Source organism: Apibacter adventoris, from assembly GCF_002964965.1.
Lineage (GTDB): Bacteria > Bacteroidota > Bacteroidia > Flavobacteriales > Weeksellaceae > Apibacter > Apibacter adventoris.
This window is the reverse complement of the sequence record NZ_PSZN01000020.1, coordinates 1-57,671: the sequence shown is the minus strand read 5'-3', so window position 1 is coordinate 57,671 and position 57,671 is coordinate 1. Positions and strand designations below refer to the sequence as shown.

Annotated in this window: 59 protein-coding genes and 4 tRNA genes (1 of these 63 running past the window's edge); 29 read left to right on the top strand and 34 right to left on the bottom strand. The window is 29.3% G+C overall.

The genetic code is table 11. The features are described from left to right. The 5 genes from C4S76_RS12160 to C4S76_RS09245 all read left to right on the top strand — a co-directional run. Positions 1–4,119, top strand: the final stretch of a protein-coding gene (locus C4S76_RS12160) for a SpvB/TcaC N-terminal domain-containing protein (RefSeq protein WP_105194191.1). It extends 5,886 nt beyond the left edge of the window; 4,119 of the gene's 10,005 nt are visible here — the last part of the coding sequence; its start codon lies off the left edge, out of view; its stop codon occupies positions 4,117–4,119. Between the two features lie 8 nt (positions 4,120–4,127). Then, the gene (locus tag C4S76_RS09260) at positions 4,128–4,481 is read left to right on the top strand and encodes a hypothetical protein (RefSeq protein WP_105194190.1); all 354 of its coding nucleotides are present in this window, start codon (positions 4,128–4,130) and stop codon (positions 4,479–4,481) included. A gap of 91 nt (positions 4,482–4,572) precedes the next feature. Further along, positions 4,573–5,145, top strand: a complete 573-nt coding sequence (locus C4S76_RS09255; RefSeq protein ID WP_105194189.1) for a hypothetical protein — start codon at positions 4,573–4,575, stop codon at positions 5,143–5,145. A gap of 283 nt (positions 5,146–5,428) precedes the next feature. After that, on the top strand, positions 5,429–6,544 hold the full coding sequence (gene prfB / locus C4S76_RS09250) for a peptide chain release factor 2 (protein WP_105194188.1): 1,116 nt from the start codon (positions 5,429–5,431) through the stop codon (positions 6,542–6,544). A gap of 69 nt (positions 6,545–6,613) precedes the next feature. Next, positions 6,614–7,540 carry an SPFH domain-containing protein gene (locus C4S76_RS09245; RefSeq protein WP_105194187.1) on the top strand — a complete coding sequence of 309 codons (927 nt, stop codon included), beginning with the start codon at positions 6,614–6,616 and terminating at the stop codon, positions 7,538–7,540. 55 nt (positions 7,541–7,595) lie between these two features. Here C4S76_RS09245 and C4S76_RS09240 read toward each other — a convergent pair whose 3' ends face one another. Both C4S76_RS09240 and C4S76_RS09235 read right to left on the bottom strand, forming a co-directional pair. Beyond that, a complete protein-coding gene (locus C4S76_RS09240; RefSeq protein WP_105194186.1) occupies positions 7,596–7,919 on the bottom strand; it encodes a hypothetical protein in 324 nt (107 codons plus the stop codon). Positions 7,920–8,045: 126 nt separating this feature from the next. Next, the gene (locus C4S76_RS09235; RefSeq protein WP_105194185.1) at positions 8,046–8,300 is read right to left on the bottom strand and encodes a hypothetical protein; all 255 of its coding nucleotides are present in this window, start codon (positions 8,298–8,300) and stop codon (positions 8,046–8,048) included. 163 nt (positions 8,301–8,463) lie between these two features. Between C4S76_RS09235 and C4S76_RS09230 the strand changes: the two genes are divergently transcribed. Both C4S76_RS09230 and C4S76_RS09225 read left to right on the top strand, forming a co-directional pair. After that, positions 8,464–9,552: a hypothetical protein gene (locus tag C4S76_RS09230; RefSeq protein WP_105194184.1), complete on the top strand. Its 1,089-nt coding sequence runs from the start codon at positions 8,464–8,466 to the stop codon at positions 9,550–9,552. Then, positions 9,542–10,108, top strand: coding sequence for a hypothetical protein (locus tag C4S76_RS09225; RefSeq protein WP_105194183.1), 567 nt, complete (start codon positions 9,542–9,544; stop codon positions 10,106–10,108). The genes C4S76_RS09230 and C4S76_RS09225 overlap by 11 nt, the downstream gene beginning before the upstream one ends. On the opposite strand, the gene C4S76_RS09220 is transcribed toward C4S76_RS09225, so the two are convergent. The 3 genes from C4S76_RS09220 to C4S76_RS09210 are packed head-to-tail and all read right to left on the bottom strand — an operon-like array spanning position 10,075 to position 12,138. Continuing rightward, positions 10,075–10,644 carry a 5-formyltetrahydrofolate cyclo-ligase gene (locus C4S76_RS09220; RefSeq protein ID WP_181044097.1) on the bottom strand — a complete coding sequence of 190 codons (570 nt, stop codon included), beginning with the start codon at positions 10,642–10,644 and terminating at the stop codon, positions 10,075–10,077. The two genes, C4S76_RS09225 and C4S76_RS09220, sit on opposite strands and share 34 nt — an antisense overlap. A 13-nt stretch (positions 10,645–10,657) precedes the next feature. After that, positions 10,658–10,888, bottom strand: coding sequence for a ferredoxin (locus C4S76_RS09215; protein WP_105194181.1), 231 nt, complete (start codon positions 10,886–10,888; stop codon positions 10,658–10,660). Then, the gene (locus C4S76_RS09210; protein ID WP_105194180.1) at positions 10,888–12,138 is read right to left on the bottom strand and encodes a peptidase U32 family protein; all 1,251 of its coding nucleotides are present in this window, start codon (positions 12,136–12,138) and stop codon (positions 10,888–10,890) included. The genes C4S76_RS09215 and C4S76_RS09210 overlap by 1 nt, the downstream gene beginning before the upstream one ends. Before the next feature lie 202 nt (positions 12,139–12,340). On the opposite strand from C4S76_RS09210, the gene yidD reads away from it, so the two are divergent. The 3 genes from yidD to C4S76_RS09195 are packed head-to-tail and all read left to right on the top strand — an operon-like array spanning position 12,341 to position 14,494. Further along, positions 12,341–12,583 (top strand): membrane protein insertion efficiency factor YidD, encoded by a 243-nt coding sequence (gene yidD, locus C4S76_RS09205; protein WP_245915821.1) that lies wholly within the window; start codon positions 12,341–12,343, stop codon positions 12,581–12,583. 3 nt (positions 12,584–12,586) lie between these two features. Then, complete coding sequence (gene lgt / locus C4S76_RS09200) at positions 12,587–13,447, top strand: prolipoprotein diacylglyceryl transferase (protein WP_105194178.1); 861 nt, start codon at positions 12,587–12,589, stop codon at positions 13,445–13,447. A 3-nt stretch (positions 13,448–13,450) separates the two neighbouring features. Continuing rightward, positions 13,451–14,494, top strand: coding sequence for a glutaminyl-peptide cyclotransferase (locus C4S76_RS09195; RefSeq protein WP_105194177.1), 1,044 nt, complete (start codon positions 13,451–13,453; stop codon positions 14,492–14,494). Between the two features lie 33 nt (positions 14,495–14,527). Here the strand turns inward: C4S76_RS09195 and C4S76_RS09190 are convergent, their stop codons facing one another. Beyond that, complete coding sequence (locus tag C4S76_RS09190) at positions 14,528–15,238, bottom strand: hypothetical protein (protein ID WP_105194176.1); 711 nt, start codon at positions 15,236–15,238, stop codon at positions 14,528–14,530. A gap of 8 nt (positions 15,239–15,246) precedes the next feature. Then, the gene (gene lipA, locus C4S76_RS09185) at positions 15,247–16,104 is read right to left on the bottom strand and encodes a lipoyl synthase (RefSeq protein WP_245915820.1); all 858 of its coding nucleotides are present in this window, start codon (positions 16,102–16,104) and stop codon (positions 15,247–15,249) included. A gap of 210 nt (positions 16,105–16,314) precedes the next feature. On the opposite strand from lipA, the gene C4S76_RS09180 reads away from it, so the two are divergent. From C4S76_RS09180 to C4S76_RS09140, 9 genes are all read left to right on the top strand, one after another. Next, positions 16,315–17,319 (top strand): AAA family ATPase, encoded by a 1,005-nt coding sequence (locus C4S76_RS09180; RefSeq protein ID WP_105194174.1) that lies wholly within the window; start codon positions 16,315–16,317, stop codon positions 17,317–17,319. A 31-nt stretch (positions 17,320–17,350) separates the two neighbouring features. After that, a complete protein-coding gene (locus C4S76_RS09175) occupies positions 17,351–18,217 on the top strand; it encodes a DUF58 domain-containing protein (protein ID WP_105194173.1) in 867 nt (288 codons plus the stop codon). Continuing rightward, on the top strand, positions 18,217–19,146 hold the full coding sequence (locus C4S76_RS09170; protein ID WP_105194172.1) for a BatD family protein: 930 nt from the start codon (positions 18,217–18,219) through the stop codon (positions 19,144–19,146). The genes C4S76_RS09175 and C4S76_RS09170 overlap by 1 nt, the downstream gene beginning before the upstream one ends. Then, positions 19,136–20,137 carry a vWA domain-containing protein gene (locus C4S76_RS09165; protein ID WP_105194171.1) on the top strand — a complete coding sequence of 334 codons (1,002 nt, stop codon included), beginning with the start codon at positions 19,136–19,138 and terminating at the stop codon, positions 20,135–20,137. The genes C4S76_RS09170 and C4S76_RS09165 overlap by 11 nt, the downstream gene beginning before the upstream one ends. Before the next feature lie 12 nt (positions 20,138–20,149). Next, the gene (locus tag C4S76_RS09160; protein ID WP_105194170.1) at positions 20,150–21,163 is read left to right on the top strand and encodes a vWA domain-containing protein; all 1,014 of its coding nucleotides are present in this window, start codon (positions 20,150–20,152) and stop codon (positions 21,161–21,163) included. Between the two features lie 106 nt (positions 21,164–21,269). After that, positions 21,270–22,007 carry a tetratricopeptide repeat protein gene (locus C4S76_RS09155; RefSeq protein WP_181044096.1) on the top strand — a complete coding sequence of 246 codons (738 nt, stop codon included), beginning with the start codon at positions 21,270–21,272 and terminating at the stop codon, positions 22,005–22,007. After that, the gene (locus C4S76_RS09150; protein WP_105194168.1) at positions 22,007–23,812 is read left to right on the top strand and encodes a BatD family protein; all 1,806 of its coding nucleotides are present in this window, start codon (positions 22,007–22,009) and stop codon (positions 23,810–23,812) included. Before C4S76_RS09155 ends, C4S76_RS09150 begins: the two co-directional genes overlap by 1 nt. 66 nt (positions 23,813–23,878) lie before the next feature. Then, on the top strand, positions 23,879–24,472 hold the full coding sequence (locus tag C4S76_RS09145; protein WP_105194167.1) for a MarC family protein: 594 nt from the start codon (positions 23,879–23,881) through the stop codon (positions 24,470–24,472). A 44-nt stretch (positions 24,473–24,516) separates the two neighbouring features. After that, complete coding sequence (locus C4S76_RS09140; protein WP_105194166.1) at positions 24,517–24,714, top strand: hypothetical protein; 198 nt, start codon at positions 24,517–24,519, stop codon at positions 24,712–24,714. Positions 24,715–24,724: 10 nt separating this feature from the next. Here C4S76_RS09140 and rnpA read toward each other — a convergent pair whose 3' ends face one another. Next, positions 24,725–25,090, bottom strand: coding sequence for a ribonuclease P protein component (gene rnpA / locus C4S76_RS09135; RefSeq protein WP_105194165.1), 366 nt, complete (start codon positions 25,088–25,090; stop codon positions 24,725–24,727). Positions 25,091–25,243: 153 nt separating this feature from the next. On the opposite strand from rnpA, the gene C4S76_RS09130 reads away from it, so the two are divergent. Together C4S76_RS09130 and C4S76_RS09125 are read left to right on the top strand one after the other, a co-directional pair. Continuing rightward, complete coding sequence (locus C4S76_RS09130) at positions 25,244–25,657, top strand: BrxA/BrxB family bacilliredoxin (RefSeq protein WP_105194164.1); 414 nt, start codon at positions 25,244–25,246, stop codon at positions 25,655–25,657. Between the two features lie 4 nt (positions 25,658–25,661). Next, the gene (locus C4S76_RS09125) at positions 25,662–25,988 is read left to right on the top strand and encodes an iron-sulfur cluster assembly protein (RefSeq protein ID WP_105194163.1); all 327 of its coding nucleotides are present in this window, start codon (positions 25,662–25,664) and stop codon (positions 25,986–25,988) included. Positions 25,989–26,047: 59 nt separating this feature from the next. Here the strand turns inward: C4S76_RS09125 and C4S76_RS09120 are convergent, their stop codons facing one another. Beyond that, positions 26,048–26,254, bottom strand: a complete 207-nt coding sequence (locus tag C4S76_RS09120) for a hypothetical protein (RefSeq protein WP_146105725.1) — start codon at positions 26,252–26,254, stop codon at positions 26,048–26,050. A 292-nt stretch (positions 26,255–26,546) separates the two neighbouring features. Here C4S76_RS09120 and C4S76_RS09115 point away from each other — a divergent pair, with 292 nt between their 5' ends. Further along, complete coding sequence (locus C4S76_RS09115; protein WP_105194161.1) at positions 26,547–27,245, top strand: RsmE family RNA methyltransferase; 699 nt, start codon at positions 26,547–26,549, stop codon at positions 27,243–27,245. 120 nt (positions 27,246–27,365) lie between these two features. Here the strand turns inward: C4S76_RS09115 and C4S76_RS09110 are convergent, their stop codons facing one another. Together C4S76_RS09110 and proS are read right to left on the bottom strand one after the other, a co-directional pair. Further along, complete coding sequence (locus C4S76_RS09110) at positions 27,366–28,607, bottom strand: 3-deoxy-D-manno-octulosonic acid transferase (RefSeq protein ID WP_245915819.1); 1,242 nt, start codon at positions 28,605–28,607, stop codon at positions 27,366–27,368. A 601-nt stretch (positions 28,608–29,208) separates the two neighbouring features. Next, the gene (proS, locus tag C4S76_RS09105) at positions 29,209–30,681 is read right to left on the bottom strand and encodes a proline--tRNA ligase (RefSeq protein WP_105194159.1); all 1,473 of its coding nucleotides are present in this window, start codon (positions 30,679–30,681) and stop codon (positions 29,209–29,211) included. Between the two features lie 124 nt (positions 30,682–30,805). Between proS and C4S76_RS09100 the strand changes: the two genes are divergently transcribed. The 3 genes from C4S76_RS09100 (at position 30,806) to C4S76_RS09090 (ending at position 34,316) form a co-directional block, all read left to right on the top strand. After that, entirely contained in the window at positions 30,806–31,963 is a 1,158-nt protein-coding gene (locus tag C4S76_RS09100; protein ID WP_146105724.1) for a VENN motif pre-toxin domain-containing protein, read from the top strand. A gap of 28 nt (positions 31,964–31,991) precedes the next feature. Then, a complete protein-coding gene (locus C4S76_RS09095; RefSeq protein ID WP_105194157.1) occupies positions 31,992–33,440 on the top strand; it encodes an OmpP1/FadL family transporter in 1,449 nt (482 codons plus the stop codon). 174 nt (positions 33,441–33,614) lie between these two features. After that, positions 33,615–34,316 carry a DUF421 domain-containing protein gene (locus tag C4S76_RS09090; RefSeq protein WP_105194156.1) on the top strand — a complete coding sequence of 234 codons (702 nt, stop codon included), beginning with the start codon at positions 33,615–33,617 and terminating at the stop codon, positions 34,314–34,316. A 54-nt stretch (positions 34,317–34,370) separates the two neighbouring features. Here the strand turns inward: C4S76_RS09090 and C4S76_RS09085 are convergent. The 6 genes from C4S76_RS09085 to C4S76_RS09060 all read right to left on the bottom strand — a co-directional run bounded on the left by C4S76_RS09085 (position 34,371) and on the right by C4S76_RS09060 (position 37,135). Then, positions 34,371–34,442 (bottom strand) — tRNA-Glu (locus tag C4S76_RS09085). A gap of 15 nt (positions 34,443–34,457) precedes the next feature. After that, positions 34,458–34,709, bottom strand: coding sequence for a 30S ribosomal protein S20 (rpsT, locus tag C4S76_RS09080; RefSeq protein ID WP_105194155.1), 252 nt, complete (start codon positions 34,707–34,709; stop codon positions 34,458–34,460). Between the two features lie 135 nt (positions 34,710–34,844). Continuing rightward, positions 34,845–34,915: transfer RNA gene (locus C4S76_RS09075), tRNA-Gln, on the bottom strand. A 45-nt stretch (positions 34,916–34,960) separates the two neighbouring features. After that, positions 34,961–35,038 (bottom strand) — tRNA-Val (locus tag C4S76_RS09070). Positions 35,039–35,140: 102 nt separating this feature from the next. After that, on the bottom strand, positions 35,141–36,364 hold the full coding sequence (locus C4S76_RS09065; protein ID WP_105194154.1) for a bifunctional folylpolyglutamate synthase/dihydrofolate synthase: 1,224 nt from the start codon (positions 36,362–36,364) through the stop codon (positions 35,141–35,143). Positions 36,365–36,373: 9 nt separating this feature from the next. Next, entirely contained in the window at positions 36,374–37,135 is a 762-nt protein-coding gene (locus C4S76_RS09060; protein ID WP_105194153.1) for a class I SAM-dependent methyltransferase, read from the bottom strand. A 217-nt stretch (positions 37,136–37,352) separates the two neighbouring features. Here C4S76_RS09060 and nhaA point away from each other — a divergent pair, with 217 nt between their 5' ends. Then, positions 37,353–38,561 carry a Na+/H+ antiporter NhaA gene (gene nhaA, locus C4S76_RS09055; protein ID WP_105194152.1) on the top strand — a complete coding sequence of 403 codons (1,209 nt, stop codon included), beginning with the start codon at positions 37,353–37,355 and terminating at the stop codon, positions 38,559–38,561. Between the two features lies 1 nt (position 38,562). Beyond that, positions 38,563–41,481 carry a M16 family metallopeptidase gene (locus tag C4S76_RS09050; protein ID WP_105194151.1) on the top strand — a complete coding sequence of 973 codons (2,919 nt, stop codon included), beginning with the start codon at positions 38,563–38,565 and terminating at the stop codon, positions 41,479–41,481. A 360-nt stretch (positions 41,482–41,841) separates the two neighbouring features. On the opposite strand, the gene C4S76_RS09045 is transcribed toward C4S76_RS09050, so the two are convergent. From C4S76_RS09045 to aroQ, 3 genes are all read right to left on the bottom strand, one after another. Then, a complete protein-coding gene (locus C4S76_RS09045) occupies positions 41,842–42,465 on the bottom strand; it encodes an L-threonylcarbamoyladenylate synthase (RefSeq protein ID WP_105194150.1) in 624 nt (207 codons plus the stop codon). A 161-nt stretch (positions 42,466–42,626) separates the two neighbouring features. Further along, positions 42,627–43,643, bottom strand: coding sequence for an AI-2E family transporter (locus tag C4S76_RS09040; RefSeq protein WP_105194149.1), 1,017 nt, complete (start codon positions 43,641–43,643; stop codon positions 42,627–42,629). A 15-nt stretch (positions 43,644–43,658) separates the two neighbouring features. Continuing rightward, positions 43,659–44,084, bottom strand: a complete 426-nt coding sequence (gene aroQ, locus C4S76_RS09035) for a type II 3-dehydroquinate dehydratase (RefSeq protein WP_105194148.1) — start codon at positions 44,082–44,084, stop codon at positions 43,659–43,661. Positions 44,085–44,178: 94 nt separating this feature from the next. Here aroQ and C4S76_RS09030 point away from each other — a divergent pair. Beyond that, positions 44,179–44,262 (top strand) — tRNA-Leu (locus C4S76_RS09030). 751 nt (positions 44,263–45,013) lie between these two features. Here C4S76_RS09030 and C4S76_RS09025 read toward each other — a convergent pair. The 7 genes from C4S76_RS09025 to C4S76_RS08990 form a co-directional block, all read right to left on the bottom strand. After that, positions 45,014–45,664 carry a hypothetical protein gene (locus C4S76_RS09025; RefSeq protein WP_105194147.1) on the bottom strand — a complete coding sequence of 217 codons (651 nt, stop codon included), beginning with the start codon at positions 45,662–45,664 and terminating at the stop codon, positions 45,014–45,016. Positions 45,665–45,673: 9 nt separating this feature from the next. Beyond that, the gene (locus C4S76_RS09020; protein ID WP_105194146.1) at positions 45,674–46,402 is read right to left on the bottom strand and encodes a hypothetical protein; all 729 of its coding nucleotides are present in this window, start codon (positions 46,400–46,402) and stop codon (positions 45,674–45,676) included. A gap of 407 nt (positions 46,403–46,809) precedes the next feature. After that, entirely contained in the window at positions 46,810–47,349 is a 540-nt protein-coding gene (locus tag C4S76_RS09010; protein WP_105194145.1) for an STM3941 family protein, read from the bottom strand. A 658-nt stretch (positions 47,350–48,007) separates the two neighbouring features. Beyond that, positions 48,008–48,787 (bottom strand): ankyrin repeat domain-containing protein, encoded by a 780-nt coding sequence (locus tag C4S76_RS09005; RefSeq protein ID WP_105194144.1) that lies wholly within the window; start codon positions 48,785–48,787, stop codon positions 48,008–48,010. 22 nt (positions 48,788–48,809) lie between these two features. Continuing rightward, positions 48,810–49,562 (bottom strand): hypothetical protein, encoded by a 753-nt coding sequence (locus C4S76_RS12155; RefSeq protein ID WP_181044095.1) that lies wholly within the window; start codon positions 49,560–49,562, stop codon positions 48,810–48,812. Further along, positions 49,508–49,816 carry a hypothetical protein gene (locus tag C4S76_RS09000; RefSeq protein ID WP_181044094.1) on the bottom strand — a complete coding sequence of 103 codons (309 nt, stop codon included), beginning with the start codon at positions 49,814–49,816 and terminating at the stop codon, positions 49,508–49,510. The genes C4S76_RS12155 and C4S76_RS09000 overlap by 55 nt, the downstream gene beginning before the upstream one ends. Before the next feature lie 456 nt (positions 49,817–50,272). Continuing rightward, positions 50,273–50,809 carry an STM3941 family protein gene (locus tag C4S76_RS08990; protein ID WP_105194142.1) on the bottom strand — a complete coding sequence of 179 codons (537 nt, stop codon included), beginning with the start codon at positions 50,807–50,809 and terminating at the stop codon, positions 50,273–50,275. A gap of 1,169 nt (positions 50,810–51,978) precedes the next feature. Between C4S76_RS08990 and C4S76_RS12120 the strand changes: the two genes are divergently transcribed. Further along, positions 51,979–52,113 carry a hypothetical protein gene (locus C4S76_RS12120; protein ID WP_260209345.1) on the top strand — a complete coding sequence of 45 codons (135 nt, stop codon included), beginning with the start codon at positions 51,979–51,981 and terminating at the stop codon, positions 52,111–52,113. On the opposite strand, the gene C4S76_RS08980 is transcribed toward C4S76_RS12120, so the two are convergent. From C4S76_RS08980 to C4S76_RS08950, 7 genes are all read right to left on the bottom strand, one after another. Beyond that, the gene (locus C4S76_RS08980) at positions 52,105–52,575 is read right to left on the bottom strand and encodes a hypothetical protein (protein ID WP_146105721.1); all 471 of its coding nucleotides are present in this window, start codon (positions 52,573–52,575) and stop codon (positions 52,105–52,107) included. The genes C4S76_RS12120 and C4S76_RS08980 overlap by 9 nt on opposite strands. 147 nt (positions 52,576–52,722) lie before the next feature. After that, on the bottom strand, positions 52,723–53,130 hold the full coding sequence (locus C4S76_RS08975; RefSeq protein WP_146106011.1) for a hypothetical protein: 408 nt from the start codon (positions 53,128–53,130) through the stop codon (positions 52,723–52,725). Between the two features lie 132 nt (positions 53,131–53,262). After that, positions 53,263–53,772 (bottom strand): hypothetical protein, encoded by a 510-nt coding sequence (locus tag C4S76_RS08970; protein WP_105194138.1) that lies wholly within the window; start codon positions 53,770–53,772, stop codon positions 53,263–53,265. A 487-nt stretch (positions 53,773–54,259) separates the two neighbouring features. Then, a complete protein-coding gene (locus tag C4S76_RS08965; RefSeq protein WP_105194137.1) occupies positions 54,260–54,826 on the bottom strand; it encodes a hypothetical protein in 567 nt (188 codons plus the stop codon). Positions 54,827–55,778: 952 nt separating this feature from the next. After that, positions 55,779–56,237, bottom strand: coding sequence for a hypothetical protein (locus C4S76_RS08960; protein WP_105194136.1), 459 nt, complete (start codon positions 56,235–56,237; stop codon positions 55,779–55,781). A gap of 414 nt (positions 56,238–56,651) precedes the next feature. Further along, entirely contained in the window at positions 56,652–57,170 is a 519-nt protein-coding gene (locus tag C4S76_RS08955; RefSeq protein ID WP_146105720.1) for a hypothetical protein, read from the bottom strand. Then, positions 57,170–57,517, bottom strand: coding sequence for a hypothetical protein (locus C4S76_RS08950; RefSeq protein WP_105193303.1), 348 nt, complete (start codon positions 57,515–57,517; stop codon positions 57,170–57,172). The genes C4S76_RS08955 and C4S76_RS08950 overlap by 1 nt, the downstream gene beginning before the upstream one ends. Between the last annotated feature and the right edge of the window lie 154 nt (positions 57,518–57,671).

Genomic DNA, 57,671 nt, shown 5'->3' with positions numbered 1-57,671 from the left:
TATTACGAATATGAAGTAAAACAAAAAGGAGTAGCCGATTATGAAATAACTAGCACCCCCTTATGTTCCGATAACCAATCGACCTATACCCCGCTTAAATATACCCAAAATAAAGTATACGAAGGAGGAGATAGGGGAATGATAATAAATGAATCTTTCTATGAATATGGAATAAAAGGGCTTTCATCTAATTTAGGAGAAATTATTTATTATAAATATAGTGACAAAGGAAATTTAGGAGAAAACGGAACCGGACCAAGCAATTACCAGACCCGGATATCCTATACCGCAAATCCTGCCAAACATATTTACGGGCTGATCTCCAAAGTGGTGGTAACAAATAACCAGGGAGGAACAAGCAGGGAAACAGATGTTTCTTACGACCTGAATTATGCCAATCATATAACCCAAATAACGAAGTATTTAGAAGGAGGAGCACCTGTTACAACTAAATATACTTATGATATTTACGGGAATATTACACAAAAAACCTTACCGGGAAACCACAAAAACGAACAGATGTGGTATAAATACCGATATGATTCAAAATACCATATGTATGTAGAACGCATAGACGATGCCTACGGGTATACCAGCCAGTTAGAAAATTATGACTACCGATACGGCATACCGTTAAGTTCAAAAGACATCAACGGGTACTTTATGGAAACCACCCTGGATAATTTAGGAAGAATCCTAACGGTAACCGGTCCTAACGAACTGGAGCTCAATGTGCCCTATACCATTAAAAACGAATATCAGCCTACGGCAGAATTAGATGAGAACGGCGAAATAAAACGTCCGGCCTATGCCGTAACCCGACATTACGACCCGCAGCACCCGGGAGACGATATAGAAACGGTAAGCTTTGTAGACGGCTTCGGAGCAGCCCTACAAGTAAAAAAAGAAGGAATAATCACCGAAACCGATGCACAAGGAAGCCATCCGAAGACCCAAGAAGTCTGGATAGTAAGCGGTAGAAACAAATATGACCCGTTTGGAAGAGTAATTGAAAGTTACTATCCCGTAACCGAAGACCCGTCCAACAAACTCATATTCAACCGCACCTTTGATACCGTAGCCCCAACGCGCACGCGTTACGATGTCTTAGACCGAATGTTGGAAACCACCCTTCCGGATGAAACCCAGAGTACCGCAGCCTATACCCTGAACCCTTCGGATCGTACCCGGGTAACCACTACCACCGATGCCTTAGGAGGAAAACAGGCCACCTATACCAACGGATCCGGATTAACAGTAAAAACCGAACAATTATCCGGTCCATCAGGAACTATAACCACCCGTTTCACCTACGACGACATCCAACAGTTGACCGAGGTAACCGATACCGAAGGACAGAAGACCACTTCCCGATATGATATGCTGGGAAGAAGAACACAAATTACCCATCCTTCCGCCGGAACCGTAACCTTAGCCTATGATGACCTAGGAAATGTAATTAGCCGCCAGACCTCAAACTTAGCCCCAACCGGCAAAACTATAAACTATGAATACGAATATACACGGCTAAATAAAATTACCTATCCGGAACATCCCGAAAACAATGTAACCTATTACTACGGGAATAAAAATGCCAAAGAAAACCGTGTCGGCAGGCTTATGCTGCAAGAAGATGCCACCGGAGCCCAAGAATTTAAATACGGAACCCTGGGAGAAGTAACCGAAGTACGCCGCACCGTGATTATTCCGAACCAGGCCATAGCCACCTATGTCACCCAGATGCGCTATGACAGCTGGAACCGAATAGAACAGATCATCTATCCGGATGAAGAAAAAGTAAGCTATAGCTACAATACAGCCGGGCTATTGACCGGAGTAAAAGGCAGCAAGTCCTACAGCTACAACTATGTAAACCAGATAGGTTATGATAAATTCGAGCAAAGGAACTACCTGAAATACTGCAACGGTACCGAAACCACCTATACCTATGATCCACAACGCCGCAGGCTGACGGACTTACAAGTATGGACTCCGACAGGCAACCGAACCCAGATAATGGATAACCGTTATACCTACGATGCCGTAAGCAATGTATTAAGTGTAGCCAACCAGGCCCCACTACCGGGAAATTCATCGAATAATCCGGGAGGACAAATGAAGCATGAGTACACCTATGACAGCCTATACCGCTTATCCTCAGCCGCAGGCACCTATACCGGAGCAGACGGGAAAACCGCCGGATACCAACTCACCATGGAGTATGATAACCTGCATAACATAGTAAGTAAAAAACAAGACCTGACCCAAAAGAACATTATGTTTGACGGAGGGCTGAGTGCAGGGTATGAGCTGAAATATAAGTATGATTCCCACAAAAAGAATCAAATCACCTCACTGGCAGATCAGAATTACCGTAACGAAGAAGAAAAAATCCAAGAAAAACGAGAACAAAAACAAGACTGGCAGTATGACCCTAACGGGAACCTTATTTACGTAAATACCAGCCAGAAAAAGAAAGACGGCACCTTAACCGATAAAACCGGAGAAAGGAAACTGCTTTGGGATGAAGAAAACCGCCTACGCGCCCTAGATGACAACGGATATGTAAGCAACTATTGGTATGATGCCTCAGGAGAAAGAGTGATAAAAACCAGCGGAGAGAGTGAACAGATGTATGTAAACGCACTATTTGCCGGAGGGAACACCCAAACCGGACGATTCACCGCCTATATCAATCCGTATTTAGTAGTGAGCCCTAATGGGAAATACACCAAGCATTACTACATAGGAAGCCAACGAATAGTAAGTAAACTCGGCGATATAGAAAGCTTCGGGGCAGACCCGCGCAGAATAGAATATGCCGGCGATGACCTACGAGGAGTAAAAATAAACTGGAAAGAAAAATACGAACGTAGCCTGCAGGATATAAAAGACAACTATGCGTATTTTGAAGTGCCTTACCATGGAAAAGACCATAATGATTATGTAAACGGAGCAGGCTTCTGCTGTGAAGGAAAGGATAAAAAACTCCAAGCCTATGGAGGCGGAATCGGCAAAGGGAATGAAGAATATGAAAAGATGCAGTATTATTATCATGCAGATCATTTGGGAAGTAGCAGTTATATTACTAACTTAGACGCACAAATAGTACAGCATGTAGAATATGTACCATTTGGGGAGGTGTTTATTGAGGAAAGGAACCAGAGTTGGAATACCCCTTATTTGTTTAATGGCAAGGAACTGGATGAGGAAACGGGGTTATACTATTACGGGGCAAGATACTATAACCCGAGGGAGTCTATCTTTTTAAGTTTGGATCCAATGTTTGAAGAAACAATGACTCCGTATCAGTATACTTATCAAAATCCAATTAAGTTTACAGATCCTACAGGGATGGAGGGAGAACCAAAAAGTAATCCCGATAGTTTTTGGCATAAAATAACTTGGTCTAAGGCACATAGGAATGCAGAGAGATATGCAAATAAAATGAGATATGGAAATAATAAAGTTGATGTAATAAAGCATGATAGTGGAGACTGGGCTGTATTTACTGATTATAATGATGGATTAAAAAATAGATCAACTTTTTCTTCTAAAGGAATGGTCGATAGTCAGGATTATGGAGTTTTTGTTGGTGACATAGATGCTACTTTGGAAGGGACTAATACTACTTTTACATATCCTACTTATGGATCCCCTAGCATAGGTTTGCCTAATCCATTTCAAGGAAAGAGCCAGTTTGATATAGTAATGGTAGATACTAATCCAGTAATGACAAGTATAGCATCTTCAGTGGCTCCACCATTAGGATTTTTAGCAGGGGGAATCGAAACTTATGTATCTGCCAGAGATGGAGATTATGTAGGAGCTACCTATGGTGCAGTAATGTTAGGTTTTAGTGCTAAAATGTCAGGTCCAGCAAATCAATGGTTTAGAGGTGCTAATAATAAATTCACTTTAACTCCTGGGAATACATATAGTAGGACATTAGGACAAGGTACAGTAGGGTTTAAGTGGGGAGCTAGCCCTAAATATTTGAATGAAATTCCTAATCCAGGTATGCAGAAAATTAATCAAATGTTAAGAAGAACTTCGTTGCCAGTGAAAGATAAGCTCGGATTACAAGAAGCTGGACATTTTCATTTAAAAACTAGATAAATATTATTGTGAAATACTTAAAAGTAAAATTAGAAGAATCAAAGGGTAAAGTAATTGAAAGTAAAGGATGTCTATTCTTTTGGATATTGGATAAACTATTTACACACAAATCTAATGAGGAAAATAAAGTAACTTATTGGTTACTTGAGTTTGAATATAATGATTGGAATTATAAAAATGAAGTTAAAAGAGAAATAGGTTTGAATGAAAATGGAAGGATAATAGTTCGTTTACCTAATAAAAAAAATGAAATAGGTTTTTGGGCTGATGAAGATGTTGATTATCTGTATTTTATTAATCATCTTAAGTATGAAAAAATATCACAAGAATATTTTGAAGAGAAGTGGAATGAATTAAAATAACTAAAAAACCCCTCGCAATTGCGAGGGCTTTCAAAGACATTAAAAACAAAATAATTAATAAAACAAAACAACTATGAAAAAGTTTTTACTAATGAGTATAATATTCCTGATAGGAATAGGAGTCAACGCACAAACAGGAGGCATAAAAGTAGCTTCCAAAGTATATTTAAAAAACGGAGAAATCAAGGAAGGCAGATCTATGATGAATGTAAACAATACCCGGATAAAAGTAATGGGCATAGGCGTAAGAATTAAGGGTAAGAAATTTATGAAAGAGATCAAGCTAAAGCCCAAAGGAGGTAAAAGGATGAAAATAAGCATAGACCAGATAGATAAGATAGAGTATCAGTTACCAGCAAAAATGTTTAGCAAAGAAGTAAAAACGGTAACTTATAAACCCATGGAAATAGAAGGAGAAACAATTCTGGCCAAAGAAATAGTAGCCAATAAACTGTATTCTGTGCATAAATTAACAGCAGTAACATTAAGGAATGATACTACTACCGAAAATAGAGAACAAGGTCAGCAAAATGTGTATTACCTAAATAAAGGAGGAAAATATGTGAAAACCACCTTAGCGTCGATAAAGAAAAAGTATAATTGCAGTATGGAAGAGGGCAAAGGCAGAGAGGATAAGATCGCTCAGTGTCTAAAAGGGAAATAATCCAGAGCATAAATAATAAACAAAAAAAGCCCCGAAATTGCGGGGCTTTTTTTGTTAAATAATTTTCTCATTAATAGTACTCGTTTACGATTTAATTTAAAAAGTGTATTTATATAATTTCAAACTTTATAAAAGTTCTTTACTCTATTCTATAGATGGAATTAAACTTGAATTTTAATATATAAAGCACAAGATTTACGAATTTAAATAGGTTGTATATATAATTTATTGTGTAATAAACAGTATAAAAATATAAATCTGAAAATTAGTATTTTTGCAATCTATGGTTACACAGGAAAATCTAAAAGAAATACAATCCAGAATACAGGGATTATATGAATATTTAGAAATAGAAAAAAAGCAGGTAGAAGTTCAGAATGAAGAAGAAAAATCTTCAGATCCTACATTTTGGGATAATCCTAAACAAGCAGAATTGTTATTAAAAAATTTGCGGTTAAAAAAAAGATGGATAGAAGAATATAATGAAGTTTATCTTTTATATGAAGATTTAACGGTATTGTTGGATTTTTATAAATCTGGAGAAGTTTCTGAGGAAGAAATAGAAGTACAATATCTTAAATTGAATAAAAAACTGGAAGAAATCGAATTTAAAAATATGCTATCTGCAGAAGGGGACGATCTGAGCGCTATTTTACAAATCACTGCCGGAGCAGGAGGTACCGAAAGTTGTGATTGGGTTGGCATGCTTATGCGTATGTATATCATGTGGGCAGAAAAACATAAATTCAAAGTCAGAGAACTCAATTATCAGGAAGGAGATGTTGCAGGAGTAAAAACTGTGACTCTTGAAATTGATGGAGAATACGCTTTTGGATATTTAAAAGGAGAAAACGGAGTTCATCGTTTGGTTAGGATATCCCCTTTTGATTCTAATGCGAAGCGGCATACTTCATTTGCATCTGTGTACGTATATCCATTAGTAGATGATTCTATAGATATACAAATAAATCAGGCATCCATTTCATGGGATACTTTTCGTTCTAGTGGAGCAGGGGGGCAAAATGTTAACAAAGTGGAAACAGGAGTAAGACTAAGGTATAAATATAAAGATGAATCACAAGAAGAACAAGAAATCATAATAGAAAATACAGAAAGTCGGTCACAATTACAAAATAAAGAAAAAGCCCTGCAATTATTAAAATCGAGATTATTTGAAATGGAGTTGGAAAAAAGAAATGCCAAACGAGAAGAAATAGAAGCAGGTAAAATGAAAATAGAATGGGGAAGCCAGATTAGAAATTATGTTATGCATCCATACAGGCTGGTAAAAGATGTACGAACAGGGACTGAAACTTCAGATGTAGATGGGGTTATGAATGGGGAAATAGATGAGTTTTTAAAATCCTATTTAATGTTAATGGGACAAAAAAACAAATAATAATAAAAGGTATAAATAATTTTTAATATCTTTAAATAAATTATAAAACAAAACTAAACAATTAAATTTATGGAAGTAATTGTATTTCTATTTTACTGTATCGTTTTCTTTATTTTTATTATTATTCTTCTATTAGTACTAGGAGCTTTTTTTACCGTTAAACAACAAACTATAGTGATTGTAGAGCGATTAGGAAAATTTCAAAGTATTCGTCAGCCGGGATTTAATTTTAAAATACCAATAATAGATTCCATTGCAGGTAAAGTAACCCTTAAAATACAACAACTGGATGTTACAATTGAGACAAAAACCAAAGATGATGTTTTTGTAAAAATTAAAGTTTCCGTTCAATATCAGGTGATGCAATCTGCGGTGTATGATGCATTTTATAAATTACAAAATCCGCATGAACAAATTACCTCATATGTTTTTGATGTTGTACGGGCTGAAGTACCTAAGCTAAGGTTAGATGACGTTTTTGAACGGAAAGATGATATTGCCATAGCGGTTAAAGGAGAGTTGCAAGAAGCTATGCAAAGCTATGGATACACAATAATAAAAACATTGGTTACAGATATAGATCCCGATGAACAGGTAAAACAAGCTATGAACAGAATCAATTCAGCAGAAAGAGAAAAAATAGCTGCAGAATATGAAGCAGAAGCTGAAAGAATAAAGATTGTTGCTAAAGCTAAAGCAGAGGCAGAAAGTAAACAATTACAAGGAAAAGGAATAGCAGATCAAAGAAGAGAAATTGCTAAAGGATTAGAAGAATCCGTTAAAGTATTAAACGGAGTAAATATAAACTCTCAAGAAGCCTCCTCATTAATAGTGGTTACTCAACATTACGATACACTAAGTTCCATAGGGTCAAACAATCGATCCAACCTAATATTATTGCCCAACAGCCCCAGTGCAGCCAGTGATATGCTAACCAATATGTTAACTTCTTTTTCCGCATCGCAATATGTAGGAGAAAAATTAAAAGAAAAATAATAAAAAAAAGGAAGTGTAATTACACTTCCTTTTTTTTAAATTTTTATAAAAAACGTTATTTAGTAACTTTATTTTTTACATCGTTTGCAGCATCTTTTACATCTCCGGCTGCATTTTTAGCAGCATCTTTTACTTCATTTGCTGCATCTTTAGCTGCATCTTTTACCTCTCCGGCTGCATTTTTTACTGTTTCCTTAACACTAGCAGAAGAAGAATCAACTTTTTTAGATACAGAATCAATTACTGTAGAAGCAGCAGAATCCACTTGAGCAGAATCAGCAGGAGTATTGTTTTGATTAGCTTGTTTTTTATCACAAGCGATAAATGAAGAAGTTGCAATTACAGCAACAGCAGCGAAATTTAAAATTGTTTTTTTCATAACTTTTTGATTTTTAATTATATATTTTTTTTGATTTTTAAGGAATTAAAGGGTTTTTAGATTTGAAAAAAGGTTACAGGATTGTAACCTTTTTTCGTATTTTTGTTTAAATCTTTTATACAAAAATTATTTGCTTTCTTCAGCTTTAGCTGGAGCATCTTTAGCCGGAGCTTCTTTAACTGAAGCATCTTTAGCAGAATCAGCTTTAACGCTAGTTGAATCAGCAGCTGGAGCAGGTGCTTGAGTATCAACTGCAGTTGAATCAACAGCAGTAGAATCAGCAGCTGGAGCAGCGTCAGTAGCTTGTTTTTTATCACAAGCGATAAATGAAGAAGTTGCAATTACAGCAACAGCAGCGAAATTTAAAATTGTTTTTTTCATTGTGTTTTTAAATTTAAATATTTTGTTATAAGTTTATGATGCAAATATAGAATAGATGATAGTACTTGTGAAATATAAACAATTGTAATATGTTTGTAAAACGCTAAATAGTATTTTACAAAAAAACACATATGATTTTCAATTACTTAGAATTAATTTACAAATGATAACTCAGGAAGAATTGTTGTTTGATAGGCTAAAAAAGGAGGTGGCTCAAACTTTTTTACAAGATTTTCCTTCTTCTAATCCTGATATTTCTCAGTGGAAAGGATTAGATATTATATACTTTCAGGAACATTTGAGACAAAAAGTTAAAGGAAATGTGAGTGAAAAGTGGTTTTACACCTATTTTAAATCTCCATTTGAAAAATTACCACGTATAGATATGCTTAATTTATTAGCTCAGTATTGTGGATATAGAAGAGGATGGACCGAATTTACAGAAACCATACATTTAGAGTCTCTTTCAAATACGCAAAACAATCATATAACAAAATCAGAAAAACCTAACGAAGCTCTTTTAAATAACAATACAACTGAGTCTGAATCAGGAAAAAATGAACAAGCCGATAAAGAAGAAGTTAATTATAAAAAACCAATAAAAACAAAGGCATATATATATGTAGGAATTATTTTGATTGTTCTTATCTTTATAGTATATGGTTTTATTAAATTCTATGAAAATAAAAATACATATGATTTTTGTTTTTATGATGCAGATCGTGGTACCTTAATTAAATCTAAATTAGAAATTATTGTTCAGAGACAAGGCTTTTCTCCCGAATATTATGCCGTAAGTAATGGTTGTTTTTCTTATAAATCTACCACAGATACATTAAAGATGATTGTAAGTTCACCAATTTATAAAAAAGAAACTTTTGTGGTGGGGTTGAAAGAAATTAGAGATAACGGAGAAGATAATCATAGAAATTTTAAACTTAGGCCAGATGATTATGCAATTATGTTATATTATTATTCAACACTTTTAAATAGCGCAGATGAAAAACAAAAATCAGAATTAATTAAACAAAGAAAAGAAGAACTTAATAAATTAATTGCAGATAATGCTTTAATTTATCAAGTGTATGACAGTGAGTTGTTTGGTGTGGAAGTTTTAGATAAGAAAAAGTATATCGATTTTATGACTACTCCCACAACCTCATTAAAAAACTATGTTTTAATCGCTAGCCAGACGGATAAGAATAATAAAATTAATTTGATTAAATTTAAAATACAGAAGGATGAAAATTAAATATATATTTCAATTTATTTTACTGAACCTATTGTTGTTTTTTGTTGCTTGTAATAAAGATAAATATTATGAAGGAGAAAAAGATCCGAAAAAGATAAAAGGATATAAAAACGAAAACTATTATGCTTCGGGTGAAATGGACTCTTTACAGGCAATTTCTCATATTACTGCTCAAAAATTACAAGAAGTTTATGATTTGGCTATTTTAGCAGCAGAAAATAAATCTAATAAAGATATAGATACACTTTTACTATCTCAATTACAAGGGTATTTCCCGCAGGAAGATACAATTTTTGTATCTAGAATAGTGAATGGCTTGGACTCTCTTAAAGTTAAATTTGTAAAAATAGAGCTGGATAAAAAAAGTCTTGAAAATTTCAATGCTTTACACGATTCCATAGGGACAGTAAAATATAAAATCCAATTTTATGATAAGAATAAAAAATTTTTCACTTCACAAGATAAAAAGGCTAATTATATACTAAAAAAGAATCCGGAAAAGTTTAAATCAGAATTTAAATTTTATTTTTCATCCATTGGGAATGCAGAAAAATAATTAGGAGTAATAATGTAATCTAAAGTTAAATCCCAATCGGAGATATCTGTAATTTTATTTATTGGATTAAAAAAAGATAGCCCAATTTTTTTTGATAAGGGGAAATTACTTAAAAATTTATCATAGTAACCTTTCCCATATCCTACTCGGTTTCCTTTTTTATCATAAGCCAATAAAGGAATAAAAATGCAATCAATACATGGCTGAATTACAGGTTCTTTACCCCTGGGTTCCGGAATTCCCCATTTATTGATTTCCATATTTGTGTCAGGAGTTAGTATATAATGCGATAGTGAATGATCTTTTATTTTAGGACAAAAAAGTTGTTTTTTATTTTTATGCAAATAATTAATTAAAAATGAAGTTTGGACTTCTTTTTTATTTCTCATAGAAAGAAAAATATGAAAAGAAGTAAAATGAGAGAGTCCTGATAAGATAAATTGATCCAATATCTTTAAAGAGTAATTTTCTATTTCTTTTTCAGAAAGTAAATTTCGTTCTGTTAAAAAATGAGAACGAGCTTCCTTTTTATTCATGAAAAGCATAGACTTATATTTTTTTTACAGAAATAATCTTTACAGGACAAGCTTTTGCAGCTTTGTCGGCAGAATCAAAAATAGAATCGTCAGGATTTTTAATAGTATAAAAACCTTTTTTTTCCTGAGATCTTAATAAAACAGATTTCCCATCTTTTTTAGACATTCGAAAGTTTTCAGGATCGAATTCAGCACAATAATTACAACCAATACATTTGTCCCTTTGTAAAGTTATAATAACCATTAAGATAGAGAGTTTTTTACTATTTTATATAATTTATCCGATGGACGAACTTTAAAACTGACAGGCATTGTAAGAATATCACCTTTTTTTGCTTCCTGGGCCGGCACGTCATCTACCATCATTGAAGCTACTTCGGATTCCTGAGAACCGGTTGTGGGGCCTTGAATTAAAATTCTGTCTCCGATATTTAAATTGTAGGCTTCAATTTCAAATTCCCCTATCCTAGTTTTAGGATAATAATGTCTTCCTTTACCAATATATACTTTTTTTTGTGTAGCATTTGAACCCGGATTATCAGACCACTCACCTAATTTTTGACCTAAATAATATCCACTCCAGAATCCACGGTTGTAAACAGTTTCCAATTTGGACATCCAATTATAAACTTTCTCTTTAGAAAAGCTACCATCTTCAATAGAGTCAATAGCCTCACGGTAACAACGCGTAACTGTAGCAACATATTCAGGAGCTCTCCCTCTTCCTTCAATTTTTAATACTTTTATTCCGGAATCTATTACTTGATCCAAAAAATCTATTGTACAAAGATCTTTAGGAGACATCATATATTCATTATCTAATTCAATTTCAAAACCTGATTCCTGATCTATAACAGTATATTTTTTACGACAATTTTGTTTACAGGCGCCTCGATTTGCCGAGGAGTTATGAGAATGAAGACTTAGGTAGCATTTTCCTGAAATAGCCATACATAGAGCTCCATGTCCAAAAATTTCTATTTCTACAAGTTTCCCATTAGGTCCTTTTACTTGTTCCTTTTCAATTTGGGAAGTTATTTTTTTTACTTGGTTAAGACTTAGTTCTCTGCTAAGCACCATAGTATCAGCAAAGAGAGAATAAAACTTAACAGTTTCAATATTAGTTATATTGATTTGGGTGGAAATATGTACCTCCATTTGAATTTGGCGCGCATAAGAAATCACAGCCTGATCCATAGCTATAACTGCTGTAATGTTGGCAGCTTTAGCACGTTCTAATACGGTTTTTATGATAGAAAGATCATGATCATAAATAATAGTATTAAGTGTAAGATAAGTTCTTACATTTTTTTCTGTACATCTTCTGGAAATTTCATCTAAATCGTGTAATGTAAAATTTATAGAAGAACGGGCGCGCATATTTAGCTGTTCTACTCCAAAATATACAGAATCAGCTCCATTATCTAAAGCAGCCTGAAGTGATTCAAAATTTCCTGCCGGTGCCATTAATTCTATTTTCCCGCTTCGTTTCATTCAAAATATTTCTTGTTTTGCAAAAATACTAATTATTACTTACATAAATGATAAATGTCAGACAAGTAAATGGCTAAAAATAAGAAATTAGCTTACTTTTTAAGAAAATCATTTTTATCAATACTTTGGCAAATATTTATATATGAGGAACAGATATTTTAATCAAAAACTATATATATTTGTCAAGAATTATAATAATGCTGTGGGAAACAAAATAGCCATATTGCCATTAGTAGTTTTGATTAGGTTTTATCAGAAGGCTATTTCTCCCTGGATGGGGAATAATTGCAGGTATACACCCACCTGTTCTAACTATATGCTGGAAGCTCTCAAAATTCATGGGCTTTTTTATGGTTTTTGGTTAGGAATTAAAAGAATATTACGTTGCCATCCCTGGGGAGGATCCGGGTACGATCCGGTTCCGCAGAAAAAAAATAATATATAAGATATGAGCCATTTATTGTATATAATATGGGACCCTAGTTTAGGTATACATTTAGGAAATTTTACACTTAGGTATTATAGTCTGATGTATGTGATAGCTTTTGGTTTAGGGTTTTATTTAATGGATATTATTTTTAAAAAAGATCATATAAATCGGAAATTATTAGACCCGTTATTTATTTATATGTTTTTAGCGGTTATTTTGGGTGCCAGATTAGGACATGTTCTATTTTATCAAAAAGAATTATTTGTAGAAGATCCGTTAGCAGTTTTTTTACCTATCAGAACAAAACCAGATTTTGAGTTCACAGGTTTTCAGGGCTTGGCAAGTCACGGAGCAGCTATAGGTATTTTAATATCTTTATACCTCTTTAGTCGTAAATATTTGAAAAGAAATATTTTATGGATTTTAGACAGAATTGTAATTCCTGTAGCTATAGGCGGAATGTTTATACGTTTTGGAAATTTTATAAATTCAGAAATAGTAGGGAAAGTATGTAGTGAAAATTTACCTTGGGGAGTACTTTTTATTCAACAAGATACCCATGAATATGGAGTTGTTTCACCGAGGCATCCTGCTCAATTATACGAAGCCTTGGGCTATTTTCTTTTATTTATTTCTCTTCTTTATATATATTTTAGAACGGACAAGAAAAAATATTTAGGTTGGATATTCGGGTATTTTCTAATCATTTTGTTTGGAATACGTTTCATAGTAGAATTTTTTAAGGAACCTCAGGGAAAAGAATATATTAACTGGTTTGGCTTAAACACGGGTCAATGGTTAAGTATTCCTTTTATTATCGCAGGAATATTCATTCTTATTACTGCAAAAAACAGATTGTATATTGATAAAAATAAATAAAAAATGAAAAAGATATGTTCTTATAAGATATTTTTCTTGCTTTTGATCCTTTCTTTTATAATTATAGGGTGTAAAGATAATTCCGATATAAGTGTTAGTACAAACTTTGATCATTTAGATGAGAAAGGTTTGCATTGGGGAGACAAATTACCTTTGGAATTTAACACTGCTGATGCAACGATCGATTCTTATACTATAAAATTAAATGATAGAGTATATACCAATCAAAAAAATATTATTTTAGATTCTACCAATACAAAATTAGGCTCAAATTATTTGGTTTTAACCTTACAATATAATGGACAGCATAAAAAAGAAATTGATGCTACTTTTAATGTGTTTGCAAAAAATAATGAAAAAAAACTGAATTATAAAATAATTCAGGAATATCCTCATAATCCGGAATTATTTACTCAAGGTTTTGTATATAAAAATGGTATAATTACAGAAAGTTCTGGGCAATATGGCAAATCTAAATTAGTTAGATATCCATTAGGAGCTACTACTTATACACAAAGTGTGAATTTAGATCCAAAATATTTCGCTGAAGGTTTTTCTATTCTTAATGGTAAGATTTACATGTTAACTTATAAAGAAAGAACAGCGTTGGTTTATAATGAGTCTGATTTTAAATTTGAAAAAGTAATTCCTTTTCCAGGAGTAATTATAGAAGGTTGGGGAGCTACTACCATCGGAAATGAAATTGTAGTTTCAGACAGTTCTTCAGAATTGAAATTTTTTGATTCTAATTTTAATTTGAAAAGAAAAATAACGGTCGTAGGATATGACAGAATTTATTCTTATGTGAATGAATTAGAGTATGCAAATGGGTATATCTATGCCAATGTTTTTAATGAAGATATTATTTTAGTAATAAATCCTAAAACTGGAGAAGTTATAGCTAAAGCATCTTTTCCTGACTTGGTGAAACATAATCAAACTGATGAGGAAGCCGTTCTTAACGGAATTGCTCAAATAGAGGGAAATACTTTTTTAATTACTGGGAAATTATGGCCTAAAATGTATAAAATAGAATTTAGCTTATAATGTAAAAATTCAAATTATAAAAATAAAGGTTATTTATAAAGATCTATCACTAGAAAATAATAGATCTCCTGTATCGCCATCAATTTCATATTTATGATAAAGCCAATCACTAGCAGAATTAGAAAATAGGGCTTTGCCTAAAGTTTTTCGGTTTTGGGTTTCAATATTTTCTTTTCCTTTTAAAATTTTAATGGTCCAAATCTTTTTTTCCTCTTTTGTTTCAAAAGTTACTTCTATTCTTTGATTTCCAGTATTTAGATATCTTCCTTTTCCGGAATCTAAATTTATATATCCCTTTTCCTGAATAAATTTTAAAATATCTAAAGGTTTAACAGAACCAAATTTTTCTTCTTCATTGACTTCTTTATATAATTCACCATTTTTTTTGTAGTAAAGAGAAGTGCCTATCCATGTTTTTTGTCCCAATACGGTATGTACAGCTCTTAAATTTCCGTTAGTATAATATAACTTATACAAGCTGAAAAAGGAAGGAGCTGGTAAATCTACCCATACATAACCTCCGAAGACATAATCGAATCCCATTTGGGTAATGGTCTCTCCATTTTCTTTTTTATAAGGTTGTTTTCCATAATTAGTATTAGCGAACTCTTCAAAATTAAATTTTTCTACAGGGAAATTATTTTTAAGAGCAGTTTCTTCATTTTTAGTTGAAATAGTTTTACAACAAATTAATGTAGAACTTAATAAAATAAAAAAAATATAATATTTTACTTGTGTATTCATAATAATTATTAATTTACATGTCGTTCAGCATGATAAGAAGATCGTACAAGCGGGCTACTTTCAATATGTAAAAATCCGCCTAAATGTGAAGCAAAATTTTCATATTCCTTAAACTGCTCAGGAGAAATATATTCTTTTACAGGCAAATGCTTTTTGCTGGGTTGCAAATATTGGCCTATAGTTATAACATCTACTTTTGCCTCGTGAATATCTTTTATAGTCTCAAAAACTTCGTCTGTAGTTTCCCCTAATCCTAACATAATTCCTGTTTTAGTTCTTCGTTGCCCTTGTTCTTTCATGTATCTTAAAACTTCTAAGCTTCTGTCGTACTTGGCCTGGATTCTAACTTCTCTTGTTAACCTTCTCACCGTTTCTAAATTATGGGATATAACTTCAGGAGCAGCATCTATAAGTCTATCAATATGTTTGTGTATCCCTTGGAAATCAGGAATTAATGTTTCCATAGTAGTTCCCGGACTTATTCTTCTGATTGCACCAATTGTTTCTGCCCAAAGAATAGATCCCATGTCTTTTAAATCATCTCGATCTACTGAAGTAAGTACAGCATGTTTTACTTTCATTAATTTAATGGATTTAGCAACCTTTTCAGGCTCTTCCCAATCAATTTCTGATGGACGACCGGTTTTCACCCCACAAAACCCGCAACTTCTTGTGCATATATTTCCTAAAATCATAAAGGTCGCAGTACCCTCTCCCCAGCATTCACCCATATTTGGACAACTTCCACTTTGGCAGATGGTATTGAGCTTATACTTATCAACCAATCCCCTTAACTCTTTATAATTTTTTCCACTAGGTAATTTTACTCTTATCCACTTAGGTTTTGTTCCTATTGATGCTTCCATTTTCATATTACTATAACTTACAAAGTTACTAACTTTTTATTAGTATTACCTATAGAGTGATTCTATAGATAAAAGTAATTTTATAATAAAAAAAAACATGCGAAAATAACCGTTTGTGCCATAATTTTTGATATAAAATTTAACGAATTATTTGTAGCTCAATTCAATCAAAATAATGAAATTTGTAAAAAGATAATTTTTAGATCAATAATGGATTACACATCAACTTCTGAAGATATAAAACTTATTATAGAAAAGGTTCAGGAAAAAAGTCAAGACTTTAATTTATTAATTAAAGAAATAAATCGGGTAATTATAGGGCAAAAATATATGATAAACCGTTTGCTTATTGGATTATTAACTAATGGACATGTACTTTTAGAAGGAGTTCCGGGGTTGGCTAAAACTTTAGCTATAAAAACTTTATCAGAGGCTTTGGATGGCGAATTTTCCAGAATTCAATTTACCCCTGACTTATTACCTGCAGATGTCGTAGGAACCTTAATCTATAATATAAAGGATAACGATTTTTCCGTTAAAAAAGGACCTGTGTTTGCTAATTTTATATTAGCAGATGAAATAAACAGATCACCAGCAAAAGTACAATCGGCTTTGCTGGAAGCTATGCAGGAAAAACAAGTAACTATTGGCGATGAAACCTATAATTTAAAAGAACCCTTTTTAGTTTTAGCTACTCAAAACCCTATCGATCAGGAAGGAACATACCCTTTACCTGAAGCTCAAGTAGATAGGTTTATGTTAAAATGTGTAGTAACCTATCCAGAATTTGAACAAGAAAGGGAAATATTAAAACAAAATATTTCTAATGAAAAACATAGGGTAAAAAAAATAGTATCATTAGAAAAAATATTTGAAACCAGGGAATTGGTTCGAGAAATATACATGGATGAAAAAATTGAAAGTTATATTCTTGATATTATATTTGCTACTCGTTTTCCTGAAAAATATAATTTATCTCAGCTCAAATCATATATTTTGTTTGGATCCTCACCTAGAGGAAGTATAAGTTTGGCTTTAGCGGCTAAAGCACATGCTTTTCTCAATCAAAGAGGGTTTGTAATTCCGGAAGATGTTAAATCTGTAGCTAAAGATGTACTTCGTCATCGAATCGGCATTAGTTATGAAGCGGAAGCGGAAAATGTAACCACGGAAGATATAATAGATCATGTATTACAATCCATTACTGCGCCATAATTTATTATTTAATTTTTTAAAATAAAAAAAATTGACAGCAGAAGAGCTTTTAAAAAAGGTCAGGCTAATAGAATTTAAATCTAAAAGGAAAATAAATTCATTGTTTTTAGGTGAGTATCACAGTTCTTTCAAAGGAGTAGGAATGACTTTTTCTGAAGTACGTCAATATCAGTATGGAGATGATGTAAGAAAAATTGATTGGAATAAAACCGCTCGTTTTAATGAACCATTTGTGAAAATATTTGAAGAGGAAAGAGAAATGATATCTATGATTTTGATAGATATTAGTGCTTCTATGAATTTTGGTACTCGTAAACAATTTAAAAATGATACAGTTGCCGAAATTAGTGCTACATTAGCATTTTCTGCCATAAAAAATAATGACAAAGTCGGTTTAATTTTATATTCTGATAAAATAGATTCATTCATTCCTCCTAAAAAAGGGAATTCTCATGTGGTAAGGATGATAAAGGAAATTTTAGAAACTGAACCAAAACCTACTCAAACTAATTTAAATTTTGTTTTTGATTTTCTACTAAAAACAATAAAGAGGAAATCAAACATTTTTTTAATTTCGGATTTTGATATTCCAAACTTTGAAAGAAGTTTGAGTATTGTTACCAAAAAACATGATATTACAGGAATAAGGGTTTATGATGATATTGAAAAAATATTTCCCAATATTGGATTAGTAAAATTCAAAGATTTAGAAACGGGAAAAATTCAATGGATTAATACTTCTTCCTCAAAGATTAGAGAAGAGTATTCTAAATATTATGCGATGTTGGTTACCCGTGTGGAAAATACATTTAATAAAAACGGAGCTGGTTTTTTGAATATTCCTACACAAGGAGATTATATAAAAGTTTTATTTAATTATTTTAAAGGACATCATTAATGAAAAGAAAAATAGTTTACATATTTTCTTTTTTATTTTTATATACTTTTGCTTATTCGCAAGAATTAAAATGTTCAATTTCTGCTACAAAAATTAAGTATGGAGAACCTATAATTCTAAAATTGGAAGTAAAAGGGAATAAATCTGATCGCATAGTTTTTCCTTATATTAAAGATACTCTTACATATCATTTGGAATTATTAAATATAAAAATTGATACTTTAACTCACGATAAGATTCGTATTTATACCGATAGTATATCATTTTCTGTCTATGAATTAGGACAATTTAAAGTTCCTCCACAAAAAGTAATAATAAATTCAAAAGAATATTTTTCTCCTGAATATCATATAACTGTAGACTCAATGGCTATAGATAGTTTAAAACAGCCATTATATGACATTAGACCAATTATAACAGAGCCTAAAACAATAAAAGACTACATAGAGCAGTACTGGATGTATATGCTGGCAGGGCTTATTTTTATTATTATATTTATTATAGTTATTATTTCTTATTATTTGGAAAAAAAAGGAAAGGGATCTTGGAGAAAGAAAAATTCGGACCTAGGTATTTTAGCTATTAAAAAAATTAATAAACTTGAAAAAAGTAACTATTTAAATAGAGGTTTAAGTAAAAAATATTATTCAGAATTAATTGTAATTCTAAAAGACTATATGGAATTTCGTTGGAAATTTCCTGCTTCCAAATTAATTACTGAGGATTTAATAAGTTATTTAATTAATAATAAATTTATAAATAAAGAAGAAGAAGCTTTAATTGTAATTTTTCATTCAGCAGATTTAGCAAAATTTGCTAAATCAAGACCTACTATCCAAGAAACGCGTATCCATACAGAAATGGCCAGAAAATTTATCAACGATACAAAAATGGAATTTTTAAATCTTAAGGAGAAAAATGAATACTAATTTAGAATTTGAATATCCTTGGTTTTTACTTTTTTTGCTTTTCATACCAGTATTCATATTTTTAAAATACAGGAAAAAAGTAAAGTTAGAGGTAATTTCTATTCCTAATGTAAAAGCATTTGGTACATCCGGAAATAAATTAGGTATTTTTCAGCCCATTCTGTTTTGGTTAAGGTTGTTTATAATTGGTTTACTGATATTTGCGTTTGCACGTCCAAGAGTTATCGATGTATCTCGGGTTTTGGAAAGTGAAAAAGGAATTGATATAATGCTAACTGTAGACGTATCTCTCAGTATGTTGGCTAAAGATTTAAACCCCGATCGTTTAACTGCTTTAAAACAAGTAGCTATAAATTTCGTAAATGAAAGACCTATAGATAGAATTGGACTGATAGCCTATTCGGGGGAAGCCCTTACTTTAGTACCTTTAACTACAGATAGAAATTTACTGACCCAACAGTTAAGTGAATTAAAAACTCAAACACTAGAAGGAGGAACCGCCATAGGAGTAGGGTTAGCTACTGCAGTAAATCACCTTAAAAACAGTAAAGCAAAATCAAAAATTATTATTCTAATGACCGATGGGGTTAATAATGATGGATTTGTAGAACCTACTATTGCTGCAGATATTGCTGCACAAAAAGGGATTAAAGTTTATACTATTGGTATAGGAACCAATGATTGGGCTTTATTCCCGTCCAGTCAAGATCCCTATACAGGTAAAATATATTTCGAAAAGCAAAAAGTTGAAATAGATGAAGATTTATTAAAGTATATAGCAAAGCAAACAGGAGGAGAATACTTTAGAGCTATAGATACAAAAAGTTTGCAAGATATTTATAGTAATATTAATCAACTAGAAAAATCAGATATTAATGATTTAAAATATTATAATTATACTGAAAAATATAGAATGTTTTTAGTTCCGGCTTTAATTTTATTGTTGTTGGAGTTATTCTTGAGAGGTTTTGTTTTCCGAAGCATAATATAAAGAAATAATTTAATGAATTGGGAGTTTGAAAAAATATCATATGCATTTTTATTGTTACTCGTACCATTTTTAGTATGGAGGATGTTATATTTATATAACTGGAAAAAAATAAAAATAGATCATTTTATTGATCCGGGTTTAAAAAATAAAATTCTTGGAAATATAGATTTATCAAAGTATATAAAAACCAATATATGGTTTATTATTATTTATATTTTACTTGTTTTAGGTCTGATGAATTTAACGGGGGGAATAGAAAAAAAAGAAGTAAAAAGAGAAGGTATAGATATGGTGTTTGTTATAGATGTCTCTAATTCCATGAATGCAGAAGATATAAAACCTTCTAGAATAGAAAAGGCTAAAAAAATTATTAATCAGATTATTTCAAAACTAGGAGGAGATAGAGTAGGCATTGTAATTTTTGCAGGCCAAGCTTATTCCGTAATGCCTCTTTCTAATGATTATGGAGCTGCAGAATTATATTTAAACGGAATAAGTACAGATTTAATTACAGCACAAGGAACTAATATTGCAGATGCGGTTTTAGAAGCTTCCAATATGTTGTCTAATATTAGTAATACATCTAAAGCCATAGTTTTGATTTCTGATGGAGAAACGCATAAAGGAGAGGAAGATAAAGCTATAGAAACTGCAAAAAAAAATGATATTACTATATTTTCAATTGGAATAGGAACTTCACAAGGAACTCCAATTCCTATGAATTACGAAAATGGATATTCAGAATATAAAAAAGATGAAAATGGAGACATAGTATTAACTCGTTTGGAAGATGGATCTTTAAAAAGGTTAGCTTCTTTAACTAAAGGGGCTTACTTTTATGGAAGTAATACTACAGATATAGTGTCTAAGCAGGTTTTTAATGAATTATCTTTATTGCATAAAAAAGAACAATCAACCAGTTATAGTTATGCTACTAAACAATATTGTCAATTTTTTGTAGGGGCTGCATTATTTATATTAATTATGGTTTCTTTAATAGATTATAAAAGAGATTTTAATGTTTAATCTTAGTATATTTGTTATGATGTTTAATAAAATTAAAATACTAATATTAATTCTTTTTTTATCATGCACTCTTTTTTCTCAAGAATCAAAATCAAGGAAATATTTTGTGAAAGGGAATAAAGAATATCTTAAATTATCCTATGATGAAGCCGCCGCTGATTATTTAAGAGCTATACAAGAAGGTGGAAATACATATAAATCTAACTTTAATTTAGGGAATGCAATGTATCGATTGAAAAAATATGATGAAGCTATCTCACAATACAAAAAATCTACTAAATTAGCAACAAATAAATCAGAAGAAGCAGATGCCTATTTCAATATTGGAGACAGCTATTATAAAAAGAAAGATTATGAGCAGGCTGCTGAAGCTTTTAAAAAAGCTTTGAAATTAAATCCTAAAGATAATAAAGCAAGATATAACTATGCATTAGCTAAACAAAAACTAAAAGATCAAGACAAAGAAGAAAAGGAAAATAAAAAAGATAATTCCAAAAAAAATTCTAAACAAAATCAAAAAAATAATTCCCAACAAGAAAATCAACCAGATAAGCAACAAAATCAAGGTTCTCAACAAGAAAATGATCAACAAGGAAAATCTGGAGGAAATGGAGACAATGAAAAATCAGGACAAGGAGGCGGACAGAGACAAGGAAATCAAAAGATAAATAATAATAATCTCCAGTCAGACGAAAAGAGTAAGAGTGAAAAAGATTTAGAAGGACAAAGACAATTTTATGAGGGTATTTTAGGTTCTATGGAAGAACAGGAAAAAAGGGCTCAACAAAAAATTATAAATAAAAAAATTCCCCAATCTCAATCAATAAAGGGGAAAGATTGGTAATGAAAATTATAGTATTACTTATAAATGTTATTTTTTTAGGAGTAATAGGAATATCAGCACAAATATCCTTTCAAGCTATTCCCCAAAAAAAAGAGGTAGGAATAGATGAACCGATACGTATACAATTTATTCTTACAATAAAAGGAAGGGATGTAAGGGATGTAGGGAATATAAAATTGCCTGCATTTACAAATACACAGGTAATTGGGAAACAAATAATCCAGAATCAGACTTATGAAGATGGTATTTCTACTATTGAATATGGTAATGAAATAAGTTTAAGGCCTGTTAAATCGGGAAGTATAAAAATAGGTTCTGCTTCGGTAATTATAAATGGAAAAGTATATTCCACTAAACCTTTAACTATAATAGTATCAGGATATGCTAATAACCATGAAGAAAAAGGATTTCCAGCCAAAATAGGAGAAACATTTTTAGCTTTTAAAATATCAGACAAAAACCCGTACCAAAATGAAGGTGTAATTGCAAAATTAAAATTTTATACAAAGCGTTTGGAACTATTAAATAGTATTACAAACCTTACTCCACCAAATTTTCAGGGGTTATTTGTACAACCTATAAAAGAAAGGAATAATACATATGAACAAGAAATAATAAATGGGGAAACCTATCTTTCAAGAACTATAAGTTCTTATGTAATATTTCCATCAAAGCCAGGAGTAATTGTAATTAATCCATTTATTTTAACAATGGCTGTTCCTAGTGGTTTTTTTGATGAACAAGAGGTAAATATTAAATCAGCTCCCATAACATTACAGGTAAAAAAATTGCCTGCAAATCCTCCTGTAGATTTTTATGGAGTAGTAGGAAGCTATAAAATTAATATAACTCCTAGTAAAACACATTTAAAAGCAGACGAATCTACAACTATTAATGTTGAAGTATCAGGTAACGGAAATATAGGGTTAATAAAATCACCAGCTTTAATTGTTTCGGAAGGGATAGAATCATTTACTCCAAAAGAAAAGATGGAATCTTATCCTGGATCAGAGGGAGTTATTGGAAAATTAAGCTCTTCAACTGTTTTAGTTCCTCATAGAGGTGGACAGTTTACTATAAAAGTAAGTCCATTTAGTTATTTTGATCCTCAAACGGGAACGTATAGAAAAATTATCCCAGATCCTGTTATATTAACTGTCACTGGAGATAGCTTAAAAGGAGAAAGGGATAGTATCAATGTTTTAAAAAATAAAAATATAAAAGATCCATTGTCTTTTATACCTAGTATTAAAGTTAGTGATACTCTTTCTGATGTTCTAGATGGAAAACAAAAAACTTTGGATTGGATATTACTTGCCATAATGGCGATAGTTATAATAATAATTATTTGTATTATTTATTTGAGATTTATAAAAAATAATAGTAAAACGAAAAAAGAAACATCAATAAAAGGAGAGAAAAATGTAAATTTTGAAAAACTGGATAAAGAAAACACACCTAAAACCATTCATATAATAGAACAAAATAAAGACGATCTAAATTCCCGGCTATTTACATTGAAGAAGATGGCAGAAAAAAATGAAAATAAAGAAGAATTTTATAATTTGGTAGAATTCTTGTTGCAGAAAGCAGTTCGGAATAATTTAGATTTAAATGAAGATCAATTTCTAACAACATCAGAAATAGAAGAACAATTAGCCAATAAATTTGGAGATGAGTTTTCAGATGAATACAAAAATCTACTCTTAAAATCACAAATTGAACGATATTCTAGCATTTCAGAAGAAGATTGTTTAGATGAGGTATATTTAAAAGTAGAAAAACTCATAAATAAACTTATGTAAATACATATATTTTTTTAATATTTCTTTTCATTATTTTTACAAATTAAATCAAAGTTCAAGTAATAAATGCATTATCATTTCTCAATACAAGAAATTATTAGCTGTTTTATGGTTTTATTTGCTATTATTGATATTATTGGTAGTATTCCAATTATTGTTACCATAAAAAATAAAGTGGGATATATTCAAGCCAGGAAAACCTCATTGGTAGCTTGTGTCATTCTAATCTCTTTTCTTTTTATAGGGGAAAAATTATTGAAAATAATTGGGATAGATGTTCCCTCATTTGCAGTAGCAGGAGCATTTGTTTTGTTTGTTATTGCTCTAGAAATGATATTAGGTATTGAAATCAATAAAATGGATGAACCTAAATCTGCATCTATAGTTCCATTAGCTTTTCCTTTAATTGCCGGTGCTGGTTCTCTCACTACAGTATTGGCTTTAAAAGCAGAATATCATACCGAAAATATTATTTTAGCCATAATACTTAATATGATAGTTGTTTATTTAGTGTTAAAAAATTGTGGAAGATTAGAACAAATATTAGGTCAGGGATTCATTTCTGTGATGAAAAAAGTATTTGGAGTTATATTACTAGCTATATCAATTAAACTATTTACAACTAACATTACTTCATTAATTGAAAAAGTACCTAATTGAATTTACATTAAGTAAATTTCTTATATTTGTTATAAACACATAAAATGAAATATTTTTTAAATATCACGTTAATTCTTTTTATTGCAGTTATTATATTTAATGCTACAAGAATTAATTATAGTATTGGAATTACTTCAAGTCCCAATGATAAATTTTTATATTCAGGTTTAGTTGCTATTATTGGAGTTATTGTAGTTTGCATTGTAAAACAAATTCGTTTACTTGCATCTAAAACAAATTAGAATAATATTTTTATTTGGGAATTTTTTTTAGTAATTGTAAATATTTTTTTTCTATTTCTGAAAAAGGAAGAATTTCATTTCCCACATAAATGATCATAACCCAATGAGGATCTGGAAATGTTTTATAAAAGAGGTCTTTATTCAAACGATAACATTCTCTTAAAACTCTTTTAATATAATTTCTCTTTACTGCCTTTTTAAAATGTTTTTTAGAAACAGAAACACCGATTTTATGATTGTTAAATAAATGAAAATGACTGGTGGGGCAATAAATTAATTTTAAAGGAAATTTATTACACCATATACCGTTTTCAAATAAAAATTTTATTTGAGATTTATTTTTTAAATGTTCATTTTTAGTATAACTAAATATCATATAATAAATAATATAATAATTAATTTAAATAGTTAAATTAATGCATTTGTATTATTCTTGCTATAGCACTAATCAATAGTTTTTCAAATATAGACTTATTTGTCTAAATGATAAACATTAATTAATTTTGTCTAATTAAAAATAATTTCAATTATGTATCCAGAAGATGTAGTAATGCCTATGAAGGCCCAATTAACCCAAAAAGGATTTATAGATTTAGATACTTCTGAAAAAGTAACAGAAGCACTCAATAAACCGGGAACTACACTACTCATTATTAATTCTGTTTGTGGATGTGCTGCAGGATCTGCACGCCCAGGGGTAATATTATCGATAGAAGGAGCTGGTAAAAAACCAGAATTTTTAACCACAACCTTTGCTGGGTTTGATATTGAAGCAGTAAAAACAGCAAGAGAACATTTAGTGCCTTTTCCTCCTTCCTCACCTTCAATAGCTTTGTTTAAAGATGGTGAATTGGTGCATTTTTTAGAAAGACATCATATAGAAGGTCATTCTGCAGAAATGATTGCTGAAAATTTACAACAGGCTTACGGAGAATTCTGTTAAAATTATGTCTTTGACCGAAAAACAAATAGAAGACTTAGGAAGTAAAATTGTTGAAAAATTAAAAACAGTTTACGATCCTGAAATTCCTGTGGATATTTATGAATTAGGATTAGTATATGATGTGCAGATCAGTACAGAAGGACAAGCAGAAATACTGATGACATTGACTACTCCCAATTGTCCGGTTGCAGAATCTTTACCAATAGAGGTAGAAGAAAAGTTAAAATCTATTGATGAAATTACAGATGCGGTAGTTAAAATCACTTTTGATCCTCCTTGGGATAAAGATATGATGAGTGAAGAGGCCAAGTTTGAATTAGGTCTTTTATAAATATAATAGCTCCACATTTGTGGAGCTATTATATTTATAAAATCTAAAACTAATTTAAATTACATTGCTTTTGCTGATTTATCGTTAGATTTAGTTGCACTAGTAGCTTTTTTGCTAGAAGTTTTTTTCTTTTTAGCTGGCTTTGAATTTGTTGCTTTTACTTCTTTTTTAGTAGGTTCTTGTTTAGATTTATTTACTTCTTGTGCATTAATTAAACCTAATCCAAATATAGCAGTTAAAGCTAAAGTTAAAATTTTTGTTTTCATTTTGTTTTCATTTAAAATTCTTATATCAAAGGTATTTAGGATTTCATAAAAAAATAAAATCACTAAATTAATTAACGTATATTTAACAATCAATAATAATTATCTAATAATCAATATTTTAATTATGGTAAAATATTTAGTCAGATTAAAACTCTATGAAAGCTTAAAAATGCCTTAAAACTTTTTGTGAATATTAAGAAAAATAATAAAAAAATGGTTTATAAAAAGATATTAGAATTTATAAAGTAAAGAGTTAAAAATTATATTTGTACATAATTTTAATATACATACAATGAAATTATTTATAGGAGATATAAATTCTTATGAGGTAAAATTAAGAGATGAAGAACAACATCATATACTAAACGTTCTTAGAATGACAGCAGGAGAGGAAATATATATAACAGATGGCAAAGGAAATTTGGTGAGAGGAAATATTAACATATCTGGAAAAAAAATTGATGTAGATATTCAAGAAAGATTTGATGAAGAAGCAAAATCAGAATATAAATTGCATATTGCTATTGCCCCTACAAAAAATATAGACAGATTTGAGTTTTTTGTAGAAAAATCTGTAGAATTAGGAATTACAGAAATTACTCCTATTATATGTAAAAATTCTGAAAGGAAAATTTTAAAAGTTGATAAAATACAAAAACAGATAGAAAATGCATGTAAGCAATCTTTAAAGATACATTTCCCAATAATAAATCCACTTACCCCATTAAAAGAATTTTACCAGAAAATAAATCAAAATATATATGTAGCCCATTGTTATAAAGAATATGAAAAAGTTTTTTTAAATCAAGTATTAGATCAAGTATTAGATCCTATAATATTAATAGGTCCGGAAGGAGATTTTTCTAAAAAAGAAATCGAAGAATTATATGAACACAAAGTTATGGGGATTGATTTAGGAAGAAGTAGACTACGAACTGAAACTGCAGGAATATTTGTATCAGCAGCTTTTTATTATAAACATTTTTTCTGAAATATAATATTAAATTTGTTTCAAATAAATATCAAAATTGATTTTAGATGTATATATGAATAACTTATGTAAATGATCTTGCATAATAAAATCTATAATATCTAGTAACTTATAATTTTATTAAGATTTAAAATAACGAAGTATTATTTGAGTAGAATTAGGCTTGTTTAAAATATATTTTTGGGCTTTTTGTCCTAACTCATTTCGTTTTTGATCATTTTGTATTAATTCATACAAAATAATATTAAAATCTTTTGAGGAATGAATTACTATTCCCCCTCCATTATTTACTAATTCCTCCGCTTCTATAAATTTATGATAAATAGGACCATAAATAACCGGAGTATGGAATATGGCAGGTTCTAAAACATTATGTACCCCCTCTTTACCAAAGCCGCCACCCACATAAGCAATATCAGCATAAGAATAAACCTGTGTAAGAATACCAACCGTATCCAAAATAATTACATTATAAAACTGTAAATCTTTACCTTCTATTTCAGAAAATAAAAGTGAAGGAACTTTTAACACTTTTTTTAATTTCTGAAAATATTCTGAATTCATATTATGAGGGGCAATTAAAATTTTAAAGTTTTCAAAAATGTCCGTTTTATGAATAAATTTTTCAATTAAATCATCATCTTCTTTCCAAGTACTTCCTGCTACTAATAAAATTTTGTTTTGCTTGAATTGTTCTAACCATTCTAAATGAATGGATTGCGATAAAAGCATTTTGACACGATCAAAACGTGTATCTCCGGATATAGTATTTTGAGGAATACCAATTGAATTTAGTAATTTTTGAGAATTTTCATTTTGAACAAAAAAATGAGAAACTTTTTGAAGTATGGAGACTATCCATTTACCATATGTTTTAAAAAAAAATTGATTATTTCGAAATATAGTAGAAATAAAAATTGTATTAATATGATGTTTTGATAATTCTTGAAGTAAATTAAACCAAAAATCATATTTTACAAAAATCACATGTTCAGGATGTAAATATTTGATTAATTTTTCAGCGTTTTTTTTAGTATCTAAAGGTAAATAAAATACCAAATCAGCCCAAGATTGATCTTTAATTATTTCATATCCGGATGGGGAGAAAAAACTGAGAACAAATTTATAGGTTGGAAATTTTTCTTTTAAAGCAGTAAACACCGGCAACCCTTGTTCATATTCCCCTAAAGAAGCTGCATGCATCCAAATTACCTGGTCTTTCGGTGAAATATTATTCTTAATTTTTATAAATAAGTTTTTCCTTCCTTTTACCCATAATTTAGCCTTTTCTGAAATAAGAGCGGCTAGGTTCATTCCCAGTCCTAATAGATAAATGATTATATTATAAATGACTTGATTCAAATTTTATTTTTTATTTAGAAAATATTTGCTCATAAAAGTGAACGACTTATTTAAAAAATACCTTAACCTTATATAAGATATTTAAGGAATATATTGATTAAAAAAATAATATAATACATTTATATCACGACTTTATGAGTTAAACTAGAAAACATAATTAACAATTTTTTTTAATAATACAAAAATATCTTTTAAATCTATTTCATTTATTATAACATAATTAAAATTATTGAAATTATTTGTTTCCATAAGTTTTGTTTTTTTAGCTAATTTATATAATATAAATTGGTCTTTTTAAAGTAAGTATGATTTAATATATCTTTGGTTATACATTTTATTAAGTCCTAATTATTAATAGATAAAGCAGAAAATAGATAAGAATTATATCTAATGTAATTTTTTTGAAATTTAGCACTAAAATAATTAGTATACATACTAGATTTTCATAATAAATATTTTAAACTAGTATGTGTATAAAGATAGATTTAAACATATATTAGCTTTAATTACTTTATCTTTTTTTTAGTTAAAAATTAGAATAAAAAAAATTTTTATTTGGATTAGAATAATTCTAAAAATAGAGTATCCATATTATATAAATTTAATAAGCGCGGGCAAATAAAACTCTTTTTTTAGAAGGATTTCCAGAATAAATACAAACTCCGTTTTCATCAACAGCATCAAAAGGGATACAGCGAATGGTAGCTTTAGTTTCTGCTTTTATTTTTTCTTCCACTTCTATAGATCCATCCCAATGTGCCGATACAAATCCTCCTTTTTCATCCAATACTTTTTTAAAATCTTCATAAGTATCTACCGGAGTTATTAAAGAATTCATTCTTTCTTTAGCTTTTTTAAAAATTGAATTTTGTATCTCTTGTAATAATTCTGTTATATAAACGGACAGACCTTCTATATTGACAAGAGATTTCTCTAAAGTATCTCTACGTGCAATTTCTACTTGATTATTCTCTAAATCTTTTGGACCTATGGTAACGCGTACAGGGACACCTTTTAATTCATATTCATTAAATTTCCATCCGGGTTTATATTCTGTACGGTTATCAAACTTAACAGAAATACCTGATTTATTAAGCTCAATTTTCAAATCTTTAGCTATTTTTGAAATAGCATCTAGTTGTTCATCTGTCCTATGAATAGGAATAATAACCACTTGTATAGGGGCTATATTAGGAGGTAGAACCAAACCGTTATCATCTGAATGAGACATGATAAGAGCTCCGATTAAACGCGTAGAGACCCCCCAAGAAGTAGCCCATACAAATTCTTGTTTTCCTTCTTTAGATTGATATTTAACATCAAAAGCCTTGGCAAAGTTTTGTCCTAGAAAATGTGAAGTTCCGGCCTGAAGAGCTTTCCCATCTTGCATCATAGCTTCTATACAATAAGTTTCTATAGCTCCGGCAAATCTTTCTGATGGAGATTTTACACCTTTTATAACAGGGACACCCATAAAGTTTTCAACGAAATCCGCATAAACTTCCAACATTCTTTCTGCTTCTTCAATAGCCTCTTTTTCATGGGCATGTGCGGTATGTCCTTCTTGCCATAAAAATTCAGAGGTACGTAAAAATAAGCGGGTACGCATTTCCCAACGTACAACGTTTGCCCATTGATTAATCAGAATAGGTAAATCTCTATATGATTTCACCCAGTTTTTATACGTATTCCATATAATGGTTTCAGAAGTAGGACGAACTATCAGTTCTTCTTCAAGTTTAGCTTCAGGATCTACAATTACACCATTTCCATTTTCAGAATTTTTTAATCGATAGTGGGTGACTACAGCACATTCCTTTGCAAAGCCTTCGACATGATCTGCCTCTTTAGATAAGTAAGATTTTGGGATAAAAAGTGGAAAATATGCATTTTCATGACCGGTATCTTTAAACATTTGATCTAGTTGTCTTTGCATTTTTTCCCAAATAGCAAACCCGTAGGGTTTTATTACCATACATCCTCTAACACCTGAGTTTTCAGCCATATCGGCTTTAATTACTAATTCATTGTACCATTTGCTATAGTCTTCTTTTCTAGATGTAATTGTTGCCATAAATTATATTTTGTCCTAATTTTAAACGGATATTTGTGTAATTAATTGGTATGACTTTTGTATTTTTAACAAAAATTTAATTTAGCAACAAAAATATAATATATAAACTACTAAAAAAAATATCATGAATAATATTAATAGTATATTAAAAAGATTTTGGTTAACGACAGGAGTTTTCTTTTTGTTAATTAGCCTTTTAATTTCATGTTATACGGGACAGTCTTATGCGGGAGAAGATAGTATTTATTACAATCCTAAAAAGAAAAATAAAACACAAAAATCTTATGATTATGTATATAACGATAATCAACTATCTGGAAGTTCTGACGAAGTAAGGATAGGGAAACGTTATATTGACCCTACAACCAAAGCAAGTGATTTATTATATGATGATGCATCTAATAATTCTAATGTTAATAGTAATCGTTCGTCTTATCAGAGTAATGACGTTTGGGGTGATGATGGAGGAACAGTAGTTAATAATTATTATTATGGTGGTGGTTATTATCCATATTTTGGCTCTTATTATTGGGGAGGCCCTTGGGGATTTAACAGCTATTGGGGACCTTATGGCGGATGGAATTGGAATGTTTCTATAGGATGGAGCTGGGGCTGGTCCGGTTGGGGCTGGGGAAATTCTTGGGGACCATCTTGGGGTTGGGGATATCCTTCCTATTGGGATAGGTGGCACCATGGATATTGGGGATGGAATAATCCTAGATATTATGCCAATTATGGTCCAAGACCAACAAGTATGGTATATGGAAGAAATTCCTCATATCTTGACCAATCTTATTCATCTGTACGAAGCAGACAACTACAAGATGTTCAACGACAAACTGTGCGTAATAATGTTATTTCTGGTAGTAGAGACGGTTTAGTAAATGGATCTAGAAATAATGCTATATCTGGGTCAAGAATAGGAAACACATCTAGAGACAACAATGCTTTAAGTACTTCTAGTTCACGAAACAGTGGAATAAATAATAATACTTCAGGAAGAGCAAGAATTAGTTCCGATGTAATAGGAGGCTCTCGAAATGGAACATTCAGTGGCAGCAGAAACAGCTCCATTGGTTCATCAAATAGGGAAATGTCTGGAACATCTCAACCATCAAGAAATTATAATTCAGAAAGTCGTTCTGTGCCGTCATATTCCCCTTCTTCAGGAAGCAGAGGAGGCTCAATAGGAGGAGGTTCATTTGGTGGAAGTAGAGGAGGTTCTATAGGAGGAGGCTCAGTTGGTGGAAGTAGAGGAGGTTCCATTGGAGGAAGAAGATAGTAAAAATTATTAAATATTTTAATTAGCTATGAATAAAAAAATAGTACTCTTTACTGCTTTATTAGCAATGTTTCAGTATGGAAAATCTCAGATTTTTGACCCAAATTCTATATATGATGGATTAAATGCATATAATGGAAATTTTGAAAATTCTGGGACAGCAAGGTATATAGGTATGGGAGAATCTATGGGAGCTTTAGGTGGAGATATAAGCGCTGTAGAAACCAATCCTGCTGGATTAGGAATATTTAGAAATTCTGTTGCAAATTTAACATTGGGTGTTTTATCTAATAAAAATAAAGCAACTATGAAAAATTCATATTCCAATACCGATACAAATTTTAACTTTTCTAATGCTGGATTTGTTATGGCATTTGGTGATGAATCAGATCGTCTCAAATTAAATTTAGGAGTGAATTATAGTTATCAGAGATTAGATAATGATGTAGTTTTTCCATATAATGAAAGTTATGTTTATACTATAAACAATCAAGAGTTTGATTTTAACAGTTATGAACAATCTGTAGACGGATATAAATCCAAATTAAAATTTAGTATTGCTACTAATTTTGATGATGTTATTTATTTTGGTTTAGGATTAGATTGGCATTATATAAGTATGGATAGAATGGATAGTTATTCAGATAGGTTGCTTTCTGATAATAATTTAGGTTATTTTTATCGACAAGGAACACCATATTCTCAAGATGCCAATGGTTTTGGTTTATCTGTAGGGGTAATAGGAAAAGTTTTTCCTGAATTAAGATTAGGAGCAGCTTATCATTCTCCGATATGGTGGTCTGACATAGATACAGATTATAATTATTTTACAGCAGAAGTTTCTAAAGATAATGTTTTAAATTGGGATATTTATTATGGTTATTATGATAAGTATAAAGTTACAGCACCTGGTAAATTAGTTTTAAGTGCAGCTTATGCATCCGACATTGTCAATGATGATAATTCGTTAGCTTTTAACTTTGACTTTATAAATTATTTTAATAAAGATTATGAATTTAAAGGCAGTCCCGATTATAGGTTAAATAATACTTTTGTCGATAATTATATGCATGATTCTCAAGAATATCGTGCAGGTATTGAGTATAGATTTAAAGAGTTAAAAGTTAGAGCAGGGTATGCTTATATGTCATCTCCTGTAAAAGATAACACTATAACAGGATTTAATTATGAAACAGGGACAGATTCAATGGTGAAAAATTATATGGCAGGTGAAAAAAATAAATTTTCTTTCGGTTTAGGTTATGATATAGGACAATTTTTTGCAGATTTTGCATATCAGTTTATAAAAACAGATTATTATACTTCTTTTTCAGGAGCTTATTATAACAACAAAGAAATAAGAAATTTTGGACCTGGTTCAGAAGGTCCATTATCTCCAATATTTGATAGTGTAACCTTTGGTAAAATAAAGAATACGCAAAATAATTTTGTTCTTACTTTGGGAATGAGATTCTAATAATTTTAAAAATATAAAAAAACTCAGGTGATTTTCATCTGAGTTTTTTTGTTTAATATGCAATATAATTATATTATGTTTATCTTAATTATTATATTTGCGTACATATTTATTTATAATTCAATAAACATATATTATTCAGGAAAAATATGTTAAACTGAAATTTTTTTTATTATGTTAGAAAGTACGTTAAATTACATAGATATACCAAAAAACTTATTGATAGGATTTAAACTCATTGTGGCATTCATTGCCATTTTAGTGTATATAAAAATTGTTGGTAGGACTATTTTAAATCAAGTTTCAGGTATTGATCTAGTACAGAATATTATTTTAGGAGGTCTTGTAGGAGGAATTATTTATAATCCGGATATAACAATTTTAGAATTTGCTATTGTCTTATTTATGTGGACTTTGATTATATATATAGTTGCTTATATAATGAAAAGAAATGGTTTAATCCGTAAAATGGTAGAAGGTCCAATTATTCCCTTAGTTATAAAAGGAAAGTTAAATGTAGAAGGGTTTAAAAAATCTAAAATTGATTTATTGACCTATGCAAATATGTTGAAAAGCAAAGGTATATATGATATTTCAAAAATTTATTTTGCGCAATTAGAACAAGATGGATCTCTTACAGCCTTTACAGATGATTTTGATCAATATACAGTTTTATTAGTTATAAACGGACGTATTAATCATGTATATCTTGAAGGAATAGACAAAGATGAAGAATGGCTGAAAAAAGAATTAAAAAAAGAGGGCTATACAGATATATCAAAAATATTTTTAGCACAATGGTCTAAAGACAAGTTTTACATTGTATCTAACCGAGATCAAAAGAAAATAAAAAATTCAGATGAAAAAATTTATTAGAAAAAATAGAATACAAAAAAATCACTTAATATACTTAAGTGATTTTTAATTAAGTAGCCCGTAGGGGAGTCGAACCCCTCTTGCCAGAATGAAAATCTGAAGTCCTAGCCGATAGACGAACGGGCCAATATTTATTTTATATTAAAGAGCATTTACATGCTTGCTTAATTTCGACTTTAGATTGGCAGCTTTATTTTTATGAATTATATTTCTTTTTGCCAATTTGTCTATTTGAGAGAAGACAGATGGTAATTTTTCTACTGCAACGTTTTTTTCAGTTTCTTCTCTTAGCTCTTTTATAGCTGTACGAGTAGATTTATGATAATATTTATTGCGTAACCTTCTTACATGGTTTTGTCTTACTCTTTTTAACGCTGACTTATGGTTTGCCATAACTTTTTTTAAATTTTCTTTTTAAAATATTTAAAATCCACAACCTAACTACAGGTTCTTTTTTAATTTTGCGGTTGCAAATTTAATTTAAATTTATTTAATTACAAAATTTAAATTAATTTACTTATAAAAAAGTAGACCCACAGGGATTCGAACCCCGACAAACGGTACCAAAAACCGGTGTGCTACCGTTACACCATGGGTCTGTACCAATAAAAAAACCTTGACTGATTTAAGAGTAAGGTTTTTTATGGTGGGCGATGCAGGGTTCGAACCTGCGACCCCCTGCTTGTAAGGCAGGTGCTCTGAACCAGCTGAGCTAATCGCCCTCTTTAATCTAAACAAAATATGTTTAAGAACCTTGTGTAATTACTTTGTTTTGTAATTGGATTGCAAATATACGCTCATTTTTTATACTTGCAAATATTTTTTTAAAAAATTTCTGATACTACAAAATTACTTCCTCCGATAAATATAATATCTTTTTTATCGGAATCATTTTTAGCATTTGTAAAGCCTTCAAGTACACTGTCATATATTTTATAATTAGAAAAATATTGTTCAATTTTCATCTTATATTGATTAGGACTTAAACCCCTTTTTATGGAAGGTTTCACAAAATAATAAATTCCATTTGCAGGGAGTAAAGGAAATATTTTATCTAAATCTTTACCTTTTACAAATCCTATAACAATCCTTAAATGTTTATATGATAAAGTTTTAAATTGTCGAGATAATTGTTTGAAACCATCTTCATTATGAGCTGTGTCACATACAATTAATGGATCTTTTTGTTGGAGAATTTCCCATCTTCCTCTGAAATTCATGTTTTTGTTTACATGTAGTAATCCATTTTCAATGGCATGATTATTTATATTATAACCTTTTTCTTGTAAGATTTTAATAATTCCTAAAGTAGTTTTTATATTTTGAAATTGGTAAATTCCTTTAAGGTCTGAAACGTAGTTGTTTTGTATTAGGGTAGCATCTAAGTGTTTAGCTTTTTTTTCTTCAGCAATGTTAATTAATAAAGATTTAATATTTTCTTTATTTTCACCAATAACTACAGGTATTCCCTCTTTAATAATACCTGCCTTTTCCTTAGCTATTTTTTCTAAAGTATCTCCTAATAAGTCAGTATGATCCATAGATATACTTGTAATAGCACAAACTTCAGGGATGATGATGTTAGTAGAATCTAAACGGCCTCCTAAGCCGACTTCTATGACTGCAATATCTACTTTTTCTTTTGCAAAATATGAAAAAGACATAGCGGTAGTCAGTTCAAAAAAAGAAGGATTAAAATCTTTTGAAAAATAAGATTGAATTTCTACAAGAAATTGATAAATAAATTCTTGAGGACATTCTTTACCATTTATTCGAATACGTTCTGCGAAATTTTTTAAATGAGGAGAGGTAAATAGCCCTACTTTATATCCGGATTCTTTCAAAATAGAAGCGGTCATATTAGAAACACTCCCTTTACCGTTAGTTCCTGCTACATGAATAGATTTAAATTTGTTTTGAGGGTTTCCCAAAATATTACATAATTTCAGAATATTTTCAAATCCGGGTTTATAAGCAGATTTTCCTATATTTTGATAGTTTGAAACCTGAGAATATAACCACTCCAGAATTTCTTCATAAGATATCATAAAATAATTTTATATTTTTTGTACAATCCCAATATATTTTTTTTCAAATTCTACAATTACAGCATTTAATTTATTTTCTTGAACCCAATCTATAAATGCAGAATTATCCCCAATATCATCACTGATAAAAAAACCTTTAGGAGAAATCTTATTCCAGATGATTTTATAAGCCCATATCCTTCCTTTATAACTTTTATCACTGTCATAATGTGCAACGTCAAAATGAGATTGTTGGGTAAAAATCTTTGGTAAAGATTCTTTATCTGCAAAACGAAATAATTTCCAATATTTACGTAATGAATCAGGAACTACACAGCCTACGAATTTATCATTATTTCTGTCTAAATAAGGCATATCCGAACTATATAAAATACCTTCTCTTTTTTGTAAGGACAATAAAGCTGCTAAAGAGCTCCATCCGTAAGCAACTCCTGTTTCTAAAACATTTTTTGCCTGCGTATGTTCACATATTCCATAAATTAAATCCATAGCTCCGGCTCCACCCATTTTTACCGGGCAATTTAATTCCATTTTTTTAGCTTCTTCTAATACCTTAGGGAATTCAGTAGATAAAGAAAAATGTGAATTTGTTATTTTTAAAATCGCTTCTTTTTGGCTTATAGCCATTTTTGCACACCAATTTTCCGCTTCTTTTTTTCCTTTAAAAGCACTTCCTCTATCAAAAATATTTTTATAAATTTTTCTTAATAATTCAGGGTATAATTGGGGCCTGACTAAGTAACCGAAAAAGGTTCTGAGAATTGTTAACATTTATTCAAATGGTTAAAATAATTTACAAAAGTAAGTAAATCAAATATAAACAACATCATCAAAATAATAATACCATTAAATACTAACTACAAATACTGAAAACTTAGGTGACGTTTTTGTATCTCAAATATTTATAAATACAGAAAGTTGTAAATTGCAGTTTTTATTATGTCATAACTCAATAGAAAAATAAAGTTTTATGTTTTAGTAATTTACAATGAATCGGCTTAGTAAATCATTTATAAATTTTTTTCAAAAAGAACAATCTACCGGAATATTGCTTATATTATGTACTCTTATTTCTTTGATAATAGCAAATTCACCGGTTCAGATTTTTTATTTAGAACTTTGGGAAATTCCGGTAAGATTACAATTTGGTGATTTTAATTTTTTTAATTTCCATGGAAAACCCTTGACGTTTGAAACGTTTATAAATGAAGCTTTAATGGCCGTATTTTTTTTATCTGTAGGCTTAGAAATTAAAAGAGAAATTTATGCCGGTGAATTAGCAAACCTCAAAAAAGCTTTGCTACCTATAATGGGCGCTTTAGGAGGAATGATCATTCCAGCATTTATTTATATGCTTTTTAATTACGGAACTCAAACACAATCAGGTGCCGGAATACCTATGGCTACTGATATAGCTTTTGCTTTAGGAGTTCTTTCACTATTAGGGAAAAAAGTTCCAATGGCTCTTAAGGTATTTTTAACAGCTTTAGCCGTAATTGATGATTTTGGAGCAATTGTGGTGATTGCCTTATTTTATACTCAGGATTTGTCTGTATTTCATTTAAGTATTGCATTAATGATATGGGGAGTATTGCTTTTTCTAAATAAAGTAAAGATCTATTCTTTAGTACCTTATTTAGTAGGAGGGATTATTATGTGGTATTTTATGCTAAATTCAGGAGTTCATGCAACCATTTCTGGTGTACTATTAGCCTTTGCTATTCCATTTCAAAAAGGAGAGAAAAAAGTTAATTTTTCAAAATTGCAACATTTGTTACAACGACCGGTAAATTATATTATTCTTCCGCTTTTTGCATTAGCTAATACAGCTATTGTTGTGAATTCAGATATACAAAATATTTTTACTCAACGTTATAGCCAGGGTATTTTTTTTGGTCTGTTTTTAGGAAAACCTTTAGGAATTATGCTTTTCAGCATTTTAGCCTGTGTTGGTAAAATTTCTAAATTACCTGAAGGGGTTTTATGGAAACAAATGCTTGGAGTTGGATTTTTAGGTGGAATAGGGTTTACTATGTCAATATTTATTACCCTTTTGGCATTTGATCCTATATCACAACAGGATTATATAAATCATGCTAAATTTGTCATACTTACAACTTCTTTATGTTCAGCATTTGTAGGTTATTTTTATTTAAAAAAAATATTATTCCAAAATCATAGTAAAATAACTAATTAATATGAAAAAATCAATTTTAGTTTTATTAATTACATATTATTCGGTCATCATGGCAAAAGCACAAAATTATTACACAGAAATTCATACAGATGCTAAGGGATATGCCTATGAAACAGTAAATGGGGATCCTTCAAAGTCTAGAGTATACACTTTAAAAAATGGATTAAAAGTTTATTTATCACAGAATAAAGACGAACCTAGGATACAGACCTATATTGCTGTAAGAACAGGGTCATCTAACGATCCTTCCGAAAATACAGGGTTAGCACACTATTTAGAGCATATGTTATTTAAAGGAACCAGTAAAATAGGAACTTTGAACTGGAATAATGAATCACAATTACTGGAACAAATTTCGGATCTATACGAAAAACATAAAAAAGAAACAGATCCTGAAATGAAGAAAAAAATCTATAAAAAAATAGATAGTGTTTCACAAGAGGCTTCAAAATATGCAATTGCAAATGAATATGATAAAATGATTTCTAACTTGGGAGCAACCGGAACCAATGCCCATACTTGGTTAGATGAAACAATTTATAAAAATAACATTCCTGCCAATGTATTAGAAAAATGGTTGTTTGTAGAAAAAGAAAGATTTTCAGAATTGGTACTCAGACTTTTTCATACTGAATTGGAAGCAGTATATGAGGAATTTAACAGGGCGCAAGATAATGATGCCCGTTTAGTGAATTATGAACTAATGGATGCCTTATTTCCAACTCATAATTATGGACAGCAAACCACATTGGGAAAATCAGAGCATTTAAAAAATCCTTCTATGAAAGCAATTCATAAATATTTTAATACATATTATGTTCCTAATAATATGGCGTTGGTTTTAGTGGGAGATTTAGAGTATAATAAAACCATACAGCTTATAGATAAATATTTTGGTAGTTTTGAGTATAAAGAACTACCAGTAAAGAAAAAGGTAATAGAAAAACCTCTCAATCATGTTATAAAAAGAGTGGTAAAAAGTCCGACTTCAGAAAGGTTGCAGTTAGCTTTCAGAACTGAAGGCACAGGAAGTAAAGAAGAATTATATGTGCAAATGATAGATATGATTCTAAGTAATACCGGAGCCGGACTTATTGATATGAACATTAACCAAAAACAAAAGGCACATGGAGCAGGGTCTTATACTAGTATATTTAAAGATTATGGAATACATGTTCTCTATGGAGCTCCAAAGGAAGGGCAAACTCTAGAACAAGTACAGCAATTATTATTAGAACAATTAGAAGAAATTAAAAAAGGAAATTTTGAAGATTGGTTATTAGTTGCTATAGTAAAAGATTTAAAAACTAGACGATTGAAATCTTGGGAGAAAGCTAACGGGGTAGCAACTAAAATGTATAACGCTTTTATTCAAAAACAATCTTGGGAAGAGGTTTTAGGAGAAATTGATCAATTAAGCCAGATAACCAAACAGGAATTAATGCAATTTGCCAATAATTTTTATCAGAATAATTATGTGGTAGTTTTTAAAGAAAAAGGAGAAAACAATAAATTAATAAGAGTAGAAAATCCGGGTATTACCCCTATTGTTTTGAACCGTACAGATCAATCTCTATTTTACAAAGAATTTTCCCAGATTCCAGAAAAAGAAATTAAACCGGTATTTTTAGATTATAAAGCACTTATTAAAGTAAAAGAATTAGAGCATACCCCTTTTTATTTTATAAAAAATACAACAAATGAGTTGGCCGGGCTTTATTTTATATATGATTTTGGAACAGATAATAATAAAGATTTAATTTTAGCTTTAAATTATCTTCATTTATTAGGGACTGATCGATATAGTAAATCCCAGCTGGAACAAGAATTTTATAAGGCTGGAGTTACTTACGATGTACAAGTATATAATGACAGAATATATGTTCACCTGAAAGGCTTGGAAGAGAATATACCCCAAGGGTTAGATTTACTTGAGCATTTATTTTCTCGGGCTCTGCCAGATGCGGATGTATATAATGATTATTTGAAAACAATTAAGAAAAGCCGAAAAAATTCTAAACTAAACAAACAATCTATTTTTAAAGCTTTAGCTATCTATGCTCAATATGGTAAATTTAACCGGATTACAAATAATATTTCTAAGAATGAATTAAAAAATAAAAATCCTCAGGATCTGGTAGATATAATTCATGATTTACATAATTATAAGAAAGAAATTTTTTATTACGGTAAAAGAATGTCAGTAGCAGAAAAAGCACTTTTAAAATCACATAATTTTGGAAAAGGTTTAACATATAAATCTCCAATAAAATATGAAAAATTATCATCTGACGGTACTTTATATTATGCACCTTATGATATGGTACAGGCAGAAATCTTATTTCAGTCTAAAGGAGAGTTGTTTGATGTAGGAAAAATGTCTTTAGCGAGAGTTTTTAATGAATATTTTGGAGGGGGATTATCTTCAATTGTATTTCAGGAAATTCGTGAAAGCCGTTCACTAGCCTATTCAGCCTTTGCAAATTATGCAGTTGCTACCAAAAAAGAAAATTATGATTTTATATCTTGCTATCTGGGAACGCAAGCAAATAAATTACCTCAGGCAGTTGAAGCTATGAGTGAACTGATGAATCATATGCCTGAGATAGATAAACAGTTTGAGAATGCAAAAAACGGAGCATTAAAACAAATTGCTTCGGACCGGATCACTAAATCCAATATATTTTGGTCTTACAGGGCAGCACGTAAAAGAGGGTTGGATTATGATATAAGAAAAGAAATATATGCAAAAATCAAAGAAATGAAAATGTATGATTTAAGGGATTTTTTTAATAAATATATAAAAGGGAAAAAGTATAATGTTTCTTTAATTGGAAAAAAAGAGAACTTGGATTGGAATGCTGTTGAAAAATTAGGAAAAATTAAAGAGTTGAGTATTAATGAACTTTTTAATTATTAACTTCCAAATAGGATTTATAAATAAACCTACATACTAAAAATTAGTAGTAATCAAGAGTATATAAATCTTTTTTTGAAAAAATTAAGAGCACTATTACCTTATATATTATTCCACTTAAATTATAATTGGAAAAATGTAGATAAGATATATAAATGAAAAATTTATTAGCTAAAAATGGTTTAGCTTTTAATGATATTCCTTTGCCTGAATAAATAATTCGGACATTTTTATCCTGCTGCCCTGATTTATATTTTATTGTTTTTAAAAAAAGAAAGGCTATTTAAGTTTGCTATACTAAATTTAGAAAGAGAAAGGGCTTATATTTATTTTTTATATGATTTTATAAGGAAACTATATTAATTACAAGTATGTTTCTAAAATTCCCTTTCCTTGCCTTAATATTACCGGGTTTCCAGAGGTTACATCTACTACAGTAGAAGCTGTATGATCACCCATTCCGCTATCTATAACCCAATCCACCAGTTTATCATATTTTTCGGCAATTAATTCAGGATCTGTGGTATATTCAATAATTTCATCATCACTATAAGTAGAAGTGGAAGCAATAGGATTCCCTAATTTTTCTACAATCATTCTTGGAATAGGATTGTCTGGTATCCTTATACCTACGGTTTTTTTATTTTTGTAAATAGAGGGTAAATTGTTGGATGCATTAAGAATAAAAGTGAAGGGACCGGGTAGAGTTCTTTTTAATAATTTAAATATAGAATTATCGATAGGTTTGGAAAATTTAGCCAGATCACTCAAATCACTACATACAAAGGAAAATTGAGCCTTTTCTAGCTTTATGTCCTTTATTCTGGCCAGTTTTTCCATGGCTTTATGATTGAAAATATCACATCCTAGTCCATAAACCGTATCGGTTGGATATATAATAGCCCCACCTTTTTTTAATATGGAAACTATTTGGTCTATTTGTTTTTCGGAAGGATTTTCCGGATGAATTTTTAATATTTTTGCCATAGTTTTTTACATTTTTAGGTTTTTAAGATATAAAATTTATTGTTGACATTATATTCATTTATATATTTAGTGCCAAAATAGATGGTCTTTAGGTTCATATAATAAATTATAACACTTTTTTATTTGGGAAATAACTTCAAAAAGTTGTTCAGATCATTAATTTAATTACTATCGCTAAATTCATCTGTGTAAACATCTAAAAGAAGAAAGAAAGAAGAGAGTAATATAGGTCCAAAAATAAGCCCAAGGAAACCAAAAATATTCATTCCGAAAATTACCCCGAAAACAGTAATCAACGGATGTACATTATCCAATTTTTTTAACAGGGTAAATCGGCAAATATTATCAATACTTCCAATAACCAGGATTCCATAAAGCACAACAAATACAGCCTGCCAGTTTTGTCCTGAAGTAAATAGTAAAATAGCTATTGGAATATATGCCAGGGCAGATCCTATAATAGGGATCATGGAAGCGAAAGTTGTTGCTGCAAACCAAAACCATAAATTGTCGACTCCTACTATAGCATATCCGATTACTCCGGCTATTCCTTGTATCAAAGCTACGGCCGGAATACCAATTGCATTAGATTGAATCATTGTTTTTAATCGTTGGGCTAGTTTTATACTATTATTATCTTTTAAAGGAGACCATTTCATAAGGGTCGATTCCATACTTCGTATGTTCATAATCATAAAAAAGAAGATGAAAAAAGAAAAAAAGAAAACGATTATAGAGTTTATGGTAGAATTTAATACATCGGGAATAAATTTGCTTGCCCATCCTGTAAACTCTATAATATTCTCTTTACTGAAGAGATTAAAGCCATAATGGACTTGCAAGTCATTTAATATTTTATTTAAAGAAATACTAATTTTTTCACAATAAGAAATAGCCGTCTGCACTTTAGAGTAGGTCAGTTCGATAAGTAAATAAACAGGAGCGGCAATAATTAATAGGGCAAGAACGAAAATAAGTATAAATGCCAGCCAGGAATTCCACTTTTTTTTCTCAGTTAAGTAAAGAAAAAAATTTCTTGTTATAGCATATAGGGTAACGGCTCCTAGCAAACTAGGTAAAAAAACTGCCAATTGGCTGATTATAAGTATAAACAGGGCAATAATGATTAATATAAATAAAATTTGATGTATTACCTTGGCGCTTATTTTATTTTTCATGACTACAAAGATTTATTATTTTGTATTCTTTATAAATGTATGAATTGCATCTTCATATCCGGAAAGTCCTTTACCTTTGATTTGAGCAATGCAAGCAGCAGAGGTAACGGAAACCTTACGGAAGTCTTCACGTTTATCAATATCAGAAATATGAATTTCAATCGCCGGAGTGGTTACGGCTTTTAATGCGTCATATAAGGCATATGAATAATGGGTAAAGGCTCCGGGATTAATTACGATTCCTTGATAAGAAAAACCGATTTCATGAATTTTATCAATCAGAGTACCTTCGTGGTTAGATTGGAAATATTCTAATTCTACCGCTGCGAATTTTTTTTGAAGGGAAGAAAAATAATCTTCAAAGGTAAGAGATCCGTAAATTTCAGGTTCCCGTTTTCCCAACAGATTCAAATTAGGGCCGTTAATAATTATAATTTTCATCTTTAAAATTTATACGAATATATAAAAGAATAAAATAAGGAGATAATTTTGATAAGAAAAAAATAAATAAGTATATTTGCCTCCCTGTTTACTTGCCCGGATGGCGGAATTGGTAGACGCGCTGGACTCAAAATCCAGTGATAGCAATATCGTGTGGGTTCGATTCCCACTCCGGGTACAATAAAAACCCCTGTTAATAAAATCATTAACAGGGGTTTTTAAAAAGGAAGTAATTTTACTGTCATTTTTCCTTATAATTATCTCTTATTTTTTCATTCTAAAGAGTCTATAGTCTTAGGTTTAGGTGGTTTTGGAAATTCATACTCTTTTTTATTTCTAAATATTGAATTTAAATTTCCTTTTTAAAGATATAGTAAGCGATCTTGTGTTATTTTGTATACTATTCCTTTCAAGTAATCATTATCAAATTTATCATTTATAACTGGAGATGGATTTTTGTAGGTATTAGTATGGTTTGGGAGTAATATATTATATTTCAAATTGTGTGGTTGAGTAATAAATTATTGTATTGGTTTTATAAGTAAAAAAATCTACTTTGTCGACATTAGCCATTATTTTAAATTTATCTTCATATTCAGAGCTAATTAAGAGTAAACTATCTCTTCTAAAAAAATATAAAATATAGAATCTTTTTTAGTAATGGGATCTTTTCTTAATTCATATTTACCATTTGAATCTAAAAGAGATTGTCTATATCTTCAATATTATTTTTATCTACTATTAAGGATAACATAATATTTATTATTTTGAATTAAATTAAATTATTTATCCTTCTAACCTTAAATATCATACCTCAATAACTACTATTATTTATTTGTACTATTCTTCTTTGATTGGATTCAGTAATCCTTAAGTATTTCGAATTATAGTTATATTCTCTTGTAATTCATAAACGGCTGTCTTACTATTTACCACATAATACTCCAATAAATAATCTCTTTATCTTTTTCATTCAAGGCTATTCCTTTAGAATAACCATGTTCCCATTTTTTAGGCATTTGTTTATTAGGTTTCATTTTAAAATTATCATCATATTCTCCTGCTTTAGCTTCCAATACATAAATAGTATAATTTTCCGAAAGTTTCATCGGTTGTCCTTCTGAACCTTTATAATCTAAAAAATTAGGTATTGGATATTTTCCCACATAACAATTTCTCTTAACTAAATTAGTATCAATTTTCTTAGTCTTTACTACTCCATTTAAGTCTAAATAATCAAATCTATTCACTATTAATAAGCAGGAATCCTTAGGAATATATTTAGTTATTGAGGTATTAATTATATTTTTTACTCTTAACAATTCTTCTTTATGTAAATTATAATCATAAAGAAATAAGCTTGTTTTGTGATCCTGTATATCTTCTGTAAATATAATATAAGTGTCCCAAGCCTTCTTTTTTTCTGGAAATTGATTTATAAAGTTTTTTTTGAAACCATTCTTATATTGTTCATATATTTTATCATTTAATGTAGTTAATGTTTTAGGCTTTTGGGAACAACCCAATAATATACTAATAAATAAAAATGTAAAAAATAAATAAATTTTTGTGTTTTTCATTATTGATTATTATTTTATTGCTTTATATATGTTAATAATATATCTAAAAAATTTTAATGTAAAAGCAGTATTATCCCCTGTCCTTTGACTACTAAAATAAGATGTTTTATAATTGGATTGACCTGGTGTCTTAGCTATATCATAAACTACACAATTTATAGAAGAATAAGAGCCCTTAGATTTTCCAGGACCTCTTATATTTCGTCTTATATTTAATAAATTAGATTTAACATAAGTTTTTTCAGTATCGCCTAATTGGGTTAATGTATAATTTACATTAGTTATATTCTCCCCGTTTCCCATTCGACCTCCTGAAGAATATCTTTCTTCCTTGATTGAGACTTTTTCAGCCGGTACAAAATCATGTTTACCCATAAAATAATCTGGATTTTCGATAAATACAGTTCCTTTATAATCCATAATATTCTTTCCAGCAAAAGTAACATTATCTCCCAACATATTATCTGCTCCTATATTTGTAAAATCCTCTACTTTCATACCTGTATTCTGCCCTATATCAGATTGATCTATATAATCTTTATCTTTAATAAAAATTACTTGTCCATTTTTTTGATTGACAAACCAGTCATCTGTACCATCACCTTTATTAAGCCAAGTGGTATTATTGTCAGAATTATTCCATAGATTATCTAAAAAATTTTTAGATAGCATCCCATCAGGGTCTAAGAAGCGGATAGGACTATTAAAGGCATAATTGTAAGGAGAATGTTTTCTCATATAAATATACTTACATTCATTAAATGAAAAATTAAATATACTGTTATAGGTTGTATGCAAATATCAGATATTAGTTTTTTTAAAGCATACTGTCAGGTTAATTTTTTCAAAACAAAAACTTTTGTCTAAACCATTATTTGTATAGTCATAAGTATAAATAATAATATTTTCATTATAATATTTTTTTATCCAGTCTTGTAGTGTTTCTCTATTCATTAAGGAAATTTCTTTATTATCTAAAAGCAATTTATTAGTATGAATAGATAAATAATCAAAAAGACCTTCGTCATAATGAAAAAAATAAAGATTTAATCTTGCATGATCTATCTCTTTATGAATTTTAGCTTTTTTAGTATTATTTCTATTAACTTTACATAACCTGTTTTAGCTCCTGCTACATTTTATTTTTATTTAGAAATAGATTGGTATCTATTAAATTCTTCTTTTAATAATTTCTCCATTTCTTTTGAATTACATTGTAACCCTGCTGATGATAAGAAAATAGGTGTTCCGTTATTATTTAGATTTCTTTTGTATAAAAACTTTTTAACATGTTTAAATTTATTCAAATATTCTTTTGGATTTTTAACCATTATTAATATATAGTTCTGATTGTAAAATTTGTATGTTTTGATATCTGTAACATCTTTCCATTTTATTAGCCCCAATGTATTTGCACTTGCATGAAAAATTATACCATCGGAATTTATAACTAATCCGGGTTTTTTATTAAATAATTTTAGAAAAATAGAAATTGATGATATTCCAAAAACACAAACTCCTAAACATCCCATGAAAATAATTGTATTTTCATTAGGATTTCTTCTTAATGAAATAAATCTTTCAGGGTTTGAAACATGAATAGTACTATAATAGGTAAAAAAGATTGAAACAAATAGCATGACAAATAACTTTTTTTTACTGAATTTAATTATTATTTCTTGCATTTATTCGTACGCTTTTTCTATTAAATTTTTACTAATTTCTGTTCCAACTTATCCCCCAAAATAATTTCCTACAATGGTGCCAATAACGGTTACCACTCCACAAGATTCAGGTTCTATTAAAATTCCAACATCCCCAAACTTGTAATTAACAAATTTAGCAGTTTCAAAAGCTTAAGATTTGTTTTTGTCTGACTCTACAAAAGCACTTTCAGTTAATTTATCAATATATGTAAACCTTCCTAAAGTTATGTCATATTGTCGGAAAATCCATAGAAATTACATTTGAATCTAATTCCGTTTGCCATTCCTTTCCATTGTATTTAACTAATAGTTGCAGGTTATTATTGTTAAAATATAATCAATATTTCCAAAAAGGATTATTATTTCGTTTACCACATTTTGGGCAAATAATAATTCCTGCATTAGAAACTACCACCCATGCTTCATCAAAGTAATTGCAAAATACTTAATTATCACTAATTATTCTGGCTGGTTTCAAATTTTCATCAGGAAATTCATTATTCATTAATTCTTTATTTTTTGAAAATATTTCACAAGTATTATTTTTACAATCTAAAATATCGTCAAAAAAATATTTATACTTAAAAAAATGATAAATAATATTAATTTTTATAAAAATATTTTTTTAATTTCTAAACTATAGGCATCCTTTTTCTATTAATATATTTTTTATATTACTATATTCTTTAGATGATCTAAGGTTTTCATCAGTATTTATTAAATCCTTAATATAAATGGGAGTTTCAGAATTATCTGCATTATATTTTTTATATAATATTTTATTACAATCAGCTCCTTGTTCTAATAAATATAATACTACATTATAGTGTTCTTGGAGAATTGCTCTGCTTAGCTGTTCCCCGTTACTATTTAACTTAGCTCCTTTTTCAACTAAAAGTCTTACTAATTTTAAATTTCCTCTGCTAGATGCAGCTCCTAAGGGAGTATCTTTTGTTTTTTGTTTTTCAGTACCACTCAAACATTCCATATCATTTACATTAGCTCCATATTTTATTAATTCTTCTACATATTTTATTTTGTTATCAAAATCTTGGCAGGCTTGTATAATTGGAGAAGTACAATGTAATGAATCATGAATATTAGGATTGGCACCTAATTTTAATAACTCTTGAAAAGACTTAAATTGCCCATTATATATGCTTAAATGAAGTAATGTTTTACCATATAAAGGGTCCTGATAATTAATTATTTTTGGATTCTTTTTTACTTCTTCGTCTACTTTTTTAGGATTATTATCCCAAACTGCTTTTGCTAGATTCCATGCAGGAGTGTTCTGAAATAATCTATAATCAGAACTCAGAAGTTTATCTTTATCTACCTTTCTATCTCGGTTAATTTTGTTACAAGACAATAAAGTAATAAATAGTAAACTGAATAATACTATCTTTTTTTTCATAATTTTATTTGTTAATCAGGGTTTATTCCAATTCTTTTAATATATTATCTATACTATGTCCATTTATTTTAGATGCTTTATTAGATGGAGCTATATATTTTCTAACTCCATCTACATCAGGCATAATAAGACCTAGACCTGTAGTATTATTATTTTGTATAAGATTTAATGGGTCAGAAGTCATTATATATGCTATTATATTATTATCACTTCCTTTAGCTCCTGTGGATTTTTTAGTTAGAGAACTTACACCTGCTGCATTAAAAGTAATTGCAGCATCCCCTGTTAGCATAGAGTTATTAGCTGCTAGTCCTCCTCCTAATGAATGGCCTACATATGTTAATTCAGCATTGCCTAACTGACCTGAGATAGCTTTAGCTGCTGTTGAATATTGCTTATATTGCCTTGACGCCCCAAGCACTTGCTTTATATTTGTAACTCCATCTTTCCTTAAATCTTCTGTTCCCGCAGTAGCATAAGTATATTCTGTCTTTCCATCTATCGTTCTTTCATATACTTGAGATTTAAATCCTGAATCTTTATCATTCAAGATTACATCTTTTCCAAAATCTTTTTTAGAAACTTTCCAGCCCCCTATAAGAATTTTATCTGATTTGTCTCCATATACATGAGCCGCCATTGCGGCAGCTTCTTTAGGGGTTGGTTTATATACGCCCTGAACTGCCATTCCATCCGGATCAATAAAGAATATAGGGTTGTTTATTGCATAAGTATTAGGAGACCATCTGCGGTATTTCTCCGCAAGCGGATCCATATTAAACCATCTACCATCGCCGGATCATAATTTCTTGCCCCATATTCGTATATATTCAGTCCCAGTTCACTTTGCAATTCCTTTCCATTGTATTTATATTTATTCTCCGTTTGCAGGTTATTGTTGGCATACCCCGCATGTTTTAATCCAAACGGATTATAATGATTTTCCTCCAGTATTTCCAGTGAACCATTTGCAGGATTTTGATGGTAACTCAAGCGAATATTCTCCGATTGATTTTTATTATTATTCATTTTAATTTTTATATTGTGTCATTCCTAAATATTAAGTATGTGTACTATTATAAAGATACTTAGATTCATTAAATGAAAAATTAAATATACTGTTATAGGTTGTATGCAAATATCAGATATTAGTTTTTTTAAAGCATACTGTCAGGTTAATTTTTTCAAAACAAAAACTTTTGTCTAAACCATTATTTGTATAGTCATAAGTATAAATAATAATATTTTCATTATAATATTTTTTTATCCAGTCTTGTAGTGTTTCTCTATTCATTAAGGAAATTTCTTTATTATCTAAAAGCAATTTATTAGTATGAATAGATAAATAATCAAAAAGACCTTCGTCATAATGAAAAAAATAAAGATTTAATCTTGCATGATCTATCTCTTTATGAATTTTAGCTTTTTTAGTATTATTTCTATTAACTTTACATAACCTGTTTTAGCTCCTGCTACATTTTATTTTTATTTAGAAATAGATTGGTATCTATTAAATTCTTCTTTTAATAATTTCTCCATTTCTTTTGAATTACATTGTAACCCTGCTGATGATAAGAAAATAGGTGTTCCGTTATTATTTAGATTTCTTTTGTATAAAAACTTTTTAACATGTTTAAATTTATTCAAATATTCTTTTGGATTTTTAACCATTATTAATATATAGTTCTGATTGTAAAATTTGTATGTTTTGATATCTGTAACATCTTTCCATTTTATTAGACCCAATGTATTTGCACTTGCATGAAAAATTATACCATCGGAATTTATAACTAATCCGGGTTTTTTATTAAATAATTTTAGAAAAATAGAAATTGATGATATTCCAAAAGAACAAACTCCTAAATAGCCTGTAAATCTAATTAAATTTTTATTAGGATACATTATTGTTACAAATTTTTCAGGGTTTGAAATAAAATTAATACTACAATAAGTGAAAATAAAACTTAAAAATAATAAGATGATTAACTTTTTTTTACTGAATTTAATTATTATTTCTTGCATTTATTCGTATGCTTTTTCTATTAAATTTTTACTAATTTCTGTTCCAACTTCTCCCCCAAAATAATTTCCTACAATGGTGCCAATAACGGTTACCACTCCACAAGATTCAGGTTCTATTAAAATTCCAACATCCCCAAACTTGTAATTAACAAATTTAGCTGTTTCAAAAGCTTAAGATTTGTTTTTGTCTGACTCTACAAAAGCACTTTCAGTTAATTTATCAATATATGTAAACCTTCCTAAAGTTATGTCATATTGTCGGAAATCCATAGAAATTACATTTGAATCTAATTACGTTCGCCATTCTTTTCTATTGTATTTATACTTATAAAACTTATTTATCAAAGAGTTTTATTTTAAAATAAATTTTATAAACCATAATACAAGATTTTTATTGAATCATTATTTTTATTTAAATAAGCTCTTCATCGATATTCTTTTTTTTATATTCAACAAGAAAAGATACCTTATATTCCCAATATTTATTACTGCCAATCTTTCTATTAGTATTATTTTTTAAGATTATCATATGTCTTTTTCATGAGATTAATTTTAATAAACCCAATTGTCAATTATTCCAGAATCACCATTATAACTCCCTATATTTTAACCATTTTTAAATAAATTTCAATTGCTTATTTATTAGGTTATTAAACGATGTTTCTCTCTAGAGAGTTCTTGTTTTATATTTGGAATTTTCATTTGTGTATTTAACTACTCTTGGAACTGTTTTTTCTCTGTTTGCAAAAAAATATCTTTCATAAGGAGCAATAATAGTCACCCCCTAAAGAAATTCAGCTATTAAAATGACTAGTATTGTCATAAATAAAACCCCTATATAGAATCCCTTATATCTATACTTTTTTAAACCTGTATTTTTATCCTCTGCATTAATTATTTCAGAATATGAAATATTTTTTCCAATTATTTTATAATATAAAAATATAATACTGCATCCTATATATACAGATATTAATTGTTTAATTAATAATTCGAAAATTTTATTTGCCATATTTTATTTTTGTATTTCTTCTGATAATAATATTGTTCCATCTATAAATGTCCCTGAACTATTAAGACCACAAGGTACAACATACTTATTATATAATCTCATCAAAGAATTATACATTTTATTTTTCTGTCACCTACTATTCGCTGAACCTTTTAAAATGGAAGTTTCTTTAAACTTTTTAGAAAACTGGCTAGCATTTAGTGTTTTAGCTCCTGAAAATAATTTTACTTCTCCTAAGTATGGTATAACTGAGGAAACAAACTCTAATGCCCTTTCCCCTGAATCATATTGAGGTGCCCATCAAATATAAATATCTTGAATCATTAGCTGAATATGTATCACTTTTAAAAGTATTTAATGTAGCAAACCGAAGCACAGTATACCAAGAATCTACATAATTATATGAGAATTGACCTATAAAACTATCAGAATTAGACCATTTACTTTTTAAGCTTAAATTATCATTATTAGGAACCCCAATTTCTCCTGGCCATCCTGAAGCATCTATTTTAGGGTTTGAAAAAACTCTTTCTATAGCCGTTGTATTTGCTTGCCAATCTTTTCTTACGTCATCATAACTAGGACCAATATAAGTATGATTTGCTACAACTGTTGCTGCATCTGGATCTGTGTTAATCCAAACATATTCTCCAGTTTGATTATTCTTAAACCAATCATCTGGTGCCATCCCATCGGGGTCTAAGAAGCGGATAAGATTATTAAACGCATAATTACAAAGTGAGAGTCTTCTCATTTGTTTCACAAGTGGGGCTAAATTAAATCATCTTCCAATCGCCGGATCATAATTTCGAGCCTGGTAATTGGATAAATCTTTTTATATGTTATTATTTCATCAATAATTTTAAATGTATTTTTATTATTAAATTTTTTTATCGAATCATTATTTATAAGATATAGGGATTTCTAAAGATATAAATAAACTATCCTCAAATTTCTCATTGTAAGGAACTATAGAATCCTTTTTTAAAACTTTGAATATTTTATACCAAGGGTCACTCCAGTTAGGATTATTAGAATTATATTTATATTTGAGGAACTCTTTAGGAATACTATCACAATTATTTTGAGAATAAAAAATCTTATTTATCTCAGGATTGCTGCTTTTATAAACAAAAACTAGTTTATTATTTATTTTTTGACAGTATAATATAGAATCTTGTATATAATCTCCAGAAGTTGAAACTAAAACATAGTCAATATTTGCTTTTTTTTGGTATTTTAGTTTAACCAAGTTATAATTTGTATGCTTAGAAAACTCTTCCATTTCCTGAAAAATTAATTTATTCAAAGATTCATTAATTACGAAATCTAATTTTGGGACTATATTTTTTTGCTCCTTCTGTTTATTGCAAGAGAACAATAAACTCACTAATGAAAATATCAAACTTTTTCTATAAATAGCCATTTACATTAATTAATGTTAATCTATAGTTTTTGGGGAAGGAGGAGCATTCCATAAACTTATTCTTGACTGAATCTTGTATTCAGAAGATTTTTTGATTTTTTTATGATTGTTATATTGTTTAATCGAACAGTTTTCAATCTCTTTCAAGAAGGCAGGATTATCAAAGTCTTTTTCCTTATGATATAAATCTATTAAATATACAATAGAAATACTATCTCCTTTTTTAACTATCTTTTTTGCATAATTTATTTCAGGAACTAAAGCAAATGTATCCTTTCTGAAAATTATAAAGAAATTATTATAATCTTTTCTTTCTATAATAATATCTTTTGAATTTGAATTTTTGAAACTCAAGGTAGTAAATAACTTTATAGTAAATAAACTATCCTTTTTATTTATAGAATCATACCAAGGCTCTTGATTTTCAATTTTAACTTGAATAGATTTATTTTTACAATTAAAAAATAACAATGTAATTATCGTAAAGGCAAAAATATAAACTATTTTTATTTTATTTTTTTTCATAATATTTGATATTATCTTCAATATGTTTTTTAAATTCAGGCGTGGTTTTGGGTTATAAAGGTTGTTTTTTCTGATCACTATATATTTGTGAATGACTGGCTTTTGGTTTCCCAATATGCCCTTTAGCTCCACCTTCATGTCTTAAGATGCTGGTCTTTTATATCATCTGATAAATTATTATAAATACTTTTATTAAAAATCATAAGCTAATAGTTAGTCATCACTTTAGGGTTATAATCTGTTTTAGGGATATGCGCTTCAACAGAGTTTCCACTGGATAATGCATTTCCATTTTTATCATAAAAACACTCCATTTTTCTGAAATTTATATATGAATAGGGGAGTATTGTAAATACTTTACTAGAAGCATTCCTGCGTGACTATAAAACCAAAAATGCGTATGCTGTGTAAATATAAGTAAATATTACTATATTATTAAACCCCACACGTTATGGTGTGGGGCATATTTGGGTTTACATTTAAAAAATTACTCTTTTAAGTTGATCCAATTAGACTTTATAAATTCTAATTTACCATTACTACTTCTATATACATACACCAATCTAATTTTTGTATCATAATTTTTTACTTTTAAAAAATTATAGTCAATTGATAACGTATCGTATAACATATAGCCTTTAGGCTTAATAAATATAGTAGAATTATCTTCACAGTGTATTATCATTTCACCCAGTCCTGAAAAATCAATAATTTCTTTATTATAAAAAACCTTCCGTATAGCCTTTCTATTAAAAAAATTTCTATATTCACCTTTCTTATTTTCTAATAAAAAATTATCTATTAATGAATACTTTTTTACATCTCTTATATTAAAAGTTTCTATACCTAATGTATCCCAACTTCCACAACCTACATTCAATTTTTCTAAATTATATGAAATTTCAACTACTTTACTTGTTGTATTCTTTAAAAAAACTTTAAAACTTATTATTTTATCATCTTTTTTAATTAAATTATAATCTGCAATCACAGGATTATAAGTAATACAACTATATAAAATAGATGTAAATATTATAATAACTACTTTTTTCATTTCACATAATTTTTTACTGCCTTTTTATAATCACTAGTGGTACTTTTCCAAGATTCTTGTTCTTTCAGATTTAGATGAGGCTAGGCCTTAATTAAATTATTTCCTGTAATAGAATCAGTTATTTTCAGAACCTAATCTGATTTTATTAGACTTGAGGAAATTAAAACCACCAACACTTGATGGATCATATGCCCATTGTTCTTTATATACAGCAACTTCATCATAAATACCTTAAGATAGCTTAGTTCACATAACTTTGTAAAATATAATTAATTATTTTCATTTTTTGAGCACAATCAGATTTTCTTGTTAAAATTATGGTATTTTTTTAAGTTTCTTATTGATTATCTGTAACTCTAAGCTGATTTTTGATAATGAACTTGTGAGTAAAATGCCCCAAATTCAACAACTCTTTAATGAACAGCTGAACATTGTTAACGTTTTATTAAATGTTTTTTGAGTTAATATAAAAATAAAAGGTGTAAAATATATTCTATAAAAATTTATTAATTATTTTTGTTTTGATTTATTCATCTAGTTGCTTTACTCAACTTCTTCCATCTCCATCAATCCCTTTTTTAGGGTAACAAAGATCTGATTGATTAGCTCATTGAGGTTATAGATTTTGAGAACTATTTTTATAATTATTGTAAAAATAAAGTAGAAAAGGTTGCTAAGGAAAATAAATTTAATGTCGTTGAAAAACAAGAGATCATTAATAGTATAAATTTTAGCTATTTTAAATTTCCTATTTATAAAACTTTTATAAATATTAACAAGGAAAACTTAGAGAATTTAATTAAATCATTAAAAGAGATTAATTCTGATCAATCATTTATGTTTAAAATTATTTTTATTAATCAAAAGGAATCCTGTTTAATCTTGATGGATTTGTTACTAGTTTGCTTGGGGTAATATATAAAAAGAAGCTTATTATGAGCTTCTTTTTATCTTATTCGCTGGGAATATCATTTAAACTGAAAATGATAAAAAAGCATATGATATATAGAATTAGATTTTCATTTTCGGAGTAGAGTTTTAAACGATATTGATTTTTAGCAGCTAGTAATGGAGGTACGTAACATTCTAATATTAACACATCGTTACTATAAAAACTATAGTTTGGATTTTTACTTAATATTTTTGTTTTATATGTTATTATTTCATTATTGACTTTAAATGTATTGTTATTTATTAAATGTATTTTATTTGTAATTTTTGATTCAACTATTTTTAGTTTCCTATAGAGTAAAATTTGTATTAATTTAGATTTAATCTTCAATTTATTATTGATGTATATTTCTGAGATAAAAGTAAATCCACCAAAAGATCTTTTTACATAAATCTCATTGTTATCTAAAAAAAGTAAATAGTCAGATTTATTTATTACATTAAAAATAACTTCTTGCATTATTTTATATCAAATTTTAAATTTACTTTTGCTCCAAGTAGAACCTTAGTTCTAAAACCACCAACACTTGATGGATCATATGCCCATTGTTCTTTATATACAGCAACTTCATCATAAATACCTTAAGATAGCTTAGTTCACATAACTTTGTAAAATATAATTAATTATTTTCATTTTTTGAGCACAATCAGATTTTCTTGTTAAAATTATGGTATTTTTTTTAGTTTCTTATTGATTATCTGTAACTCTAAGCTGATTTTTGATAAAGAACTTATGGTTAAAATTGCCGATATTCAAAAACTCCCGGACGATAAAAGAAACGTGGTAATGGAACTGCTAGATTCGTTCCTTAAACAAACTAAATTGCAAAGTATTATGTATTAGAAAAGCTCGCTAATTGCGGGCTTTATATGTTTAGGACATTCCTGGTATATCATAGAGTTTACCCGTTATCCCAAGAATATAATTTATAAAATTCTTGAGTTCTATAGGAAAGTCCTCGTAATTGAATTTGCGCCCAAAGGCAACTTTATTTCCATCTATATAGAGATAATATTCCCAACTATCTTTAACTATTTTGGGATCATTGAATATTAAATCCTCTTTACGAGAACAATAGCTTTTTATCTTCCCTATTTCTTCATTATTTAATTGTTTCTTTATCACTTTATAATTATCGTTCCACTTGACTTTGGATAAGTCAAAATCATCTGCGACACTAAACGAACCTATTCGATACGTTAATTCATTATTTTGGCCAATATCTATTATATGAGCTCTTGTTCCTCCTGATACAGAAATTATTAGGATTAGTTCTTTAATTTTGGATTGTTCCATAGTTTCTCTGTTTTCCTTATCCCTGGTTCTGTTAGTATAAGTAAATGTACAGGAAATCATCAAAATGCAAATTAAAAGCGAAATTAAATTTTTCATTATTTATATATTTTACCCTCACATTCCCAGGGAAAACTTAAAATAGTATCTTTTTTATGTATATAAAATACTAACTCTCCTTTGCGTTTTATTAAGGTATCTCCTACAGACATATTATCTCTGAATTTTAGCCACCAACGACCATTGTCTTTACATGTACATGGGTTACCAGTTTGGATATCTCTACCTTTTAAACTTAAATAAGCTTGGCTTGTTGATGGTAGTTCATTTAATATTAAAATACACTCATTCTCTCTGTCAATATTAGAAGCTGATTCACAATTGGGTTTTAAACAAGAAATAAATAATCCAAAACTCACTAAAAAGAAAATATTTAAATTTTTCATAATCTCTATATATATTATTTTTTACTAAACCAACTACCTATTCTACGAATCCCATTACTTAGCTTATATACTTTTGCGGTTGAAACTGTGGCTCCAGCACCAAAGCCCGCTCCTGCATTTATTCCTATCGTACGTACTCCAGATGGATCTTTCT

Bases quoted from the DNA above. Each gene is read 5' to 3' on its own strand.
- C4S76_RS09255 (WP_105194189.1), top strand. From the start codon at position 4,573: ATGAGTATAATATTCCTGATAGGAATAGGAGTCAACGCACAAACAGGA.
- prfB (WP_105194188.1), top strand. From the start codon at position 5,429: ATGGTTACACAGGAAAATCTAAAAGAAATACAATCCAGAATACAGGGA.
- C4S76_RS09245 (WP_105194187.1), top strand. From the start codon at position 6,614: ATGGAAGTAATTGTATTTCTATTTTACTGTATCGTTTTCTTTATTTTT.
- C4S76_RS09240 (WP_105194186.1), bottom strand. From the start codon at position 7,919: ATGAAAAAAACAATTTTAAATTTCGCTGCTGTTGCTGTAATTGCAACT.
- C4S76_RS09235 (WP_105194185.1), bottom strand. From the start codon at position 8,300: ATGAAAAAAACAATTTTAAATTTCGCTGCTGTTGCTGTAATTGCAACT.
- C4S76_RS09230 (WP_105194184.1), top strand. From the start codon at position 8,464: ATGATAACTCAGGAAGAATTGTTGTTTGATAGGCTAAAAAAGGAGGTG.
- C4S76_RS09225 (WP_105194183.1), top strand. From the start codon at position 9,542: ATGAAAATTAAATATATATTTCAATTTATTTTACTGAACCTATTGTTG.
- C4S76_RS09220 (WP_181044097.1), bottom strand. From the start codon at position 10,644: ATGAATAAAAAGGAAGCTCGTTCTCATTTTTTAACAGAACGAAATTTA.
- C4S76_RS09215 (WP_105194181.1), bottom strand. From the start codon at position 10,888: ATGGTTATTATAACTTTACAAAGGGACAAATGTATTGGTTGTAATTAT.
- C4S76_RS09210 (WP_105194180.1), bottom strand. From the start codon at position 12,138: ATGAAACGAAGCGGGAAAATAGAATTAATGGCACCGGCAGGAAATTTT.
- lgt (WP_105194178.1), top strand. From the start codon at position 12,587: ATGAGCCATTTATTGTATATAATATGGGACCCTAGTTTAGGTATACAT.
- C4S76_RS09195 (WP_105194177.1), top strand. From the start codon at position 13,451: ATGAAAAAGATATGTTCTTATAAGATATTTTTCTTGCTTTTGATCCTT.
- C4S76_RS09190 (WP_105194176.1), bottom strand. From the start codon at position 15,238: ATGAATACACAAGTAAAATATTATATTTTTTTTATTTTATTAAGTTCT.
- lipA (WP_245915820.1), bottom strand. From the start codon at position 16,104: ATGGAAGCATCAATAGGAACAAAACCTAAGTGGATAAGAGTAAAATTA.
- C4S76_RS09180 (WP_105194174.1), top strand. From the start codon at position 16,315: ATGGATTACACATCAACTTCTGAAGATATAAAACTTATTATAGAAAAG.
- C4S76_RS09170 (WP_105194172.1), top strand. From the start codon at position 18,217: ATGAAAAGAAAAATAGTTTACATATTTTCTTTTTTATTTTTATATACT.
- C4S76_RS09165 (WP_105194171.1), top strand. From the start codon at position 19,136: ATGAATACTAATTTAGAATTTGAATATCCTTGGTTTTTACTTTTTTTG.
- C4S76_RS09160 (WP_105194170.1), top strand. From the start codon at position 20,150: ATGAATTGGGAGTTTGAAAAAATATCATATGCATTTTTATTGTTACTC.
- C4S76_RS09150 (WP_105194168.1), top strand. From the start codon at position 22,007: ATGAAAATTATAGTATTACTTATAAATGTTATTTTTTTAGGAGTAATA.
- C4S76_RS09145 (WP_105194167.1), top strand. From the start codon at position 23,879: ATGCATTATCATTTCTCAATACAAGAAATTATTAGCTGTTTTATGGTT.
- C4S76_RS09140 (WP_105194166.1), top strand. From the start codon at position 24,517: ATGAAATATTTTTTAAATATCACGTTAATTCTTTTTATTGCAGTTATT.
- rnpA (WP_105194165.1), bottom strand. From the start codon at position 25,090: ATGATATTTAGTTATACTAAAAATGAACATTTAAAAAATAAATCTCAA.
- C4S76_RS09130 (WP_105194164.1), top strand. From the start codon at position 25,244: ATGTATCCAGAAGATGTAGTAATGCCTATGAAGGCCCAATTAACCCAA.
- C4S76_RS09125 (WP_105194163.1), top strand. From the start codon at position 25,662: ATGTCTTTGACCGAAAAACAAATAGAAGACTTAGGAAGTAAAATTGTT.
- C4S76_RS09120 (WP_146105725.1), bottom strand. From the start codon at position 26,254: ATGAAAACAAAAATTTTAACTTTAGCTTTAACTGCTATATTTGGATTA.
- C4S76_RS09115 (WP_105194161.1), top strand. From the start codon at position 26,547: ATGAAATTATTTATAGGAGATATAAATTCTTATGAGGTAAAATTAAGA.
- proS (WP_105194159.1), bottom strand. From the start codon at position 30,681: ATGGCAACAATTACATCTAGAAAAGAAGACTATAGCAAATGGTACAAT.
- C4S76_RS09100 (WP_146105724.1), top strand. From the start codon at position 30,806: ATGAATAATATTAATAGTATATTAAAAAGATTTTGGTTAACGACAGGA.
- C4S76_RS09095 (WP_105194157.1), top strand. From the start codon at position 31,992: ATGAATAAAAAAATAGTACTCTTTACTGCTTTATTAGCAATGTTTCAG.
- C4S76_RS09090 (WP_105194156.1), top strand. From the start codon at position 33,615: ATGTTAGAAAGTACGTTAAATTACATAGATATACCAAAAAACTTATTG.
- rpsT (WP_105194155.1), bottom strand. From the start codon at position 34,709: ATGGCAAACCATAAGTCAGCGTTAAAAAGAGTAAGACAAAACCATGTA.
- C4S76_RS09065 (WP_105194154.1), bottom strand. From the start codon at position 36,364: ATGATATCTTATGAAGAAATTCTGGAGTGGTTATATTCTCAGGTTTCA.
- C4S76_RS09060 (WP_105194153.1), bottom strand. From the start codon at position 37,135: ATGTTAACAATTCTCAGAACCTTTTTCGGTTACTTAGTCAGGCCCCAA.
- nhaA (WP_105194152.1), top strand. From the start codon at position 37,353: ATGAATCGGCTTAGTAAATCATTTATAAATTTTTTTCAAAAAGAACAA.
- C4S76_RS09050 (WP_105194151.1), top strand. From the start codon at position 38,563: ATGAAAAAATCAATTTTAGTTTTATTAATTACATATTATTCGGTCATC.
- C4S76_RS09045 (WP_105194150.1), bottom strand. From the start codon at position 42,465: ATGGCAAAAATATTAAAAATTCATCCGGAAAATCCTTCCGAAAAACAA.
- C4S76_RS09040 (WP_105194149.1), bottom strand. From the start codon at position 43,643: ATGAAAAATAAAATAAGCGCCAAGGTAATACATCAAATTTTATTTATA.
- aroQ (WP_105194148.1), bottom strand. From the start codon at position 44,084: ATGAAAATTATAATTATTAACGGCCCTAATTTGAATCTGTTGGGAAAA.
- C4S76_RS09025 (WP_105194147.1), bottom strand. From the start codon at position 45,664: ATGAAAAACACAAAAATTTATTTATTTTTTACATTTTTATTTATTAGT.
- C4S76_RS09020 (WP_105194146.1), bottom strand. From the start codon at position 46,402: ATGAGAAAACATTCTCCTTACAATTATGCCTTTAATAGTCCTATCCGC.
- C4S76_RS09010 (WP_105194145.1), bottom strand. From the start codon at position 47,349: ATGCAAGAAATAATAATTAAATTCAGTAAAAAAAAGTTATTTGTCATG.
- C4S76_RS09005 (WP_105194144.1), bottom strand. From the start codon at position 48,787: ATGAAAAAAAAGATAGTATTATTCAGTTTACTATTTATTACTTTATTG.
- C4S76_RS12155 (WP_181044095.1), bottom strand. From the start codon at position 49,562: ATGGATCCGCTTGCGGAGAAATACCGCAGATGGTCTCCTAATACTTAT.
- C4S76_RS09000 (WP_181044094.1), bottom strand. From the start codon at position 49,816: ATGAATAATAATAAAAATCAATCGGAGAATATTCGCTTGAGTTACCAT.
- C4S76_RS08990 (WP_105194142.1), bottom strand. From the start codon at position 50,809: ATGCAAGAAATAATAATTAAATTCAGTAAAAAAAAGTTAATCATCTTA.
- C4S76_RS12120 (WP_260209345.1), top strand. From the start codon at position 51,979: ATGGAAGTTTCTTTAAACTTTTTAGAAAACTGGCTAGCATTTAGTGTT.
- C4S76_RS08980 (WP_146105721.1), bottom strand. From the start codon at position 52,575: ATGAGAAGACTCTCACTTTGTAATTATGCGTTTAATAATCTTATCCGC.
- C4S76_RS08970 (WP_105194138.1), bottom strand. From the start codon at position 53,772: ATGAAAAAAAATAAAATAAAAATAGTTTATATTTTTGCCTTTACGATA.
- C4S76_RS08965 (WP_105194137.1), bottom strand. From the start codon at position 54,826: ATGAAAAAAGTAGTTATTATAATATTTACATCTATTTTATATAGTTGT.
- C4S76_RS08960 (WP_105194136.1), bottom strand. From the start codon at position 56,237: ATGCAAGAAGTTATTTTTAATGTAATAAATAAATCTGACTATTTACTT.
- C4S76_RS08955 (WP_146105720.1), bottom strand. From the start codon at position 57,170: ATGAAAAATTTAATTTCGCTTTTAATTTGCATTTTGATGATTTCCTGT.
- C4S76_RS08950 (WP_105193303.1), bottom strand. From the start codon at position 57,517: ATGAAAAATTTAAATATTTTCTTTTTAGTGAGTTTTGGATTATTTATT.